The following is a 55173-nucleotide window of genomic DNA, read 5'->3' as shown; positions in this document are numbered from 1 at the left end:
GCCAATCCCACTCACGTTCCCGGACGCAAGGGCGCCAAGGCATGAGCGAAACTTTCAAGTACGCGGGCGTCATCGGCGGCGGCGCCTGGGGCACGGCCCTGGCCCAGGTCTGCGCCCGGGCCGGCATGGCCGTCACCCTGCAGGCCCGCGAGACCGAGGTGGTCGAGGCCATCCGGACGACCCGCGAGAACAGCCTGTTCCTGCCGGGCGTGAAACTCGACGAGGCGATCGACGTCACCACCGACTTCGAGGACCTCGGCGCCTGCGACTTCATCCTCGCCGTGGCCCCGGCGCAGCACCTGCGCGCGACCCTGAACGCCCTCTGCCCGCATGTGCGCGAGAACCTGCCGATCGTGCTCTGCGCCAAGGGCGTCGAACAGGGCACGCTGAGCCTGATGAGCGAGGTGCTCGACGAGACCATTCCCCAGGCCAGCGCGGCCGTGCTGTCGGGGCCCAGCTTCGCCGGCGAGGTGGCCCGCGGCCTGCCGACCGCGGTGACCCTGGCCTGCGCCGACGAGGACCTCGGCCGGGCGCTGATCGAGGCCATCGCCATCCCCGCCTTCCGGCCCTACCTGTCGACCGACATGATCGGCGCGGAGGCCGGCGGGGCGATCAAGAACGTGCTGGCGATCGCCTGCGGCATCGTCGAAGGCAAGGGGCTGGGCCGCTCCGCCCACGCCGCCCTGATCACCCGCGGCTTCGCCGAGATGACCCGCATGGCCCAGGCGCTGGGCGGCCGGGCGGAGACCGTCGCCGGCCTGTGCGGCCTGGGTGATCTGGTGCTGACCTGTTCCAGCCCGCAGTCGCGCAACATGAGCGTCGGCCTGGCGCTCGGCGCCGGCCAGTCGCTGGAGCAGGCGCTCGCCGGCAAGCTGACCGTGGCCGAGGGCGTCGCTTCGGCCCCCGCCGTCCGCGCCCTGGCCCGCCGCGTCGGCGTCGAGACGCCGATCAGCGAGGCCGTCGCCGCCATCCTCGCGGGCGAGGTGGGGGTGGATGACGCCATCCTCGGCCTGCTCTCCCGTCCCCTCAAGGCCGAACGTTAGGACCCCCATGCCGCTCTTCATCGTCCAGTGGAAAGACAAGCTGCCCGACGGCCCGGCGATCCGCGCCGCCACCCGCGAGGCGCATCTGGCCTGGGCCGCCGCCCAGCCGCTGAAGATCAGGCTCGGCGGTCCGTTCCTGACGGCCGACGACGGCATGGCCGGCTCGATGATCATCGTCGAGGCCCCGGACCTGGCCGCCGCCCAGGCGTTCCACGCCGATGACCCCTATACGAAGGCCGGCCTCTACGAGACCTCCAGCGTCGAGCCCTGGCGGGTCACCATCCCGTGGAAGGACTGAACCCGGCCCGGCCGGCGGCGGGCGTCGCCCTCTGCCGGCTGGACGAGATTCCCGATCCCGGCTCGCGCGGCTTCCACTTCCACGCCGGTGACAAGCTGTTCCTCGGATTCGTGGTGCGGCGGGGCGATCAGTTGACCGGCTACGTCGACAGCTGCCCCCACACCGGCCAGCCGCTCAGCGGGCCGAGCGGCCGGTACGTCACCCGCGAGAACGACCTGATCCTGTGCTCGGGGCACGGGGCGCTGTTCCGCATCGAAGACGGGGTGTGCACGAGCGGCCCCTGCGCGGGGCAGCGGCTGCAGGGGTGGGATGTAACGGTCGTGGACGGGGCCGTCGTGACCGCCTGATCGTGCGTGGTTCGAGACGCGATCCCCGGGGGATCGCGCCTCACCGTGACGAACACCTTTGACGCCCGCCTTTCTTCGTCATCCTGGGGAGCGCGCTTCAAGCGCGCGTCCCGAAGGACGCACGATCACGCCACGAACGGCTCCGCCCCGAACGCGGCCACGTCCTCGATCAGCCCTTTCGCCGCCAGCGCCACCAGCTCGCCGCCCTTTTCGGGCGTCGCCAGCGCGGGGTCGGAGCCCATGCGGCCGTCGGCGTAGCGGGCGCGGAAGTCGAGCGCCTCGCGGATCGGGCCGGTCGGGGCGATCTGCGGCGCGTAGTTGGCCGTCTTGATCGCGTCCGGATAGGCCCACTGGGTCACGGCGATCTCGGACGGCGTGGCGTGGCTGCCGTGGCCGACCGGAAACTGGCGATTGGCCAGGGCGTTCACGCCGCTGATGTCCCACCAGTTCTTGAGCTTGCAGGCGAAGCCGCGCGGCTTTCCGGCGAAGCTGGCCTCGGCGTAGAGCTCGCTGAACGCCGCCTCGATGGTGTGCACGTTGCCGCCGTGGCCGTTGAGGAAATAGATCTTCGTGAAGCCATGCCCGGCCAGCGAGCGGCACCAGTCGCCGATGGCGGCCATGAAGGTCGAGGGCCTGAGGCTGATGGTGCCCGGGAAGCCCAGGTGATGCTGGGCCATGCCGATGTTGAAGGTCGGCGCGACCAGCAGGTCGTCACGTCCCTTCTGGGCCTCGTGGGCGATGATCTCGGGACACATCCAGTCGGTGCCGAGCAGGCCGGTCGGGCCGTGCTGCTCGTTCGAGCCGATCGGCACGACGACCGTGGTGGAGCGTTGCAGGAAGGACTCGATTTCGGGCCAGGTGGATTTGGCGAGCAGCATCGGGACAGGGCTCCGCGGAAGACGAGGGGTCGCCGCGACCTACTCCCGATTTGAACGCGGCTCCAGCCGCATCAGCGGCCGAGGACCCGGCGATAGAGGGTGCTGCGGTGCACGCCGAGGCTTCGGGCGGCCTTCGAGACGTTGCCGCCGCTGGCGGCCAGCGCCGCCTGCATGGCCCGGGTCTCGGCCTCTTCCAGGGTGGTCGCGGAGGGTCCGTCGCCCGTCGGCCGGCCCTGCGGCCGCTGGACCCGGGCCTGGAACCGCACGCCATCCAGCGAGACCATCTCCACCCGCTCGGGCAGCCGGTCGAGCTCGGCGGCGAACAGGTCCTCGAACCGGGTCTCGTCGAGACAGTCCCAGCCCCGTCCGACCAGGGTCAGGCCGCGGCGATTGGCGCCGACCAGCCGGTCGCCGTCGAACACCAGGGCGCCGCCCCGCCCGCCCTCGAGCAGGGCCTGGTCGCTGTGAAACCGCACCACCGTCATGGCCGAGACCGCGTGGTCGAACAGCCGCCCCTCGATCTGCTCGGCCGCCATCCGCACCAGGCCCAGGGCGTGGGTCGGCCGCAGGCTGGCCGGGCAGGACAGGTCCAGCGCCCCGACCGCGACGCCGCGGGGATCGAGAATGGGCGCCGAGGCGCAGCTCAGGGCCTGGTGGGACTCGTAGAAGTGCTCCCCGCCGTGCACCGACACCGCCCGCCGTTCGGCCAGGGCCGTGCCGATGGCGTTGGTGCCGGCCGAGGTCTCGCTCCAGGCCACGCCGGGCCGCAGGGCCATTTCGGCCGCCCGGCCGGCGAAGGCCGCGTCCCCGACGCTGTCCAGCACCAGGCCGTCGGCGTTGGTCAGCAGCACCACCGCCCCGGTCTCGCGGGCCTCGAGGTTGAGCGCGTCGAGCTCCGGCCGTCCGAGACGGCGCAGCAGGTCGTGGCGCTCGCAGGCGTCCTTCAGTTCGCGGGCGGAGAGGGATTCGATCGTCGGAGCGGCGGCGGCGTCGAGCCCCTGCTCGGCGCAGCGCATCCAGGACCGGAGGATGGCGTGATTGACCTGGTCGGCGGGAATCTGGCCGCGGCCGAAGAAACGGTCACGGGCCGCGCGAAGGGTCGGGGGCGTTTCTCCGGTCATTCCCTTGCGTCGTCCCTGTTGCACTTTGCGACAGTCCTGGACGCGCTGTCGCATTCTGCTTGATCGGAAGCAGAGCTAGCGCCCGTTTCTGCGTTTATTCAAGTCGAGCCGGCCCCGAACGGGCCGCTGTTCATTGACGCACCGCCCGCCCGATTTCCCAATCCAAGGATCAAGAAAGCGGCGGGCCCCGATATCCGGAAAGCCCGCTCAAGGGAGATCCAGGATGAACAAGCCCCTGCTCAACGTCACCCGTGCGACCCCGTTCAAGGCGCGCTACGGCAACCTCATCGGCGGCGCCTGGGTGGAGCCCGTCGCCGGGCGCTACTTCAACAATCATTCGCCGATCAACGGCGCCCTGCTGTGCGAGATTCCGCGCTCGGACGGCGACGACATCGAGCTCGCCCTCGACGCCGCCCATGCGGCCAGGGACGCCTGGGGCCGGACCAGCGCGGCGGTCCGGGCCGAGGCTCTGAACGCCATCGCCGACCGGATGCAGGCCAACCTCGACCTGCTCGCGCTGGCCGAGACCTGGGACAATGGCAAGCCGATCCGCGAGACCACTGCCGCCGACATCCCGCTGGCCATCGATCATTTCCGCTACTTCGCCGGCTGCATCCGCGCCCAGGAAGGCTCGATCGCCCAGATCGACGACGACACCGTCGCCTACCACTTCCATGAGCCGCTCGGCGTGGTCGGCCAGATCATCCCGTGGAACTTCCCCATCCTCATGGCCGCCTGGAAGCTGGCCCCGGCGCTGGCGGCCGGGAACTGCGTCATCATCAAGCCGGCCGAACAGACCCCCGCCAGCCTGCTGGTCTGGGCGGAGCTGATCGCCGACCTGCTGCCCCCGGGCGTGCTCAACATCGTCAACGGCTTCGGCGTCGAGGCCGGCAAGCCGCTGGCGTCCAGTCCGCGCATCGCCAAGATAGCCTTCACCGGCGAGACCGGCACGGGCCGGCTGATCATGCAGTACGCCAGCCAGAACCTGATCCCGGTGACCCTGGAGCTGGGCGGCAAGTCGCCGAACATCTTCTTCGAGGACGTGATGGCGGCGGACGACGACTATCTCGACAAGGCCGTCGAGGGCTTCGTGATGTTCGCCTTCAACCAGGGCGAGGTCTGCACCTGCCCGAGCCGGGCCCTGATCCAGGAGTCGATCTACGAGCGCTTCATGGAAAAGGCCCTGGCCCGGGTGAAGGCCATCCGCCAGGGCGACCCGGTCGACCCGTCGACCATGCTCGGAGCCCAGGCCTCGGAAGAGCAGCTGGAGAAGATCCTCCGCTATATCCAGATCGGCGTCGACGAAGGCGCGGAGCTGCTGGCCGGCGGCGGGCGGGCGACGTTCGACGGCGACCTGGGCGGCGGCTTCTATGTCGAGCCGACCGTGTTCCGCGGCCACAACGCCATGCGCATCTTCCAGGAGGAGATCTTCGGCCCGGTCCTGGCCGTGACCACCTTCAAGGACGAGGCCGAGGCCCTGGCGATCGCCAACGACACGCCCTTCGGCCTCGGCGCCGGGGTCTGGAGCCGCGACGCCAACCGTTGCTACCGCTTTGGCCGCGGCATCCAGGCGGGACGCGTCTGGACCAACTGCTACCACGCCTATCCGGCCCATGCGGCCTTCGGCGGCTACAAGCAGTCCGGCGTCGGGCGCGAGACCCACAAGATGATGCTCGACCACTACCAGCAGACCAAGAACATGCTGGTCAGCTACAGCTCCAGGGCCCTCGGCTTCTTCTGATCGCCGTCGCGGGGCCGGCTGAAACCACGCGCCGGCCCCCAGCCCTTCCAGCCACCACCCGCTTTGTCCGCGACAAGGGGTCTCCGGCGCGCCTTCACGGGCGCCGGGGGCCTTTCGTCGCCCCGTCCGGCGGCCTAGAGTTTGGGAAAAGCACAATGTTCCTGGAGGAAGTCGTCTTGAGTCACGACGGAGAAGTTTTTCCGGTTCCCGAAGCGTGGGCGAAACGCGCCCACATGGACGCGAAGGCCTATGACGCGGCGGTCGCGCGGGTCGAGAGCGATCCCGACGGCTTCTGGCGCGACGTCGCCGGCCGGCTCGACTGGATCAAGCCGTTCACCCAGGTGAAGGACGTCTCCTGGAACCGCGAGGACTTCCACATCAAGTGGTTCGCCGACGGCGAGCTGAACGTGTCTGCCAACTGTCTCGACCGCCATCTGGCGACGCGCGGCGACGAGGTCGCCTTCATCTGGGAAGGCGACGACCCGGCGGACTCGAAGAAGATCACCTACCGCCAGGCGCACGAGGAAGTGTGCCGCATGGCCAACGTCCTCAAGACGCACGGCGTCAAGAAGGGCGACCGCGTCACCATCTACCTGCCGATGATCCCGGAAGCGGCCTACGCCATGCTGGCCTGCTCGCGCATCGGCGCGGTGCACTCGGTGGTGTTCGGCGGCTTCTCCCCCGACAGCCTGGCCGGCCGGATCCTCGACTGCGACTCCAAGGTGGTCATCACCGCCGACGAGGGCGTGCGCGGCGGCAAGATCGTGCCGCTGAAGATGAACGTCGACTTGGCCCTGACCCAGTGCCCGGACGTGCGCAAGGTGCTGGTGGTCGAACGCACCGGGGCCAAGTGGCTCAAGCACAGCGGCCGCGACATCGCCTATGGCCCCGAGCGCGACAAGGCGTCGACCGACTGCCCGCCCGAGCCGATGAACGCCGAGGATCCGCTGTTCATCCTCTACACCTCCGGCTCGACCGGAAAGCCCAAGGGCGTGCTGCACACCACCGGCGGCTACCTGACCTGGGCGTCCTGGACCCATGAGCTGGTGTTCGACTACCGCCCGGGCGAGATCTTCTGGTGCACGGCCGACGTGGGCTGGGTCACCGGCCACAGCTACATCGTCTACGGCCCGCTCGCGAACGGCGCGACCAGCCTGATCTTCGAGGGCGTGCCCAACTATCCCACGACCTCGCGGTTCTGGGAGGTCATCGACAAGCACCAGGTAGAGATCTTCTACACCGCCCCCACGGCCCTGCGCGCCCTGATGCGCGACGGCGAGGAGCCGGTGAAGAAGACCTCGCGCAAGTCGCTGCGCCTGCTCGGCAGCGTCGGCGAGCCGATCAATCCGGAAGCCTGGCTCTGGTATCACCGCGTGGTCGGCGAGGGCCGCTGCCCGATCGTCGACACCTGGTGGCAGACCGAGACGGGCGCCTGCCTGGTCTCGCCCCTGCCCGGCGCCACCGACCTCAAGCCCGGCTCGGCCAGCAAGCCGCTGCCCGGCGTGAAGCTGCAGCTGGTCGACGCGGAAGGACAGGTGCTGGAGGGCGCGGTCAGCGGCAACCTGTGCCTGACCGACAGCTGGCCAGGCCAGATGCGCACGGTCTACGGCGACCACCAGCGCTTCATCGAGACCTACTTCACCACCTATCCCGGCAAGTACTTCACCGGCGACGGCTGCCGCCGCGACGAGGACGGCTACTACTGGATCACCGGCCGGGTCGACGACGTGATCAACGTCTCCGGCCACCGGCTGGGCACGGCGGAGATCGAGTCGGCGCTGGTCGCCCATGACAGCGTCGCCGAGGCGGCGGTGGTCGGCTTCCCGCACGACATCAAGGGCCAGGGCATCTACGCCTATGTCACCCTCAACGCCGATGTCACGCCGAGCGAGGAGCTGCGCGCGGCCCTCGTCAAATGGGTGCGCCACGAGATCGGCCCGTTCGCGGCGCCCGACGCGATCCAGTGGGCCCCGGGACTGCCCAAGACCCGCTCGGGCAAGATCATGCGCCGCATCCTGCGCAAGGTGGCCGAGAACGATCTGTCGAACCTCGGCGACACCTCGACCCTCGCCGATCCGGCGGTGGTCGACGATCTCGTCGCCAATCGACTGACACGATGATCGAAGGCGGGAGGGGACGGACGATGCGGCTGATCCTCTCCCTGCTGGCCGCGACGGGCCTTGCCGCGGGCCCCGCGCGGGCCGACTGGTCGCCCGACCGCGCGGCGCTCGGCCAGCTGGCGCGCGGCGGGGTTCATGCGGAAGTGCATCCCGACGGCGACGGCGTGTCGGGCGTGGTCTTCGGCGCCGTGGATATCGCCGCCCCGCCGGCGGTCGTCTGGCGCACCATCACCGACTGCGGACGGGCCGGACGCATGGCCCCCAACATCCGCTCCTGCCGCATAACCGGGCGCGACCCGGACGGCCGATGGGACGTGCGTGAGATGGTCATCCGCAGCGGCCTGATGCCGTCGTTCCGAACCGAGTTCCGCTCTGACTTCACCCCGCTTCGGTCGATCCGCTTCCGCTGCACGGCCGGGGACATCCGCTTCTGCGACGGCCAGTGGCGGCTGGAGCCGCTCGCCGGCGGCCACACCCGCGTGCTCTACGAGAACCGCGCCAGCTCGCCCTTCCCGGCCCCGGCCATCGTCGCCCGCGCGGCCATGAAGATGGACCTCGCCGACGCCCTGCGCGCCCTGCGCCGGGAGTCGGAGGCGGCGGGCCGCTAGCGGTGGATCGACTGCCGGTAGGGGATGTAGAGCGCAAGCTCCAGCGGCCCCGACTGGTACCAGGTCACCGGCAGCGTCAGGCCGTCGATGTTGACGCTGTAGCCCGCGCCGAACGCCGCGGCGGTCTTGTTCGCGTCGGCGGCCACCAGGGCGATGATCGCGTCACGGTACTGGCCCGGTCCGACCAGCGTCAGATCCCAGTCGTCGCTCATCAGGACTTCGGTCCGCCCGACCTTCGGCGTCTTGTCGACGAAGGCTTCGATGCGGCCGGTGACCGACTCGAAGGTGTCGGTCGGCAGCACCCGGGTCTTGAGCGTCAGGGTGGCGGTGCTGGTGTCGACCTTGGTCGCCGCCCGGATGATGCTGTCGAGATCTTTGACGTCGAACTTGCGCACGATGTCGTCGGTCTCGACGGCCAGTTCGATGCCCGCCGGTCCGGCGGCCTTGATCAGCGCCTGCAGGGTCGCCTTCAGCTCCTGCCGGCGCTGCGTCAGGTCGCGGGTGTCGCAGGTCACCTCGATGTTGGTGATGATGTTGTCGGCGCGCTTCTTCAGCACGATCGCCGGCGTCTCGGTCGGTTCGTAGTCCTGCATCCGCGAGCCGGTGACCACGACTTCGCCGACCTCGGTATCCTGGGCGAAGGCGACGACGCCGCTGGCCAGCAGCAGACCGGCGGCGATGACGGCCATGGAAATGGATTTCACGGGAGCCTCCCTTGTTTGGGCGAAGCTTGATCCCGCGGCCTCGACCCGTCCAGCCCGCCACATGACAGGACCGTAAGGTTTCGCTTTCGCGGGCGGGTGATAGGGTCGCGGCCACAGTTCACCCGGAGTTCCGCATGTTCCGTCCGGCCAAGGCCTTCGTGCTCGCCCTCGCCCTGTCGTCCACGGCGCTCGTCGCCGGGGCCTGGGCCCAGACCGCGCCGGCCCCCGTCGCCGCGCCCGCCTCGGCGGAAGTCCCGCCGATCGGGTTCAAGACCCGCGTCCTGCCCAACGGCATGAAGGTCTTCTATTCGGTCGACCGGACCACGCCCAACGTGACGGTGCAGGTCTGGTACAGCGTCGGGGCCAAGGACGACCCCGCCGGCCGCTCCGGCTTCGCCCACCTGTTCGAACACCTGATGTTCAAGGCCACGAAGGACATGCCGTCGGAATCGTTCGACCGCATGACCGAGGACGTGGGCGGCTTCAACAACGCCTCGACCTATTCCGACTTCACCAACTACTATGAGGTCGTGCCGGCCAATCACCTGGAACGGCTGCTGTGGGCCGAGTCCCAGCGCCTAGGCTCGCTGGTCGTCGACGAGGCCAGCTTCAAGTCGGAACGCGACGTGGTGAAGGAGGAGCTGCGCCTGCGCGTGCTCAGCGACCCCTACGGCCGCTTTTTCCGCATCGTCATTCCCAACGCCAGCTACACGACCCATCCATACAAGCGGCCGGGCATCGGCTCGATCGAGGACCTCGACGCGGCGACGATCGACGACGTGCTGGCCTTCCACGCCACCTACTACCGTCCGGACAACGCGGCCCTGATCGTCGTCGGCAACTTCGACGAGACCCAGCTGAACGCCTGGGTCGACAAGTATTTCGCGCCGCTGAAGACCCCGGCACGGCCGCTGCCGCGCGTGACCGTGCGCGAGCCGGCGCGGACCGCGGCCCGCACCGTGACCTCATACGCGCCCAACGTGCCGTTGCCGGCCGTGGCCATCACCTGGCAGGGCGCGGCGGCGTCCGATCCGGACGCGGCGGCCCTGACCGTGCTCGACGCCATCCTGTCGGGCGGCAAGTCCTCGCGGCTCTACAACAGCCTGGTCTATGACCAGCAGGTCGCCCAGGCGGCCTTCTCCAGCGCCGACCTCAACGCCCAGCCGGGCCTGTTCTGGGTCGGGGCGATCATGGCCGGCGGCAAAACCGTCGAGCAGGGCCAGGCCGCGCTGATGGCCGAGATCCGCCGCCTGCGCGACGCGCCGCCGACCGAGGCCGAGCTGGCCGAGGCCCGCACCGAGATGGTCGCCAACGCCGTGCGCGAGCGCGAAACCATCGACGGCCGCGCCTTCGCGCTCGGCTACGCCCTGGTCATGGAAGGCGACGCGGCCAAGGCCAACACCGGCATCGCCGAGCTGCAGGCGGTCACCGCCGCCGACATCCAGCGCGTGGCGAAGAAATACCTCTCCGATGACCGGCTCGTCGTCGTGCGCTATCTCGACGAGGGCCAGCGGCCCGCCGGGGAGGCCGCTCCCGCGGCCGCCAGGGTCAAGCCGGTCAAGTCGCCGAAGTTCAGGGGCGAGGTGTTCAGCCTCGCGCCCGAGGGCCAGCGGGTCGCCCCGCCGGCGCTGGGAACGCCGGTGTCGCCGGTGCTGCCGGTTCCGGCCGAGCGCACCCTCGCCAACGGCCTGCGGGTGATCGTCGCCCGCAGCAGCGACCTGCCGCTGGTCACCGCCGAACTGACCGTGCGTTCCGGCGCCGCGGTCGACCCGGCCGGCCGCGCCGGCGCCTCGGCGATGATGGCCGAGCTGCTGACCGAGGGCACCACGACCCGCAGCTCGGTGCAGATCTCCAGCCAGACCGAAGCGCTCGGCGCGGACCTCTCGGCCGGATCGGGCTGGGAATCCTCGTCGGTGACGCTCAACGTCATGCCGCAGAACCTCAAGCCCGCCATGGACATCATGGCCGACGTGACGCTCAACCCGGCCTTCGCCCAGACCGAACTGGACCGCGTGCGCGACCAGGCGCTGGACGGCTTCCAGGTCGCGCTGAAGCGGCCGGGCACGGTGGCCGGCTATGTCACCGCCCCGATCATCTACGCCGGTTCGCCGTTCGGCCATGTGGCGGGCGGCACGCCCACGTCGCTGCCGAAGCTGACCCGCGCCGACCTGCTGACCATCCACGACACCTGGTGGCGGCCGGACAACGCGGTGCTGGTCATCGTCGGCGATCTGACGCCGGAGCAGGGCTTCGCCCTGGCCGAGGCGGCCTTCGGCGGCTGGAAGAAGCCGGCCGCGACCCTGCCCGCCCTGCCGACCGCCGACGCCAACCCGCCGGTGCGCAATGTCATCGTCGACATGCCGGGCACCGGCCAGGCGGCCGTGACCCTGACCCGCCGCGGCATCGCCCGCAGCGACCCGCGCTACTACATCGGCATGGTCGCCAACACGGTGCTCGGCGGCGGCTACTCGGCGCGCCTGAACCAGGAGATCCGGGTCAAGCGCGGCCTCGCCTACGGCGCCAACTCGGGCCTCTCGCCCCGGCGCATCGTCGGCGGTTTCTCGGCCTCGACCCAGACCAAGAACCAGTCGGCCGGCGAGGTGGTCACCCTGATCCGCGAGGAACTCGGCCGCATGGCCACGGTCCCCGCCACCGAGGCCGAACTGGCCGCGCGCAAGTCGGTGCTGGTCGGCGACTTCGGCCGCGACATGGGCACCACCGACGGTCTGGCCGGCGTGCTCGGCGGTCTGGCCGTCTACAACATCGATCTCGGTGAAATGAACGTCTTCACCAGCAAGATCGAGGCGGTCACGGCCGATCAGGTGACGGCCTTCTCGGCGGACATCTTCGATCCGTCGAAGGCCAGCGTGATCGTCGTCGGCGACGCCAAGCTGTTCGGCGAGACGATCACGACCGCCGTGCCGAACGCCCAGGTCATCCCGATCGGCGACCTGGACCTCGACAGCCCGGCGCTGGTGAAGGGGCAGTAGGACCTGCGTGGTTCGACACGCACCCTGCGGGTGCTGCTCACCATGACGTACACTGAGTTACGTCATCCTGAGCAGGCCCGCAGGGCCGTGTCGAAGGACGCACAGGGCTTGCATCAGGCCGCGTTCCACGCTGTGACGACCCCATGACCGCCCAGATCGACCCGTTCCACGCCATCGCCATCAGCCGGCTCGCCCATGAGCTCAAGGCCCAGGGGCGGTCGATCATCCACATGGAGTTCGGCCAGCCCTCGACCGGCGCGCCGAAGGCGGCCATCGCGGCGGCCCACCATGTGCTCGACACCGACGGCATGGGCTACTGGGAGAGCCCGGCCCTGCGGGCGCGGATCGCCAGGCACTACCAGGACCAGTACGGCGTCGCCGTCGAGTCCGACCGGATCATCCTGACCTGCGGGGCCTCGCCGGCGCTGGTGCTGGCGCTGCTGTCGGCCTTTTCGCCCGGCGACCGGGTGGCGCTGGCCCGGCCGGGGTACGTCGCCTACCGCAACACGCTCAAGGCCCTGCGCATGGAGCCGGTCGAGATCGCCTGCGGGCCGGAGAGCCGCTACCAGCTGACCGCCGCCCATCTCGCGGCGCTGGATCCCGCGCCGGCGGGCGTGATCCTCGCCAGCCCGGCCAACCCGACCGGCACGATCATCGAGGCGGACGAGCTGGCGGCCATCGCCGGGGTCTGCCGCGCGCGCGGCATCCGCATCGTCTCCGACGAGATCTATCACGGCCTCAGCTACATCGGCCCGTGCCGCTCGATCCTCGAGGTCGAGCCGACCGCCCTGGTGGTCAACAGCTTCAGCAAATACTTCAGCATGGTCGCCTGGCGGCTCGGCTGGCTGCTGGCGCCGCGCGACCTGATCGCCAGCGCCCGCGCCTATGTCGGCAACCTGTTCCTGACCGCGCCCTCGCTGAGCCAGCACGCCGGCCTCGCCGCCATGGACGCGGTCGATGAGCTGGAAGGGCATGTCGAGGTCTACCGCCGCAACCGCGCCCTGCTGCTGGACGCCCTGCCGTCGCTCGGCCTGGCCGACATCGCGCCGCCGGACGGGGCCTTCTACATCTACGCCAGCGTCGCCCATCTGACCGACGACAGCCTCGCCTTCGCCATGGACCTCCTGCGCGACACAGGAGTCGCCGTCGCCTCGGGTGTCGATTTCGATCCGGTCGAGGGCCGCAGGTTCATCCGCATCAGCTTCGCCGTCTCGACCCCCGAGGTCGAGGAAGCCCTGACGCGTCTTCGCCCCTGGTTCGCCGCCCGGGCGGCCGCCTGATCAGTCCAGCCGGCGGTAGGCCGCGGGCCCCATGCCGAACCAGGCATGGCAGGCGCGGCGCAGGCTGCGGACGTCCGAAAAGCCGAGCTGGGCGGCGATGTCCTCGAGCGGGTCGCCCGTGGCCAGCCGCGAAGCCGCCGCCTGCCGGCGGATATCCGATGAGATGGCGCGGAACGACGCCCCCACCTCCGACAGCCGGCGGCGAAGGGTGGCGGTGCTCATGCCCAGCAGGCGCGCCACGGCCGTCTCGTCCCAGTTCGCGGCGCTGATCGTCGCCCGCACCCGGGCGACGATGTCGGGGATGGCGGACGGGGCGGCGCCGGACAACTCCTGGGCCGTCTCCTCGAGCAGGGCGGTGAACTCGCCGAGCTCGTGCGCGGCCCAGTGCTGGTATTTCACCGGGCGGATCGGCGCGGCGGCGTCACGGGCGGCGTAGCCGATGACGACGTCGCGGCCCTTGCGCACGGCGGTCGCGCAGATCACCGGCCGCAGCAGCGTGGGACCGATCGGCGGCACGGGGCTGGCCACCTGCAGGAAGGTCGCCGCCAGCCGCCGGCCCGTCAGCCAGCGGAAGCCGCAGTGGGCGGTCAGGGCGAAGATCTCGAGCGCCAGGTCGCGGCGCGGATCTCGGTCGCCGACATAGCCGAAGGTCAGGGCGGGGCCCCGGCGTGACCGGCGAAACTGGACCGTCAGATCGGGACGCAGCACGGACGCGGCCGCGGGGAAGCGCTGCAGCGCCTCGCCGAAGGTGTCGCCCTGGGCCGCGGCGGCGATCATCATGCCGAAGGTGCCGGGCGTGACGCGGATCGGGGCCCCGCCGAGGTTCTCGTCGCCGCCGCGGCGCATGTGATCGAGGCAGGCGTTGAGGAAGCGCATCGACGGCACGATGTCGGCGTCGGCCGGCCCGTCGGCGAGCAGCTCCGCCGCGGCCTGGGGTCCCAGCAGCAGCGAGAGGTAGGCCCGCGGCACGCGGAAGTCAGCGGCCGTGAACCGCCGTCCGGGCCCGGACGCCTCATTGACCACCGTTCGCTCATCCATAGCGCGCATAGTGACGCAATGACGTGGGGGAACGGCAAGAGAAAGGCGCGCCCGACTTGCGTCGGACGCGCCAAGGCCTTTGGGCTCCCAGGGAGGAAGGACCCTATGGCGGAGATTTCAGATCAATACTTGAGGGTCAGGGCGATCCCGACGGTGCGGGGCTGGCCGGGGAAGCGCACCACCGTGTTGGCGTTGCTGGCGACCGCCGTCCAGTAGTACTCGTCCGCCAGGTTGCGCGCCCAGGCCGTCACGTCCCAACGCCCGTCGAGGGAGTTGATGCCGATGCTGGCGTTGAGGACGCCGTACTCGGGGATGGCGAACAGCGGGTTGCCTTCCAGATCGGCCTGCGATTCCTTCTGGTAGCGGCCGTTGAGAACCGCCTTCAGGCCCAGGGAGTCGGTGATGTCCCGGTCGTAGACCAGGGTCATGCTGCCGAGGAACTCGGGGCTGTAGAGGAAGGCCTTGCCGTCGTAGTTCTCCGGCAGACCGGCGCCGTTGGTGCCGACGAAGTCCTGGATCTCGGTGTGCAGGAAGGTCGCCGAACCGACGGCCGTCAGGTTGTCCGTGACCCGCCAGGTGACTTCACCGTCGAGGCCGTAGGCGAAGGCGTTGGGGATGTTCTGCAGCCGGGCCAGCGCCGTGTAGAGCGGATCCGGGTTGTAGGTGCTCATCTGCTTGTCTTTGTAGTCGTAGTAGAAGGCCGAGACGTTGGCCTGCACACGATTTTCGAACAGGCCGGCCTTGACCCCCAGTTCGTAGGACAGCAGCTGCTCCTGCTTGGCGGGAAGGTTCTGCACCGCGAGGCTGGCGGTGTTCACCGGCGCGCCGCCGGCCTTGGCGCCTTGCGACACGGAGGCGAACAGCAGGACGTCGTCGTTGACCTTCCAGTCGAGGGCCACGCGCCAGGCGATGTTGTCTTCGTCGAGCGACGAGGTCACCGCGCCGCGGGTGCCGATCCGCGAGCCGTAGGGCTGGCTGAAGTCGATGTTGGTGGTGACGCAGCCGCCCTTCTGGACGTCGGCCGGCAGGGTCGCGCCGTAGTACAGGCCGTACAGGTAGCGGTTGGTGATGTTGACGTTCGGCAGCATGACGCCGTTGGAGTCACGCGAGCAGACCGTGGCGTCCTGCTTGTCCTGCGTATAGCGGATGCCGGTCGTCAGGCTCAGGGCGTCGGTCAGCTGCCAGTCGGCGCTGGCGAAGATGCTCGCCGTCGTCGTCTCGATCCGGCCGTCGTCGATGTAGCTCTGGAACGCCGTGGAAGCCTGGGCCGCCGTGTAGGCGCCGCCCGGGCCCGCGCCGCCGGCGTAGGGGCCGGTGGTGTAGGTGCCGGGAGCCGGAACCGGGAAGCCCGGAGGCAGCGGCGAGCCGGTGACCAGCAGCGTGGTCAGGTATTCGAAGAACCGGACGTTGGCGTTGTCGCGGAACAGGGTGCGGTTGCCGTCGACGATGTCGTCCTTGCCGTAGTAGCCGCCGATCAGCCAGGTGACGCGGTCGTTGCCGCCTTCGAGGCGAAGCTCTTCGGCGAACGACTGGATCTCGCCCTGGGCGTCCTGGATCAGGATGTCATAGGGGGCGCCGCTCCAGTCCATCACGCCGTTGCGGTCGAGATCGTTGTAGCTGGTCAGCGAGACCAGGCGCAGGTCGTCGTTGATGTCCCAGCGCACCGACAGCTTGCCGGCGCGGAAGATCGAATCCTCGGCCAGCGGCTTGGTGATGCCGAGACCCGCGCCGATGTTCGGCGTGCGAACCGAAGCCGGGGACCAGTCGGCCTGGGTCGCGCTGGTCGGCTGGTGGGTCGAAATGTAGGTGGCGAGGCCCGGCGCGTTGAACAGGCGCGTGGTCGACGTGCCCGACGGGTTGGTGCCCGGGGTGAAGCCGATGGCCTGGGCGGCCAGGGTGTCGGAGGTGTTGCCCCATTCGCTGTACGACAGGTCGATGGAGAGGGTGTCCGTCGGCTGCAGGGCGAGGGCCGCGCGGAGGCCGTACTTGTGGACTTCACCCAGCGTCTCGTTGCGGGTGTTGGATTCCTGCCAGCCCTTGTCGCTGTCCTCGGTGCGGAACGACAGGCGGGCCTGGGCGCGATCGCCGATCGGGCCGGAGACCATGCCTTCGAAGTTGTGCGTGTCGTAGTCGCCGAACTCGGCGACGGCGCGCGCTTCGAACGTCTTCGAAGGCTTCTGGGTGACGAAGTTGATCAGGCCGGCGGTGGTGTTGCGGCCGTAGAGCGTGCCCTGCGGACCCTTGAGCGCTTCGACGCGCTCCAGGTCGAACACGGGGCCGGTCATCATCATCGGATAGGCGTAGGCGACTTCGTCGACATAGGTGCCGACGGTCGAGGTGGCCGACATGTTGATCGTGTTGAAGCCGATGCCGCGCAGCGTGTAGGTCGGCACGCCCTGGTAGGAGCGCGAGACGGTGAAGCTGGGGACGGCGGACGAGAGGTCCTGCACGTTTGTGACGCGCAGCGACTCGAGCTGCTCGGAGCCGAAGGCCTGGATGGGCATGCCGACGTCGTTGACGGCCTGCTCGCGACGCTGGGCGGTGACGATCAGCTCGCCGACGGTGGCTTCCGGCGCGGCCGGCGCGGTCTGCGCGAAGGCCGGCGAGGCCAGGGCCGTCGAGGCCAGCAGGGCCGCCGTCAGGAAGCTCTTGGTTCCGGGTCCGCGTTGACCACGCGTCTGCGCCTTGAAGTGCATGTTGTCCTCTCCCTCATGGATCGTTTTTCGGGAGCGCGCCCACAGCACGGCTCGCCCGACCACGAAGGCCGGGCGGGCGCACAATTCGGCAGCCCCTCTTGTTGAACCGCACTGTGTCGAACTCGGAAGCCGGCGGCGAGGACGCCCCCGCGCAATCTTCACCGGACAATTTCGCTCACGCCCATTGCGCCGCCGACTTTTCGCCGCGCGCGGAACCGGATCCGTCTCCACGCCTTTAGGCATTCGGGGATGATCCGCTTTCACCGGGCGCCCGGCACGCGCCACGGGGGCTGGATGAGCGACAATCTTACAACCGATCGGGCCGACGCCTTCCTGCACGGCGACGGCGAGATGGCCGACCGGATCCGCGCGCGGGACTGGAGCGACTCGCTGGGACCCATCGCGCGCTGGCCGGGCAGCCTGCGGACCGTGGTCGGGCTGATGATCCACTCGCCGGTGCCGATCGTCCTGCTGTGGGGCCCGGACGGGATCATGATCTACAACGACGCCTACTCGGTGTTCGCGGGCGGCCGTCACCCCGCGCTCCTCGGAAGCAAGGTGCGCGAAGGCTGGCCCGAGGTGGCCGACTTCAACGACAACGTCATGCGGGTCGGCCTTGCCGGCGGGACCCTCGCCTATCGCGACCAGGAGCTGACCCTGCACCGCTCTGGCAAGCCCGAGCAGGTCTGGATGAACCTCGACTATTCGCCGGTCATCGACGAAAGCGGTCGACCCGGCGGCGTGATCGCCATCGTGGTCGAGACCACCGACCGCGTGCTGGCCGAACGCCGGCAGGCGGACGCCACGGCGCGCCAGCGGCGGCAGTTCGAACAGGCGCCGGGCTTCATCGTGGTGATGAACGGGCCCGATCACACCGTCGAATTCGTCAACCGCACGCATCGGGCCGTGTTCGGCAGCGACGACTGGATCGGAAAACCCATGCGCGACGCCTTTCCCAGCATCGCCGACCAGGGGTTCTTCGAAGCGCTGGACCAGGTCTACGCCACGGGCCGGATTGCGGAATTCGACAGCGCGCCGGTGCGCTACCGTCGTGCGCCGGACAAGGCTGAGGAGCTTCGCTACCTCTCCTTCATCTATGCGCCCGTCACGGACGGGGCCGGGACCGTGACGGGCGTGTTCTGCGATGGCTTCGATGTGACCGAAGCCCACCACGCCCAGGTCGCCCTGCGGACTCTCAATGCCGAACTTGAGCGGGAGGTCACCAAGCGGTCCCATGTGGGCGGCAAGACCTGGGCCCTGAGCACGGACATGCTGGGCGTCTGCAACAGCGACGGCATCTTCGAGACGTCAAACCCGGCGTGGATGGAGGTCCTCGGCTGGTCGGCGGAGGAGATCGCCAGCCGCCCCCTGTTCGACCTGATCCATCCCGACGACATGGACCGCACCTGGGAGGCGCTCGGGGCGTTGAAACGCGGCGATCCGGTGCTGCGGTTCGAGAACCGCTACCGGCGCAAGGACGGCGACTATCGCTGGCTGTCGTGGGTCGCCGTCCCCGACGAGGGGAAGTTCTACTGCAGCGCCCGCGACGTGACGGTCGAAAAGGCGGCCGAGGCGGAACGCGACCGGCTCTGGGTCCTGTCCGAGGACATGCTGGCCCGGGCCAACTACGAGGGCGGCCTGACGGCGGTGAACCCGGCCTGGACCAAGGTCCTCGGCTGGACCGAACAGCAGCTGCTGACCAATCCCTATGCCGAGATCATCCACCCCGACAATCTCACGACGGTTGTCGCCGCGCTCGGCCAGATGAGCGAGACCGGCCAGCCGACGCGGTTCGAGAACCGCATCCTCTCCGCCGACGGGACCTGGAAGCCGATCGGCTGGACCGTGGCGCCTGAACCCGGCGGCGAGTATTTCATCGCCGTCGGCCGCGACCTGACCGAGGACAAGGCGCGCGAGCAGGAGCTTCAGCTGGCGCAGGAAGCCCTGCGTCAGGCGCAGAAGATGGAGGCGGTCGGCCAACTGACCGGCGGCATCGCCCACGACTTCAACAACCTGCTGGCCGGGATCAGCGGCAGCCTGGAAATGGTCGAGGCGCGCCTGTCCGAGGGCCGGCTGAGCGGTATTGACCGCTACATCGGCGCCGCCCAGGGCGCGGCACGCCGCGCGGCGGCCCTGACGCAGCGGTTGCTGGCCTTCTCCCGTCGCCAGACCCTCGATCCGCGGCCGACCGACGTGAACCGGCTGATCGGCGGGATGGAAGAGCTGATCCGGCGCACGGTCGGGCCGACCGTGACGGTCGAGGTGGTCGGGGCCGGCGGCCTGTGGGCCACGCGGGTCGACCCGTCCCAGCTGGAGAATTCGCTGCTCAACCTGTGCATCAACGCCCGCGACGCCATGGCGCCGGCGGGCGGGCGTCTGACCATCGAAACCGCCAACAAGTGGCTGGACGAGCGCGCCGCCCGCGAGCGCGAGCTGCCGCCGGGCCAGTACATCACCCTGTGCGTCACCGACACCGGCACGGGCATGGAGCCGGAGGTCGCCGCCCGCGCGTTCGACCCCTTCTTCACCACCAAGCCGCTCGGCCAGGGCACGGGCCTTGGCCTGTCGATGATCTACGGCTTCGTGCGCCAGTCGGGCGGCCAGGTGCGCATCTATTCAGAGGTCGGCCAGGGTACGACCATGTGCCTGTACCTGCCGCGCCACGCCGGATCGGCGGAACCTGTCGAAGACGCGCCGCCGGACGGCCGAATCGACCCCGGCGAGGGCGAGACCGTGCTCGTCGTCGACGACGAGCCGGTCGTGCGCATGCTGATCGTCGATGTGCTCGAGGAGAACGGCTATCGCGTGCTCGAGGCCGCCGACGGCCCGGCCGGCCTGCGGATCCTGCAGACCGACACGCGCATCGACCTGCTGGTCACCGACGTCGGCCTGCCCGGCGGCATGAACGGCCGCCAGGTCGCCGACGCCGCGCGCGTCAGCCGACCCGACCTCAAGGTGCTGTTCATCACCGGCTACGCGGAGAACGCCGCCGTCGGCAACGGCCTGCTCGACCCGGGCATGGAGATCATCACCAAGCCGTTCGTCATGGCCACGCTCGGGGCCAAGATCCGCGACCTGATCGACCGCTAGCTCTTCAGCTTCAGCGCGCCGAGGAAGTAGCGCTTGCCGAGCGGCACGCCGTTGGCGCGCAGCACGTCGTAGGCGGTCGAGGCGTGGAAGTAGAAGTTCGGCAGCGAGAACGACAGCAGGAAGCCCTCGGCGGTGAACGGCATCTTGGTCGGGCCGAACTCGAAGGTCACGTCCTTGCCGGCCAGGGCGTTGACCGCCTCGGGCGTCAGGGCGCGCAGCGCCGCCTGGGTGTCGGCGATCAGCTTGATCAGGCCGGCGTAGGTCTCGGGCATGGCCGGGCCGCCCGTGGCCTTGAACAGGCCCGACTGCACCGCCTCGATGGCGCCGATGGAATGATGGGCGATCGACGACACCTGGAACGACAGCGGCAGCATGTCGCCGGCCAGCCGCTTGCCGACCAGATCGTCGGGGTTGGCGCCTTCGTCGGTGCAATGCTTCAGCCCGCGCTCGAGGAAGCCGGCGGCGGCGTCGACGATCTGCAGATACTGGCCGACGGTGATGTCATAGAGCGAGATGGTCATGGCGGTCGCGCCTCCCCGGTGCGTTGCTTTGTGAAACGGTGCGGACAGTGCCCGAAAGGCAGGGCCGCGCGCAACCATCCTTCCTCCCGCGCAGGGAGAAGGCGCGCTAGCGGGGCGCCCGCTCGCTCCAGTCGTCGAGGTCCTCCTCGCCGCCCAGCAGCGCCAGGCCGGTCGCGATCGACACCAGCTCCGCGCCGCTCTCCAGTTTCCCGGCCCCGAACCGGCGCTCGAAGATGCCCCGCACGGCCGGCACGAAGCTCGACCCGCCGGTGAGGAACACCCGGTCGACGCCGGCCTCGGTCAGGCCCGCCCGCGCCAGGGCCTGGTCGACCGCCCCCTCGATGGCCGTCAGCTCCGGCTGGATCCAGCGGTCAAAGCTGGCGCGTTTGACCGGCCCCTCGATCTCCACCGACCCGCCCTTGAAGCTGAACACCGCCTCCTCGGCGCCCGACAGCGCCTCCTTCAGCCGCGAGACCGACTGGTAGAGCCGGTAGCCGTGGTTGTCGTCGAGCACCTCGACCAGCCGCTGCAGCTTTTCCGGCTCGACCGCGTCGTGCACCAGCCGGCGGATGTCGCGCATGTCCTTCGACGCCCGCAGCAGGGCCAGCTGCTCCCAGCGGGCGAAGGCGGTGAAGTAGCGGTTGGGGATCGGCAGGCGGTTGTCGAACGCCTTGTACAGGCTGCCCTTGCCGAGCCTGGGCGACACCAGATGGTCGATGATCCGGTAGTCGAAGGCGTCGCCGGCCACGCCGACGCCGGCGTTGGACAGCGCCTGCGACCGCACCCGGCCGTCCCGCCGCGTGAATCGCACCAGCGAGAAGTCGCTCGTGCCGCCGCCGAAGTCGGCCACCAGCACCGTGGCGTCGCCCTCCAGCCGGCGGGCGAAGAAGAAGGCCGCCGCGACAGGCTCGTAGACATAGCGGATGTCCTCGAACCCCAGCCGCCGGAAGGCCGTCTCGTAGCGGCTCAGGGCCAGGGCCGCGTCGGGCCGCCCGCCGACGAAGGTCACCGGCCGGCCGACGATCACCCGCTTCGGCAGGTCCGCCAGGTCCGCGCCGCCGTGCTCCTTCACCTTCAGCAGGAAGGCGCTGAGCAGGTCCTCGAAGGTGAACCGCCGCCGCAGGATGGTGGTGTCGGTGAACAGGGTCGAGGCGGCGTAGCTCTTGAACGACTGGATGAACCGCGTCTCCAGCGGCTCCTCGACATAGGCGTCGATGGCCCAGGGCCCGGCCTCGACGACCCGGCCGGCGGGGTCGTCATGGGGGGCATGGAAGCTCAGCGCCGAGCGGAAGGCGTTGAACGGCTGGCCGTCGTGGCTGAACCCGGCGAGGGCTGCCTGGCCCCCGCCCTGGTCGAAGGCGACGACCGTGTTGGTCGTGCCGAAATCAACGCCGATCGCGGCGTCGGATACGCGCGTCATGGGAAGTCCCTTCGCGGACGGAAGCGGAAATGCAGCGGAAGATCCTCCCCCGTCGGGGGAGGTGGACCTGCGAAGCAGGGACGGAGGGGGTCCGGTCCGATCCCGGATGACCCCCTCCGTCCGCTTCGCGGACAGCTCCCCCAAGGGGGGAGCATCTTTCGTCAGTGAACCCGCTCCGGGTCCGGATGAGCGGACCCGTCTAGCGCGGGGAAACAGTCGGTCGTCTGCTCATCATGAAGCCATGGCCCTACTCCGCCGCGGGCTCGAGCGGCTGGTCGTACGCCGCCATGAGGGCCATGTTGAGGATCTTCGACACCGAAGCCGACAGCGGCGCGATCTGCACCGACTTGTTCATGCCCAGCAGGATCGGGCCCATCACCGTCGCCCCGCCCAGGCTCTGGACCAGCTTGGTCGAGATCGAGGCCGAGTGGATCGCCGGCATGATCAGGATGTTGGCCGGGCCGGTCAGGCGCATGAACGGGAAGTTGCCGCGCGACTCGGGTTCGAGCGCCAGTTCCGGCGGCATCTCGCCCTCGTACTCGAAGTCGACGCCGTCCATCTCGTCGAGCATGGCCACGGCCTCGCGGACCTTCTCCGAGCGCAGGCCCATGGGGTTGCCGAAAGTCGAGTAGCTGAGGAAGGCCACGCGCGGGGTGAAGCCCAGCCGGCGCACGGCGGCGGCCGCCTCGCAGGCGATCTCGACCAGCTCGTCGGCCTCGGGCATCTCGGTGACGTTGGTGTCGGCGATGAATACGGTGTGGCCCTTGGCCAGCACGATGGACATGCCCATCACCCGCCCGCCGGGGGCCGGGTCGATGACCCGCAGCACCTCTTCCAGCACCTGGTCATAGCTGCGCGTCACGCCGGTGATCATCGCGTCGGCGTCGCCGAGCGCGACCATCGAGGCGGCGAAGCTGTTGCGGTCCTGGTTGATCAGCCGCTGCACGTCGCGCTTCAGGTACCCCTCGCGCTGCAGGCGCTGGTACAGGTGCTCGACGTAGTCCGGGTTGCGGTCCGACAGGCGGGCGTTGACGATCTGCAGCTTGACCTCGTCCGGATTCAGACCGGCCAGGCGCATGTTCTCCTGCACCAGCTCCTCGCGGCCGCAGAGGATCGCCTCGCCGTAGCCCTGGGCCTGGAAGGCGTAGGCGGCGCGGATCACGCTGGGCTCCTCGCCCTCGGCGAAGACGATGCGCTTCTTCGGACCGTTCATCACGGCGCCGGAGATCTTCTGCAGGAAGGCCGCCGTCGGATCGAGCCGCTGCGCCAGCGAGGCGCGGTAGGCGTCCATGTCGGCGATCGGCTTGCGCGCCACGCCGGTGTCCATCGCCGCCTGGGCGACGAACGGCGGGATGTACCAGATCAGCCGCGGGTCGAAGGCCGAGGGGATGATGTACTGCGGGCCGAACTTCAGCTGCCGGCCGTGATAGGCGGCGGCGACCTCGTCGGGCACGTCTTCCCGCGCCAGCATGGCCAGGGCGTTGGCGCAGGCGATCTTCATCTCGTGATTGACGCGGCGGGCCCGCACGTCGAGCGCGCCGCGGAAGATGTAGGGGAAGCCCAGGACGTTGTTGACCTGGTTGGGATAGTCGCTGCGGCCGGTGCCCATGATGGCGTCGCCGCGCACCGAATGAACCTCTTCCGGGGTGATTTCCGGGTCGGGGTTGGCCATGGCGAAGATCACCGGATTGGGCGCCATGCTGGCGATCATTTCCTTGGTGAAGGCGCCGGCGGCCGACAGGCCCAGCAGGACGTCCGCGCCCTCGACCGCCTCGGCCAGGGTGCGCTTGTCGGTGTCGACGGCGTGGGCGCTCTTCCACTGGTTCATGCCGTCGGTGCGGCCCTGGTACAGGACGCCCTTGGAATCGCAGGCGATGACGTTCTCGGGCCGCACGCCCATCGCCTTGATCAGCTCCATCGAGGCGATGCCGGCGGCGCCGGGGCCGTTCAGCACGACCTTCACGTCCTCCAGCTTCTTGCCGGTGATGTAGCAGGCGTTGATCAGGCCGGCGGCGCAGATGATCGCCGTGCCGTGCTGGTCATCGTGGAACACCGGGATGTCCAGCAGTTCCTGGCAGCGCTGCTCGATGATGAAGCACTCGGGGCTCTTGATGTCCTCGAGGTTGATGCCGCCGAAGGTCGCGCCGATGGTCTTCACCACGGTGATGATCTCATCGGCGTCCTCGGTGGACAGCTCGATGTCGATGGCGTCGACGTCGGCGAAGCGCTTGAACAGCACCGCCTTGCCTTCCATCACCGGCTTGGAGGCCAGGGCGCCCAGGTTGCCCAGTCCGAGGATCGCGGTGCCGTTGGAGATGACGCCGACCAGGTTGCCCTTGGACGTGTAGTCGTAGGCCAGGTCGGGATTCTCGGCGATGGCCAGCACCGGCACGGCCACGCCCGGGGAATAGGCGAGGCTCAGGTCCCGCTGCGTCGCCATCGGCTTGGTCGCCGCGATGGCGATCTTTCCGGGCGTCGGGAACTGGTGGAAGGCAAGCGCTTCCTCGTCGGTGAAAGATTTCTTTTCGGAGTCGCTCATGGCGGCGTGGGACGTCCTTGAAACGCAAAAGCGGCGTCACCGGTCGTCAGGCCGGTCGCGTCGGGGGCTGAGAGGCGCGCAACCTAACGGGCGAGGGCGGGAGGGACAACCGTGCGCCCAACTTTACCCGCATCAACACCCGTCATCCTCGCCCTTGTGGCGAGGATCCACGCACGGCGAATTCTCCGGAGAAGACCGTGTGCTTGGGTCCTCGGGACAAGCCCGAGGATGACGGGGATTGTTAGGGTGAGGATGACGGGGTTTGTAGCGGCGAGGGTGACGGGCGCGGAAGCAGGCGCTAATCCTTCTCCATGACCCAGCCCGCGCCCGCCCCCGTGAAAATCGCCATCGCCGGCGCGCTCGGCCGGATGGGCAAGGCCGTGGCCGCCCTGTGCGAGGGGCGCGACGATGTCGTGGTCGTCGCCCGCTACGAGCGCCCCGGCGTCGAGGGCGAGGGGCTGGTGACGATCGACCAGGCCATCGCCGCCGCCGACGTGGTCATCGACTTCACCACGCCCGAGGCCTCGGTCGCCTTGGCCGAGAAGGCCGCCGGCCGCGGCGCGGTCGCCCTGGTCATCGGCACCACCGGCCTGTCGCAGGACCAGACCCGCCGCATCGACGAGGCGTCGCAGCGCATCGCCATCGTGCGCTCGGGCAGCTTCTCCCTGGGCATCAACCTGCTGCTGGGGCTGGTCGAACGGGCGGCCCGGTCGTTCGACGCCCGCGACTTCGACATCGAGGTGTTCGAAGCCCACCACAAGCGCAAGGTCGACGCGCCCAGCGGCACGGCCCTGATGCTCGGCGAGGCCGCCGCGCGCGGTCGCGGCGTCGCGCTGAAGGACGTCATCCAGCCCGCGCGGCACGGCCTGACCGGCGCCCGTCCGGAAGGCGAGATCGGCTTCTCCGTCCTGCGCGGCGGCGGCATCATCGGCGAGCACAGCGTGACCTTCGCCGGTGAGGAAGAGATCCTGACCATCAGCCATTCGTCGCGCGATCGCTCGCTGTTCGCGCGCGGCGCCGTGACGGCGGCGCGGTGGGTCGCCGGCCGGGGGGCCGGGGCGTTCGATATGCAGGATGTGCTGGGGTTGCGGGGGTAGGCGATCCGGCCCGCAGCGGCGCTTTTCTCTCCGTCCGCCTTCGCCCTGAAGGCTTCCAAGGGTCCCCCTCCCCCAGGCGGGAGAGGAAGACACGCGGGACGGATACTCCCGGGACATCGCGGGACAAACGCAGGATTCCCGCCCGGAAAATGCGCGGGCGAACGCGACGCCCCTTCAGGCCGGCGTAAAATGGCGGAATGAGCGATCGGCGCCGACCCGCGCAACGCCTTCAGCAGCAAGGCCCCGCAGCTTTCCGCCGTCATCCTGGGCCCTGTGCCCAGGACCCCTCTGTCCGCGTTCCGAACCCGTCAGGCCGTCCCACCGCTCGTGCGGCGGCGACAGGGATCCCAGGCACAGGGCCCGGGATGACGGTTGGAATTTTCAAAGCGGGCGCCCTGAAGACACCCGCGACATCCTTACCCGCCGCGCGCCACGAACCACTCGTTCAGGAACCGCTTGTCGGCCTTGCCATAGAGGAAGTCGGCGCCCTGGTAGCCGGTCACCGATCCGCCGGCGGCCTCCAGCACGGCCTGGGCCGCGCATATGTCCCACTCGGACGTCGGGCCGTGGCGCGGATAGATGTCGGCGGCGCCCTCGGCGATGCGGCAGAGCTTGACCGAGCTGTCCATCGCCAGCGTGCGATGGAAGCCGTACTCGACGGTCAGCTTGGCCAGCGTCTCGTCCTTCATGGTGTGGCTGATCAGGGCGATGGCCTCGCCGTCCGGCCAGGGGCGCACATGGACGTGGGTCGCCGGGCCGCCCTCGGCGCGTTTCATCGCGCCCATCGCGGTGGTGAACCAGGTCTCGTTGCTGGCGGGCGCGCAGACCGCGCCGGCGACCGGGCGGCGGCCGGCGACCAGCCCGATGTTGACCGTGAAGCTGGGATCGCCGCGCATGAAGGCCTTGGTCCCGTCGACCGGGTCGACGAGGAAGAAGCGGTCGCCGATGGCGTCGGGCGTGCCGAACTCGGCGGCGTGTTCCTCGGCGACCACCGGGATGTCCGGGAAGTGCTGCTTCAGCCGCGCGACGATCAGCTTCTCGCCGACCTGGTCGGCCTCGGTGACCGGGCTCAGGTCGGCCTTGGCGACGTGCGCCACCGTGCCGCCATGCGACCAGTAGGGCAGGATCAGCCGCCCGGCCTCCTCGACGATGTCAGCGAGTACAAGTCCAATATCGGCGTCGCTCATCGGCGGCCTCCCGGATCGTCGGCCACGAAGATCAGACGCACGACCGACGCATCGATGGTCTGTTTGCCGGCATGTTCGAAATTCACGGTGACGCGCCGCCCGATCACCGATTGCACCTGTCCCAGACCCCAGTCTTCGCAGGCCGGATGGCGCACCAGCGCGCCGGGTTCGATGAACGGGTCCATGGCCGTCTCGTTAGGGGTCCCCGCCCCATTTGCCAACGCTTCAAATCAGGTCAATTTCCGCGGTCATGACCGACACAGACGCGACCAACCTCTCCGCCCCGGCCCCGACGGCCGACGCCCCGGAAGCCCTGCCCGAGGCCGCCGAGCTGGCGGCCCAGATCGCGGCGCGCCTCTGTCACGACTTCATCAGCCCGGCCAGCGCCATCGTCTCGGGCCTCGACCTGCTCGAGGACCCCACGGCCCAGGACATGCGCGAGGACGCCATGAGCCTGATCGCCCAGAGCGCCCGCAAGCTGGCCGACATGCTGCAGTTCTGCCGCGTGGCCTTCGGCGCCTCGGCCTCGGCCGAGACCTTCGACCCGCGCGAGCTGGAGAGCCTGGCCCGGGGGGTCTACGCCCATGTGCGACCCGAGCTCGACTGGAAGGTCGACGTCGCCTCGCTGAACAAGGCCGCCGCCCGCATCCTGATGAACCTCTGCCAGATCGGCGCCGGGGCCCTGCCGATGGGCGGGACCGCGGTGGCCCGGGTGGTCGAGGCCGACGGCCGCGCCGCCATCACCCTGGAAGCGAGCGGGCCGCGCGCCCGGCTGAAGCCGGAAGTCCTGCGCGGGCTGAAGGGCGAGCCGCGCGGCGACGCGGTGGGCGGGGCCTGGGTGCAGGCCTACTACCTGCACCTGATCGTCAAGGCCGCCGGCGGCCAGCTGGCGGCCGAGGTCGGCGACGACAGGGTCACCCTCGCCGCCTGGGCGCCGACCTAGGCCTGGGATCCTCCCCCGCAGGGGGAGGGGGACCATCCGGAGGATGGTGGAGGGGGCTGCACCGGCATTTGCCCCCTCAGTCACCGCTTCGCGGCGACAGCTCCCCCAAGGGGGGGAGCTCAATGTCGGCGCCCATCCACAGGCAATATCGCCCGGCGCGGGGTGAAATCGCCCCGCTCTCACCACCCGTTAACCGACGCGGCCCAAAACATCGGACGGGGAAGGAGCGCCTGCGCCTTGAAAACCTGTCTACTGGTTGATGACAGCCGGGTGATCCGTAAGGTCGCCCGCCGGATCCTCGAGGATCTCGGCTTCGAGGTCGCCGAGGCGTCCGACGGGCTGGAGGCGCTCGCCTGGTGCCGCGCGGCCATGCCCGACGTGATCCTGCTCGACTGGAACATGCCGGTGATGAACGGGCTCGACTTCCTGCGCCAGCTCCGCACAGAGCCCGGCGGCGGCGGCCCGAAGGTGGTGTTCTGCACGGTCGAGAGCGAACCGGCCCGCATCCGCGAGGCCCTGGCGGCCGGCGCCTGCGAGTACATCATGAAGCCGTTCGACGGCGACATCATCCAGGCCAAGTTCGTCGAGGCCGGCATCAGCGCCCGGGAGACCGTCACCATATGACGCCCGAGGATATCAAGCTCATCGTGGCCCTGTGCCGCCAGCGCGCCGGTCTGAACATCGACCCGGCGCGGACCTATCTGATCGAGAGCCGTCTGGGGCCGCTGGCTCGCCGGGAAGCCTACGGCTCGGTCAGCGAGCTGATCGCCGGGCTGCGCGCGCGCCGCGAGGAGCCGCTGATCTGGGCCCTGGTCGAGGCCATGACCGCCAGCGAGACGGCCTTCTTCCGCGACCGCACGCCGTTCCATCTGTTCCGCGACGATATCCTGCCGACCCTGACGCGCCTGCGCGGGCCCGAGCCGATCCGCATCTGGAGCGCCGGCTGCTCGACCGGCCAGGAGGCCTACAGCCTGGCGATGATCGCCGAGGCCGGCGTTGGTCTCGAGCCGGGCGCCCGCGTCGAGATCTACGGCTCGGACCTGTCGGAGCGCGCGCTCGAGAAGGCCCAGGCCGGACTCTACAACCAGTTCGAGGTCCAGCGCGGCCTGCCGATCCGCATGCTGGTCGACTATTTCGAGAAGGTCGAGGACAGCTGGCGCCTGTCGCCGCGCATCCGGCAACGCGTGCGCTGGCGGCGGCTGAATCTCGCCGCCGACCTGTCGGCCGTGGGCCGGTTCGACGTGATCTTCTGCCGCAATGTGCTCAAGGACATGGACCCGGCCGTGCGTCCGCGCGTGCTCGAGGGCCTGGCCGCCGCCCTGCCGTCGGACGGCTTCCTCGTGCTGGGCGAGGGCGAGTCGCCGCTCGGTCTGACCGACGCCTACCGCCCGATCGGCGGCCGCGAGGGCCTGTACGCGCGCAACCCCGCCTACCGGGTCGCGGCCTGATGGCCGAGCCGGCCGACGCGGCCGTGCTGGCCTGCATCCGGGTGCCCAAGAGCGGATCCCAGAGCCTGGCGCGGATGGTCGCCGAGGCCTTTCCGGACCGCAGGACCTTCTACCTGCCCGACACCATGCGCCGCGAGGCGCTGATCAGCCGCTGGCAGGCCTTCCGCCTATGGCGCTCCCAGACCCAGAACCTGAACAAGCACTGGAAGGTGCTGACGCTCGACGCGGCCCTGGCCAAGATCGACGCGGCGATCGGCCCGGGCGAGCTGATCGCCGGCGGCCATTTCGACCAGCCCGCCGTGCAGTCGGGCCTGCGGCGGCCGGTCAGGAGCATCGTGCTGCTGCGCGATCCCGCCGAGCGGGCGCGGTCGGACTACAACTATGCCCGCCAGGGGTTCCTCAAGAAGAAGCCCTGGCAACGGTTCGACGCCCACCTGACGGCGCAGGTCGCCGGCCGATACAGCTTCGAGGGCTTTCTCGATTACCAGCTGGAGCGCCCGCAGGTGTTTGGCGACCTGGCCTGCGCCTTCCTCGGCTGGCTGCCGGGCGAACCGATGGAGGTCGTGCTGTCGACGATCTGGTCCTGGGGCGTGCTGGAACGGGCGGACGCCTTCGCCGAACGCATGTCGCAGCAGGTCGGCCGGCCGCTGGCCTTCGGCCAGAGAAACGCCACCCGGCGGGTCGAACAGCTCGACATCTCCGCCGCCGAGCGGCGCAAGATCGACCGGCTCTACGCCCGCGATCAGGAGCTCTACGCCCGTTGCCGCGCCGACTACGGCTGACGCATCCGGCGGACCGCCAGCGGCAGGCGCGGCCTCATCGGTCCGACGGAGAGGGTGAGCGGGGCGCCTGAAACCCCCTTGGCAGGCGTGAGAACCGTTCGCTTCTTCTTTGCTTCCGCCACGTCACGACGGCATCCTTCGCTCGGGGCATAACGGGAAACGACCATGAGCGGCGCAGAACGCATTCCAGACGAGATCGCCTTCCAGGCGATAAACCCGGCGGCCTACGCCGACGACAGCGTCCACGACGCCTTCCGCTGGCTGCGGGCCAACAACCCGCTCGGCAAGGCCGAACTGGAGGGGGTCTATCCCTTCTGGCTGGTGACCAAACACGCGGACATCCTCGAGATCAGCCGGCAGAACGACCTGTTCCATTCGGGCGACATGCCGACGACCTTCACCACGGTGGAGGGCGACAAGATGGTCCGGGCCATGACCGGGGGGAGCCCGCACCTGGTGCGGACCCTGGTGCAGATGGATGCGCCGGATCATCCCAAGTACCGGCTGATGACCCAGTCGTGGTTCCTGCCGCAGAACATCCGCAAGCTGGAAGACCGCATCCGCACGATCGCGCGCCAGCATGTCGACCACATGGCCTCGCTCGGCGGCGAGTGCGACTTCGTCAACGAGGTGGCGCTGTTCTATCCGCTGCGGGTGATCATGGAGATCCTCGGCGTGCCGCCCGAGGACGAGCCGCGCATGCTCAAGCTGACCCAGGAGCTGTTCGGCGCCCAGGATCCCGAGCTGAACCGCGGCAAGACCAGCGAACAACTGCAGGGCCCGGAAGCGCTGGCCGCCATCCAGGGCGTGATCGCCGACTTCTTCATGTACTTCAAGGCGATCACCGACGACCGCAAGGCCAACCCGCGCGACGACGTGGCCAGCGTGATCGCCAACGGCAAGCTCGATGGCCAGCCGATCAACGACTTCGAGGCGATGAGCTACTACGTCATCGTCGCCACCGCCGGCCACGACACCACCTCCTCCTCGACGGCAGGCGCGATCTGGGGCCTGTGCGAATACCCCGAGGAACTGGCCAAGCTGAAGGCCAACCCGGCCCTGATCCCCGGCCTGGTCGACGAGGCGATCCGCTGGACCACGCCGGTGAAGCACTTCATGCGCTCGGCCACGGCCGACACCGAGGTCGGCGGCCGCAAGATCGCCAAGGGCGACTGGCTCTGGCTGGCCTATCCGTCGGGCAACCGGGACGAGACGGTGTTCGACGATCCCGACGCCTTCCGCGTCGACCGGACGCCCAACAAGCACCTGGCGTTCGGCTACGGCGCGCACCTCTGCCTCGGCCAGCATCTGGCCAAGATGGAGATGCGCATCCTGTTCGAGGAACTGCTGCCGCGTCTGCAGTCGCTGGAATTCAACGGCACGCCGCGCCGCACGCTGGCCAGCTTCGTCAGCGGACCCAAGTCCCTGCCGATCCGCTACACCCTGACCTGAAACGAAAACGGCCCCCGTCCGTGAGGGCGGGGGCCGTCTTCAGTCCGGATCCTGAAAGGACGCCTACTTCGCGTCCTTGGCCGTATCTTCAACCGCGGCGCCCGCGGCCTGAACGTCCTTGCCGGCGCCTTCGATGGTGTTGCAGGCGGCGGCGAACAGACTGGCGGCCGCGACGGCAAGAATAATGACTTTACGCATGGCGTAATCTCCTCGGGCTCCGACAGGCGGAGCGGTTGTTGCACGGGAGACCAACGCCCCCGGACGGATCAGGTTCCACTCGCGGGAACATCCGGCATGGGAAAAACCAGGCGCGCGGTGAGGCCGCCCAGGGTGTTCTGTTCCAGGGTCATCTTGCCGCGAAGCTGGCGGGCGAAAGCGCTCATCAGCGTGCGCCCCACGCCCGAAGTCTGGGACATCTCGCGCGAGGTCTCGTGATCAGCGCCGCCGCCGTCGTCGGCGATCGCCAGCTCGGCCTCGCCCTCCCGGAGCGTGAAATCGACGGTCAGGACGCCGCCGCCCTTCTGCAGCGCGTGCTTCTGGGCGTTGGTCACGGCCTCGACGGCGAACAGGGCCAGCGGGGCCAGCTTGTCCGGATCGATGGCCAGCCGGTCGGCCCGCACCTCGGTGCGGATATGGCCCCCGCCGACGTCGCCGGCCAGCAGCTGGCCGATCAGGTCCTCGAGGAACGGCTTGAGGTCGACGTGCTTGATATCCGGCCCCTGGTAGAGGGCGCGGTAGATCAGGGCGAGCGCGGTGATCCGCTGCCGGGTGTCGCTCATCGCCGCGCGGGCGGCCGGGTCGCTGAGCGCGCGCTCCTGCATGCTCAACAGCGAGCTGATGACCTGCAGGTTGTTCTTCACCCGGTGATGGATCTCGCGCATCAGCGCGTCCTTCTGGTCCAGATTCTCGTGCAGGGTCGCGTCGCGGGCCACGATGGTCGCGGCCATGTGATCGAGGGTCTCGGCCAGCTCGCGGATTTCCGGCGGCGCCCGGCTCACCTGGACCGGGCGAACGGTGAACCGCCCGCGCGCGTAGATGGCGGCCACGCGCTGCAGATAGACGATCCAGCGCCCGACGCCGCGCTCGGCGGCGAAGAAAACCGCGGCCAAAGCGACGAAGAAGGCGATCAGCGGGAAGACGATGCCTGACAGCGGGTCCAGCCAGGCCGTGGAGAACAGGCCGGCGGAGGGCGCCGACAGGACGACGAACAGGTCGTCGCCGACGAGCGGCGCGGCGGAATAGACCCGGCGCACCGCGTGCCGGTCCAGGCCGTACGTCAGATAGCTGCCGCGACCACCGACCCTGTCGATCCACGGCTTCATCACGCGCGGAAAGGCCTTCTCCTCCGTCACCGACAGGAAGCGTCCCTCGCGGTCCACGATCGCCACCTGGGCGCCGCGCGGCATCGACCTGTCCTCGAGTTCGGGCCGCAGGCTGGACAGGGGTATGACGGCCGCCAGCACGCCGAAGCCCGTCGAGGGATCGCTGGACCGCGCGGCCGTGAACAGGCTGGGCTCGCTGGCGTAGGCGACGCCCGGGGCCAGGGTCACGACCATCTTCTCTCCGGCCGCCAGACGACGGAACCAGTCCCGGTCGCGGCGCGCAGGATCGGCCGGAACGCTCTCGGCCGAGCACGCGACCCGGCCGATCCGGTCGAAACGGATGAGGTTGGCATAGCCGGGCAGGCGCTGGCGGATGTCGGTCAGCCGGCGCGAGCAGTCGAAACCGATCGCCCCGGGGCCCAGGGTTTCCAGCAGGACGCCGGCCGCTTCCATCCGCGCGCGGGCGGTGGCGGCGCTGCGCTGGGCGGCGGATTGCAGCACGGCCTGACGGTCCGCGGCCTCGCGCTGGTAGGCGAGCAGCGACTGGCCGGCGCCCAGAAGGAGCACCGGCAGCAGCGCCGCCGCCATGGCGACGCCGAGCCGCACCCTGATCGTGGTTGTCGGCCCCCACCGCAACCTGTCGAGCAGGTTCACCGGATCGCGCTCAACCGCTCCGCGTCGGCGAGGATCGAGCGCATCGCATCCCCAGCCTCACGGCCGTCGCGATCGTATGCACCCGTTTCCAGAATGCCCTGCAGCGCCTTGCGCGCGCGGCTGACCCGGCTCTTCACCGTGCCCACGGCGCAGCCGCAGATGTCGGCGGCTTCTTCATAGGCGAACCCGCCGGCGCCCACGAGGATCAGCGCTTCACGCTGCTCGTAGGGCAGCATGGCCATGGCCAATCGCAGTTCGTCCAGGGCCAGGGGGGAGCCCGGGTCGTCGATCGCCACGAGCGTGCGTTCGGCGGCTTCCTGGTCGAGCTGGGTCGACCGCCAGGAGCGGCGCTTGTCCGAATAGAACTGGTTGCGCAGGATCATGAAGGTCCAGGCCTTCATGTTGGTGCCCAGCTGGAAGCTGGCCCGGGCGTCCCACGCCTTGATCATGGCGTCCTGCGCCAGATCATCAGCCTGGGTGGCGTCGCCGGTCAGGGTGCGGGCGAAGGCGCGCAGATGAGGAATGAGGGTGACCAGCTCGCGCTGGAACACCTTGTCGCGGGCGGCCCCTTCGAGCGGGGCGGCCGCGTCGTCCCTGTCAGCCGCCATCTCAGCGCTCACCGGTCTTGTTGTCGGCCCGTCGCAGAATATCGAGGAATTCGTCCGGCACCGGCTCGTTGACGACTTCGTCGAACATCTGCCGGAGCTTCACGCCGATGGCGCGCTGACGCAGCCGCGCTTCGTCTAGCGGAGCGGTACCCTTTCGCCGTTCATCCATGGCACTTTGATCGATCATGCTATCGGCGAAGCGAGATGCCCGCCCCCTCCTGGAACTATGACTTCGGCCGTTCAACGCCCGACTCCGCGCCTGGTTCCCAAAACCGTGTTCGCCATGATGGACCAGCTGACGTAGTCTGGGAACCATCGACGTGGCGAGGCGTTAGCGCTCGGTAGGAGACGCGTCCCCCGTCCTCGCGGGCGGTGGCGTGTGCTCCGGGTGAACGATCTGAAATCGGGAGGGGTTATGAGTCTTCTTGCTCGTCTGGCGCCGCATCTGCCTTACATGCGCCGGTACGCACGGGCCCTCACGGGCAGCCAGTCCACGGGCGATCAGTATGTCCGGGTGGCCCTGGAGGCCCTGGCAGCCGGCGAGCAGACCCTCGACAACCGCCTGTCGCCGCGGGTGGCGCTGTATCACGTGTTTCACGCCATCTGGTGCACCTCGGGCGCCCGGCTGGAAGACCGCGCCCCGGCCGACGGCGGCGACGCCAGCCAGCGGCTGATGCGCATCGCCCCCCGCTCGCGTCAGGCCTTCCTGCTGACGGCGCTTGAGGGTTTCACGCCCAGCGAGGCCGCGCAGATCCTCGACACCGACTTCCCCGATGTCGAACGGCTGATCGCCCAGGCCCAGAACGAAATCGACGCCGAGCTGGCGACCGACGTCCTGATCATCGAGGATGAGCCGGTCATCGCCGCGGACATCGAGGCGCTGGTCCGCGAGCTCGGTCATACCGTGGTCGATATCGCCGCCACCCGCACCGAGGCCGTCGAGGCCGTCGCCCGCAAGGCGCCGGGGCTGGTCCTGGCCGACATCCAGCTGGCCGACGGCTCGTCGGGTATCGACGCGGTCAAGGACATCCTCGGCCACTACGACATCCCGGTGATCTTCATCACCGCCTTCCCCGAGCGGCTGCTGACCGGAGAGCGGCCTGAACCGACCTTCCTGATCACCAAGCCCTTCCAGCCGGAAACGGTGAAGGCGGCGATCGGCCAGGCGCTGTTCTTCCATCCCGGCCGGACCGCCGAGGCGGCCTGATCTCCCCCTATCGAACCGGCGCGCCGGCGGCCTGCGCTTCAGCAGCCGTCGGCGTACTGCTGGCGTCCGCGGCCGAGAGATCGCCGGCGCGGAACATCCAGCTGCCGAACAGGGCGGCGACCGCCAGAGCGGTCGAGGCGACGAGCATCCACAGCACATGACGGCCCCGCAGGCCCTGACGGGCGTCGGTCGCATCGATGTGGGTTTCGCCGCCGGGGGCGCGGGAAAATCTGCGGAACATGGGCATGGCGTTACGCCTCCTGAGCGTGTCGTCTGGTCAGGAAACGTTTCGCGGCAAGGCGTTGTTCCGGCTCGCGCGACCCGTGAAAAAAGATCGAACTTTTTTCGCAGCCGGCGGAACGGAGTCGACGGGGAGCACGTTTATGAATTGCGGAGGCGGCGACGCCCCCCCCGACTTGAGGCTGGTGAGAGCCAGCCAGTCGCCTCCGCACCCCCTTCTCGATGACCAGTACCTCAAGAGGCGGATCTCACGATCCGCCTCTTGTCTGTTCGGGCGCCGGGACCGGTTGGTCAGTGGCGGCTGAGGTGGAAGGTGACGTCCGTGCGACGGCGCAGCGGCTTGTCAGCGCCGCCGGCGGTGACAGCCCCTTGCTCGCCCACCGCGCCCACGCTGAAGTTGACGGTGCTGAAGCCGAGGCGCGACACGGCGCTGCGGACGGCGTCCGCCCGCTTCTTCGACAGGGCCAGGTTGGCCTCGGGGTCGCCGACCGCATCCGCCAGGCCCGTGACGTCGACCTGGCCGAGAACACAGCCGCGGGTCATGTCGCCCGCGCCCTTGAGCACGGCCTGGGCCTCCCGGGTAATGACGGCCGAATCCCGGTCGAAATAGATCGACACCGTCAGGTCCTGGCAGACGTTGGGGACGGCGGCGCGCCGGAAGCCGGAAATCGTGCCGCAGCCGCCGAGCACCAGCGCCGCGACGCCCACAACGGCCATTTTCAATATCGTGTTCATTGTCTTGCCCTCAGCCCAAAAAAAGGGCGGTCGACCTTCCGGCCAACCGCCCGATTCCGCCCGTCATCGAGCGCTCAAACGATCAGTTCCGCGGCCGGCCGTCTTCCCAGTAGTACCGCCCGGTGGCTTGATCGTAGTAGTAGTACCTTCCGGCGGCTTCGTCATAGTACTGGCGTTTGGTGGGGGCGGCCGCGCCGCAGCCGCCATCCTCACGACAGCCCTTGATGGCGCCGGCCGTGCCGCCGACCGCCGCGCCGATGGCCGCGCCGGTTCCGGCGTCGCCGCTGCCGGTGTTGTTGCCGATCACGGCGCCGGCGATGGCGCCCAGGGCCGCGCCGCCCGCGGCGTTGCGTTCCACGTTGCCCGTGGTGGTGCAGGCGGCCATCAGAACGCCGGCCCCGGCCAGGGCGATAAGGGTCTTGTACATTGGGCAGTTCCTCGTCGTTTCGATCCGATGATCCCCCATCCGGTTGGGCAACGCCCGGCGGCGGCGGCGGTTCCTGCGATGGAACCGGGGCAGGCCGGCGGCCGTTAGGTCGCGGACGGGGCGTGGGAGACGATCGGGCGTGACATCAGTGAAACAGAGCCGCGCGCTCGGGCGCGTGGCCGTCGTGGTCAACCCCGCCTCGGGCAGCGCCGGACCGGACGCCGTCGCCGAGGCCGAACGCATCCTAGCCGAACATGATGTTCCGGGCGCCGTGACGGCGCCGGGCGACACCGGTCTGGAGGCCTGCCTGAGGGCGGCGCTCGATACGAAGCCCGACGTGCTGATCATCGTCGCCGGCGACGGCACCGCCCGCGCCGGGGCCGAGATGGCCGGACCAAAGGGGCCGCTCGTCGCGCCCCTGCCCGGCGGGACGATGAACATGCTGCCCAACGCCCTTTACGGCGGCCGCGACTGGAAGACGGCGCTGGCCGACATCCTCACGGACGGCGAGGAAAGGCCGATCTCCGGCGGCGAGATCGACGGTCGCGCCTTCTATGTCGCCGCCATCCTCGGCTCGCCGGCCCTGTGGGCCCAGGCGCGCGAGGCCGCGCGGGAGGGGAACCTGAAGCAGGCCTGGCATCGCGCCCAGCGGGCGGTGAAGCGGGCCTTTTCGGGCCGTCTGCGCTTCACCCTCGGCGGTCGACCCCGCGGCAAGGCCGAGGCCCTGGCCCTGATGTGCCCGCTGGTGTCCAAGGCCCTGGCGGACGACGAGGGCTACCTCGAGGCGGCGGCCATCGATCCGGCCAACGCGCTCGACATCTTCCGGCTCGGCTTCCACGCGGCGCTCGGCGACTGGCGCTCCGACGAGAAGGTCATGGTCTCGCGGGTCCGCGCCGGCCGCGCCTGGGCCCACGGTCACATTCCGGCGGTGCTCGACGGCGAGCCGACGACGCTCGGGCCCGTGGTCGACTTCAGCTTCCGCCCGATCGCCTTCCGCGCCCTGGTGCCCGGCGACGCGGCGGAGGACGCAGCGGCATGACCCTGCGCCTGGCCCATCTGTCCGACATCCATTTCGGCGGCGAACATCGCGAGGCGGTCGCCGGGGCGGCCGCCTGGATCGCGCGGCACAAGCCCGATCTGGCGATCATCACCGGCGACATCACCCGGGAGGGCGAGGAACGCGAGTTCACCGCCGCGCGCAGCTGGATCAACCGGCTGGCCGTCGAATCCGTCGTTGTGCCGGGCAATCACGACACGCCCTATTTCGACGTGGTGCGACGGGTGTTCGCGCCGTGGGAGCGCTACGAACGCCATTTCGGCGCGCTTTCGGAGGATGCATTCCATCGCCAGGGCCTGGCCATCGCCAAGGTCAACACGGCCCGCGGCGTCCAGCTGCGGACCAACTGGTCGAAGGGCGCCATCTCCGGACGCCAGGTCGCCGCCGCGATCCGGTCGCTGGCCCCCGCGCCGCCGGGCGCGCTGAAGATCGTCGCCTGTCACCATCCGCTGGTGGAGATGATCGGCGGCCCGATGAGCGGCCAGGTGCATGGCGGCCATGACGCCGCGCTCGCCCTGTCCGGCGCGCGGGTCGACCTGGTGCTGACCGGCCATGTGCACGCGCCCTTCGCCCTGCCCTATCCGGGCGGCGACGGACGCACCTGGGCCATCGGGGCCAGCACGCTGTCGGTGCGGGAGCGCGGCGCGCCGATCGGCTTCAACTGTATCGAGGTCGAACCCGACATCGTCCGCGTCACGGCGCTCGGCTGGTCCGGTTCGCACTTCGAGCCCTGGCGGACCTGGTCGATCGACCGCCGCCCTCACGTCGCGGGCTGATCACAACGAAAACGGCGGCGGGATCGCTCCCGCCGCCGTCCGTCGTCTGTACTGGCGAGCTCGTCTAGGGCGCGCGGCCCCGCACCATGTGCATGACCGCCGACACCAGGAACAGGATCAGGAAGATGAAGAACAGGATCTTGGCGATCCCGACAGCCGTACCGGCCAGTCCGCCGAAGCCGAGAACGGCGGCGATCACCGCCACGACCAGAAAAATCAGCGCCCACTGCAACATGTTGCCTGCCTCCGTTTGCGTTTTTCGGGACCTGAACAGTCCTTGTCTTTTCAACGCCCGGCGGGCGTCGCCGTTCCGACCGCGTCCTGCGGCGCCGGATAGGCCCAGGCTGCGCCGCGACCGCGCGCGGCGTCGAACTGCCGGCCCGCCAGATCCCAGTTGGCCAGCCTGTCGAACCAGGCGGCGAGGAAGCCTTTCCGGTCATTCTGGTGGTCGAGGTAGTAGGCGTGCTCCCACAGGTCACAGACCGTCAGCGGGGTGGCGTCGCCGAGCGCCAGCGGATTGCCGGCGTCGTGGGTGGTGATGACCGACAGGCGGTCGCCGTCGGCGACGAGCCAGACCCAGCCGGACCCGAAGTGTTCCGCGCCGGCCTTCACGAAGGCGGCCTTGAGGCCCGCCAGGCTATCGAAGGCGGCGTCGATGGCCCAGGCCAGGTCCTGCGGCGGCGCGGCCTGACGATCGGTCATCGCCTCCCAGAAGAAGCCGTGGTTCCAGGCCTGGGCGGCGTTGTTGAACAGCTTGGCCTGTCTGGCGTCATCGGCGGCGTCGCGGATCACCTCCTCGAGGCTGTCCGGACGGACTCCGGCGTCCTCGACCAGGGTGTTGAGCGTCTCGACATAGGCGCGGTGGTGCTTGCCATGATGGAATCGCAGCGTCTCGGCCGAGATCACCGGACTCAGGGCGTCGGGTCGGTAGGGAAGGTCGGGCAGGATGAACATGGCGCGCTCCGGACAGAATCCGGAAGGAAGCGTGCGACGCCGGGGTCAGTTCCGCTCGTTGGGCGCCTTGTCCATGAAGGCCCGCACGACAGCGGCCACCAGTTGCGGATTGCGCAGCGCATAGATGCCGGCGGCCACGGCCGCGCCCGCGGAGAGGAGCGGCCGGTCCCGCACGACGGTCATGATCATCTCGATCAGGGAGGCGTCGGGCGGGCTGGCGGCGGCCGTTCGCCGGTCGCCCTCGGCCCGTCGGGCGGCGAGGAAGCCGGCGACCGCGATGACCAGCGCCGAGCAGCCGGCGATGATCGCGGCGGCCCCGGCCGTGCCGACCATCGGCTCAAGAAACGCGAAGAGGGCGAAGAAGGCCGAAAAGACGCCGGCGGCTGCGGCGGCGGCGATAGCGGCGCCAGCCGCTACAGCCATCAGCGTCCGTTCCATCATTAGCGGCGATCGCCACGGCTGGAGAGCAGGAGACCGATCAGAACGCCCACGCCGACGCCGGCGAGCAGCGCCGTACCCGGGCGTTCCTTGACCTTCTCGACCACGTAGCGCTGGGCTTCGTCGAACTGGGCGGTCGCCGTGTCGGCGTAGACGCGGCTCTGGGCGCGCAGGGTCTCCATGCCTTCCCGCACGGCGGTCTCGGTGCGATGCGCCGCCTCGGTCAAGCGCTCACGGGCGTGATCGGCGGCCTCGATGAAGCTCCGCTCGGCATGCCTGGCGGCGGTCTTCAGATCGGCCTTCGCGTCTTCGGCTTCGGCGATCGCGGCGGATTTGGCGTTGGTGGACATGACAGGCTCCGTGGTCGCGGGCGCGCCGAAGGCCGGCGGCCCTCCTGGCGGGGGGACTGACCGGGAACGCGATCCCGCGAGATCAGGTTCCATCCTAACGGCAGACGGCGCGCAACGCCACGAATTCTCGCCTGTCGCGCGACCGGGGCTTACCCGTTATGGTGGGGCATGGATGACGCTGCGTTACAGGCCCCCGGACATGTCGAAGCGGCCCGGATCCGGGCGTTGCGGGCGTTGCACGCCCTCGACAGCGGATCCGACCGCCGGTTCGACCGGATCGCGCGGACGGCGGCGCTGGTGTTGCGCGCGCCGCGGGCGGCCGTCGTGCTCGTCGATGAAGATCGTCTCTGGCACAAGGCGCGCATCGGCATCCCGGCCGGGGAATATCCCCGCGCCGGCACCCTTGCGGACCTGATGGTCCGCGAGCCGGGCACGGTCTTCAGCAGCGACATCACCGCCGATCCCCGGTTCGCGGCCCTGCGGGAACGACTGCACCAGGTCGACGTGCGGTTCTTCGCCGGGGCCCCGATCACCGCGCCGGGCGGCGAGGTCATCGGCGTCCTGTCGGTCGGCGACCCCGAAGCCCACGCCCCGCATACCGAGGCCGAGCGCCTGGCGCTGGAAGACCTCGCGGCGCTGGCCAGCGAGATGCTCGCCCATGACGCCGAGACGATCGACGCCGAGCGTCAGTCCCGCCTCGACCAGCGCCGGGTCGAGCTGGCCCTCGACGCCGCGGGCCTGGGCGAATTCGAATGGGACGTCCTCGAGGACCGGGTGTTCGTCAGCGAGCGGATGAAGGCCCTGACCGGCGTCACCTCGAACTCGGCGCGGGGCGAGGGCGGCGACGTGTCCTATCGCTTCGTCCATCCCGATGATGTCGAGCGGCTGCGTCAGGAAGTGGATCGCGGTCTGCGCACCGAGGGCCGCTACCAGACCGAATATCGCATGATCCGCCCCGACGACGGCCGGCTGCGCTGGATGCAGGGCGCGGGCGTGGTGGTGACCGACCGCACGGGCGCGCCGGTGCGGGTCATCGGCGTGGTGCGCGACATCACCGACCGCAAGTCCGAGGAGGAGCATCGCGAGACGCTGCTCTCGGAGATGGACCACAGGGTCAAGAACGTGCTGGCCGCCGTCCAGTCGCTGGCCGCCCAGTCGGCCCGCCGCACGACGTCGACCGAAGGATTCATCTCGGCGTTCGCGGGCAGGCTGAAGGCCATGGCGTCCGCCCATGAACTGCTGACCGCCACCCGGTGGCGCGGCGCCGATCTGGCGCACATCGCCGCGGCGGAACTCGGCGGTCTGGCCCCAGGGCAGGCGCGGTGGGAAGGTCCGGACCTGGTCCTGACGCCCCGCGCCGCGAACGCCATCTCCCTGGCGCTGCACGAGCTGGCCACCAACGCCGTGAAATACGGAGCCCTGTCGGTCGAGACGGGACGGGTCGAGGTGACCTGGGAGGCTCCGCCCGAAGGCGGGTTCACCCTGCGCTGGGTCGAGAGCGGCGGCCCGACCGTGGTTCCGCCGGAGCGTCGCGGCTTCGGATCGACCCTCCTCGACCGCGTCACGGGTCGGGAGCTGGGCGGCGAGGGCCGGGTCGAGTACCGGGCGGACGGCGTTCGGGCGGTGCTGCGGGCCGACCCCCGCGCGGTGGCCCTGCCGGCGACCGAGCCGCAACTGATTGAACCCGCGACGCCCGCCGGGGCCGGGGCGTCACAGGGACTCCGTCATACCGCCGACGGCGGCGTCGAGGGGCTGCGGCTGCTGATCGTCGAGGACGCCGTGCTGCTGGCCATGGAACTCGAGGCCGGACTGGTCGAGGCCGGGGCGGTGATTGTCGGCAGCGCCGCCGAACTGGCCGAGGCGATGGCCATGCTGGACCGCCCGATCGACGCGGCCGTCCTCGACGCCAATCTCAACGGCGAATCCGTCGGGCCGCTGGCGGCCGCGCTGCGGGCGCGCGGCACGCCGTTCGTGTTCGCCACGGGCTACGGCGAACGCGGCGCGCCGGAGGGCTTTGACGCGCCGGTGGTGCGCAAGCCCTACAACGTGCACCAGATCGTCAGCGCCCTGGCCGAGGCCGTGGGCCGGGCCTAGACGATCCCGCGTCCACGCAGCTCGGCCAGATCGGCGGCCGAAAGCCCCGCCCGCGCGGTCAGCACCGCCTCGGTGTGTTCGCCGAGCCCGGGCCCGGGCCAACGCACCTCACCGGGCGTGTCGCTGAGCCTGGGGAAGGCGTTCTGCATCTTCACCGCGCCGAATACCGGATGCGGCAGGTCGACGATCGACTCGCGGGCGGCGAACTGCGGATCGGCGAGCATGTCCGGCGCGCGATAGACGCGGCCGGCCGCCACGCCGCTGGTTTCCATCAGGTCCAGCAGGACGTCGGCGTCGAGCGTGGCGGTCCAGGCGCCGATCAGGGTGTCCAGTTCCGCCTGGTTCTCGCCCCGGGCCGCATGGCCGGCGTAGCGCGGATCCTCGGCCAGCTCCGGCCGGCCCATGGCCTCGCACAGCCGCTTGAACAGGGTGTCCTGGTTCGCCCCGATGACCACCAGCGCCCCGTCCCTGGTCGGATAGGCGTTGGACGGAGCGATGCCGGGCAGCACCGAGCCGGACCGCTCGCGGATGTAGCCGGTCAGGCCGTACTCGGTGATCAGGTTCTCCATCACCGACAGCACGCTCTCGTAGATCGCCGCGTCGACGACCTGGCCCTTGCCGCTGCGATGGCGGGCGTGCAGCGCCATCATCGTGCCGAGCGCCGCGTGCAGTCCGGCCAAGCTATCGCCGACCGAGATGCCGGCGCGGGCCGGGGCCCGGTCAGGCTCGCCGGTGATGTAGCGCAGTCCGCCCATGGCCTCACCGATCAGGGCGTAGCCGGCGCGCGAGGCGTAGGGGCCGGTCTGGCCGAAGCCGGACACGCGGGCCATGACCAGCCCGGGATTGTCGGCCGACAGGCTGTCGTAGCCGAGGCCCCACTTTTCCAGCGCGCCGGGGCGGAAGTTCTCGACCAGCACATCCGCCCCGCCGATCAGTTTGCGGGCGATGGCCTGGCCTTCGGGGGTGCGCAGGTTGAGGGTCACCGACTTCTTGTTGCGGCCGATCACGGGCCACCAGGGCGAGTGGCCCTTGGGCAGGCTGCGGCCCCACTGGCGCATCGGATCGCCGGCCTTCGGATCCTCGATCTTGATCACCTCGGCCCCGAAGTCGCCGAGGATCTGGCCGCAGAACGGCCCGGCGATCAGGGTGCCCATCTCGATCACGGTCAGACCGTCGAGCGGGCCTGGAGTTTTCTTCTTTTCGTCGGAACGCATCACGGCCCCGTGAGGTTTAGTCGGCACCCGGCCCGCTTGGGGGCGTCGGAAGGCCTTGTCAACGTGTGGAGTAACCCGACATGAACCGTACAATCCTTCTGGCCGGCGCCGCGGCGCTCGCCCTGACCCTCGGCGCCTGCAACAAGAAGCCTGACGAAGCCGCCATGGGCGCGCCCGACGCCAACCCGGCCGCCACCATCCCGACGCCGTCGGACGAGGCCGGCGCGCCCGATTTCGTGACCAAGGCCGCGACCGGCGACATGTTCGAGATCGAGTCGAGCAAGATCGCGCTGGAGCGCAGCACCAACCCCGAGGTGAAGGCCTTCGCCCAGATGATGGTCGACGCCCATCACAAGACCACGAAGGGCCTCAATGACGCGATCGCCGGCTCGGGCCTGACCCTGACCCCGCCGACCACGCTGCCTGAGGACAAGACCGACGCGCTGGCCGACCTGCGCGCGGCCAAGCCCGAGGACTTCGACAAGAAGTACATGGACGCCCAGGTCGACGCCCACCAGGCCACGCTGGACCTGATGACCCGCTATGCCCAGGACGGCGACAACGCCAGCCTGAAGGCGGCCGCCACGGCCACCGCGCCGCTGGTGCAGCAGCACCTCGACAAGGCCAAGGCCCTGCGCGACGCGCTGAAGTAACACCCGAAGACCGGGCGGGTGGCGACGATCGCTACCCGCCCGCCTTCAGCACGTTGTCGTCCGAGTTGCGGTCGATGAGGTAGTTGTAGGGATCCACCCCGCCGAACTTCGGGGCCTTGTCGACGACGAAGGTCAGGGTCTGGGTCCCGGTGTGGATCGGCCGCCGCACGAGGGTGACGACCTTGCCGGAATCGAAGCCCTTGCCGCCCGGCATGGCCGTGAACAGGCCGACATCCAGCATTTCGTCCATCGCCGCCGGCGTCTCCCGCCCCTTGCCGTCGGCATAGAGCTTCTTCGCCTCGACCGTCAGCACGACGTCGTAGCGGCCGTCCTTGCGCTTCGTCACCGTCATGGCCCGGGTCTTCAGGTCGTAAAGGGTGATCTTCTCGAACAGGTCGGTGATCAGGCCCTGCTTGTCGGCGGGGGCCTCGGCGCGCAGCGCCGCGACCAGATCCAGCGACGTCGGATAGGGCGCGCCCTTGAAGGCGAACTTCGCCAGCAGGCTGCGCAGGGCGCGGTTGACGGCGTCCTCGCCGATCTCCCGTTGCAGCCGGTACATCACCAGCGAGCCCTTGCGGTAGTGGATGTAGGGCTGGTTCTCGACCTTGTAGAGCGGCAGTTCCTCGACCAGTTCGCTGCCGCGCGACCGCAGGTAGCGATCAAGTTCGAACTTGAGGAATTTGCGGATCTGGTCCTCGCCGTACATGTGCTTCATGACCATCAGCGCCGAGTACTGCGCGAGGGTTTCGGACAGCACGGTCGACCCCTGCTGGTCGGCGCCGATGACCTGGTGGGCCCACCACTGGTGGCCGATCTCGTGGGCGCCGATGTAGGTAACCATGTCGATCTTCGACTTGTCGCGGTAGTCGGCGATGAAGAACAGGTTCTCCGACCAGGGAATGGTGTTGGCGAACGACTGGGCGAAGTCGGCGTAGGCGGGGAATTCGAGGAACCGCACCTGGCGGAACTGGTAGGGGCTGAAGTTGGCCTGGAAGTAGTCCAGGGACGCCTTCATGCCCGTCTTCATCCGGCCGATGTTCCACGGATGCTGGGCGTCATAATAGATGGCGAGATCGATGCCCTTGTAGCGTTCCTGGTTCACCGTGTAGCGCGCCGACTGGACCGACAGGAACGGCAGGATCGGCGCCTCGGTGACGAACCGCGCGGTGCGGCGACCGTCCTTCACGCTCTCGGAGACCTTGTAGCCCGGGGCGATCGGGATCTGGTCGGCGACGGTGCTGACCGTGATGTCGGAGGTGACCCAGTCGGCGTCGTGCCGGATGTAGTCGTACTGCATCGACGCAGGGTCACCGAGCTTCGGCATCCGCAGTTCGGCCGGCAGACCGTACTTGCGCCGCTTGGCCCGGTCGACCAGCAGGCCCTGGCGTTCCATCCCGAGCGCCGGCGCGATCTCGGCATTGTTGATGAAGGTCCCGTTGTCGACGACGCGGGTCTCGTTGCCGCGGTTCTTGAAGCCGCGCTGCGACCGCTCGGTGGTGAAGGTGATCACCCGCCGCTCGCCCGGCAGCATCGGCGTATCGAGCGCGAAGATGCGGTAGTTAAAGCGCTCGAACGTCTTCTTGGGCCGCGCGCCCTGGATCGACAGCGCCTTCACCACCAGGTCCCGATCGAACAGGACGTGGATCTCCTTCAACGGCTCGGCGGTCTTGTTCTCGATGACATAGGACCCCCAGGTCGTGACCCGCGGCTGGTGCGGATAAAGGTCCACGTCCAGCTTCATGGCGACGATCTTGGGCCGCGGCAGGTGTTCGTAGCGCAGGAGGGTCTTCTCGAAGTCGGCCTGCCACTTCTCGTCGTCGATGCTGGTGCGGTATTCGTTCCAGACGTTGGTGTTGACGAAGATGAACGCGCCCATCCCTACGAAGGCGGCGAGGGCGACGGCGAAAGTCAGGCCCGCCTTGCCGGTCAGGCGTCGGGGCAGGCGGGCGAGACGTGGCCACAGCCGGGTCTCCGTGCCGCGCCGCCACAGGGCGTAGCTCAGAACGGTCAGCAGGACGCCGAACGCCGACCAGTAGGCGCGGAACCAGGTCGCCCCGATCCAGAATTTGCCCTGGCCGTTCATGTCCGACAGCGGCACGCCGGGCGCGTTGCCGTAGTTGTAGAGATTGTGCTCGAAGCCGAGGTTAGTGAAGGTGATCGTGGTGATCATGTAGATCACCATCAGGCCCCAGCCGACGAACTTGTGTGGCGCCAGCGTCTGCAGGAACACGGCCAGAACGGCGACCAGCACCCAGTCGACGGCCTGCGGCAGCACGTACCAGACCAGCCACGCGTCCAGCTGGAAATTCAGGTACCCCTTGAGGGCCTGGATGATCACCGCGGCGAGGACGCTGACCAACAGGGTCGACAGCAACACCAGGGAAATGGCGAGGGTCTTGGGGCCCACGAAGGCCCAGTCCGGCGCCGGCGTGGAATCGACGATCTCGTGCGTCTTGCGCTCGCGTTCGCGCCAGACAAGTTCGCCGGCGTAGTAGACGGCGATGATCATCGGAATCAGGCTGAACGAGCCCAGCAGCGGCGGGATCAGCGCGCGGGTGACCGGCCAGATCTGGCCGCCGTAGCCGGTCTCGTCGGTGGTGAACCACAGGGCGCCGATCGCATTGAACAGGCCCATGGCCAGCAGCACCAGATAGGCGGGACTGCCGAACACCTGCGCCATGTCGAGCCGGGTGCGGGCGACAAGCTGGGCCCAGGCGGTGGCGCCGTTGAAGGTCGCCTTCGGCAGCGCGCGCAGCGGCGCCGGCGGGGCGTCTTCAGCGCCGAGGATCTTCAGCTGGTCCTTGCGCGCCTTCTTGCCGGACAGGGCGCCCGACTGGAAGCGGAACAGGGCCCAGGCCAGGGCGAGGAACCCTGTCGACAGCGCCACCGCGAACAGCCGGTTGTACAGTAGCAGACCGGTGAAGGGCGGAGTCAGCGTGTTGCGCTCGGCCACCGTCCAGTACTTGGTCGCCAGGCCGAAGGCGCCGGTGCCGAAGGGCTCCCAGAAGGCGGCGGCCTTTTCAAACTCGGGCTTGTCGAGCGCGATGCCGGCGATCGTCCAGAGGATCAGCAGCGCGATCACGCCGACATAGGTCCACATCAGCGACCGCGTGACGGTCGCCAGGGCGAAGAACAGCGATGAAGTGAGGAAGAGCGCCGGCAGGGCGAGCACCACGTAGGAGAAGACAAACGGCTCGAGGGTCAGCGGGCCGAGCGTCTCGCGGTCGACCCACGGCATGAAAGAGCCGACGGCGATCGCTGCAGGAACGGCCAGGAACGACAGGCAGACCGCCGCGAAGGCGCCGGTGAAGCGGCCGTAGAGGTAGTCGAACTTCGAGATCCGCGTGGAGCGCAGGATCGCCCCGAACCCCGTCTCGTCGTCGCGCACCACGATGTTGGCGACGAAGGCCGTCGTCACGAACATGTAGAAGATCGACAGGATGAGATGCATCGTGGCGATCATGAACGGGGCGTTCTTGTGAATGCCCCCGCCCCCGCCGCCGATGCGGACCTGTTCGATGGTGACCGCGCCGAATGTAAGAAGGAAGAAGATGCCGGCGGCGACCCAGAACACCGGGTTGCGCAGCTGGTAGCGGAATTCGAAGCCCGCGATCTTGCTGAACATGGCCGGGCCCTCGCTCAGGCGGCCTTGCGGTGCGTCGAGAGGGTGGAGAAGTAGACGTCCTCCAGATCCCCCTGCACCGGCGTAAAGCCGTCGCCCGGATTGTCGTCCGACAGGATGTGGATGACCGTGCGGCCGGCGAACAGGCGGGTCGAGATCACGCGGTAGCGGGCCTGGTGATCCTTCAGTTCAGCCTTGTCGATGACCTTCTTCCAGATGCGGCCCTTGAGGCCGGCGACGAGGTCGCTCGGCGCGCCCTGGCCGACGATGCGGCCGTCGCAGATGATCGCCATGGCCGGGCAGAGGTCCGACACGTCCTCGACGATGTGGGTCGAGAGGATCACCACCACGTTCTCGCCGATCTCGGCCAGCAGGTTGAGGAAGCGGTTGCGCTCTTCGGGGTCGAGGCCGGCGGTGGGCTCATCGACGATGATCAGCGACGGGTCGCCGATCAGGGCCTGGGCGATGCCGAAGCGCTGGCGCATGCCGCCGGAGAAGCCGGCGATGGCCTTCTTGCGCACGCTCCACAGATTGGTCTGGTTGAGCAGGGTCTCGACCGTCTCCTTGCGATCCTTCGCGTTGGAGATGCCCTTCAGCACGGCCATGTGGTCGAGCATGTCCCAGGCGCTGACCCGCGGATAGACGCCGAAGTCCTGCGGCAGGTAGCCCAGCGTGCGGCGCAGCTGTTCGGGATCCTTGAGCACGTCGATCGATCCGAAACGGACGTGGCCGGAGGTCGGCGCCTGCAGCGTCGCGACCGTGCGCATCAGCGTCGACTTGCCGGCGCCGTTGGGCCCCAGCAGGCCGAACATGCCCTTCTCGACCGTCAGGTTGACCTCGTCGAGCGCGACCGTCCCGTTCGGATAGACGTGCGTCAGGTTCTCGATAATCAGCATGATGCGACCCACCCCCCGGTGAATGAAACTTGCACTTCGTTCGCCCCGACGAAAGTCATGGCGGCGCGCGGCGCGGCGGGCAAGTGAAACAACGGTAAGACGCACAACGTCTCGCCATCGTCATCGAGCTTCGCTAGGAGGTTCGCATGACCCGCAAGCTCGCTTTCGACGCCATCGAGAATTTCCGTGATTTCGGCGACTACCCCGTCGGGGACCGCCGCCTCAAGCGCGGCGTGCTGTATCGCGCCGCCCACCAGTCCGAGGCGACGGAGGCCGATCTGGAGGCCATGCGCGCGCTGGGCCTGTCGGTCATCGTCGACCTGCGCCGGCCGAACGAGCGCGAGCGCAGCCCCAGCCGCCGCTGGGAGGGCTTCGACGGCCTGGTGATCCAGAACGACATGGGCCACGCCGAAGAGGATCCCTGGCATGTGTTCATCCGCGACTCCGACCTGAGCCCCCAGGCCTTCACCGACTACATGGTCGGCTACTATCGCGAGGCGCCGTTCGTCGATCGCCACGTCGACCTCTACAGCCGCTATTTCCAGGCCCTGTCGGAGATCGACGGCGCGGTGCTGATCCACTGCGCGGCCGGCAAGGACCGCACGGGCATCCTGGCGGCGCTGACCCATCACCTGGCCGGGGTGCACGAGGACGACATCCTCGCCGACTTCCTGCTCACCAACGACGCCGAACGGTTCGAGCGCCGCGCGCCGCAGTTCGCCGCCGTGGTCGAGGAGATGACCGGCCGCCGGCCGACGCAGGAAGCGGCGATCGCCGCGCTCGGCGTCGAGGCGCACTACCTGGAAACCGCCTTCGCCGAAATCCACCGCCAGCACGGCACGCTCGACGCCTATCTCGAGGACGTGCTCGGCGTCGACGCGGCCCGCCGCGCGGCCATCGCCCATCGCATCCTCGACTAGCAGGCGGAAAAATCGGCGGGCCGGCCCGCCGAGGCCCCGTGACAAACGAGCGTTTGACGTCCACCGTTGCGACAAGGCCGCGCCACGACGGCCTGTGTCATCAGGGTAGGACGAACGCCGTATGAGTCATTCCGCGGGTCACGCTGACCATGATCTGACCGTTCTCGGCGAAGTCCTTCCCGACGGTATCGAGCCGGCCAGCGGCCCCGCCTCTCCCGCGCCGGCGGCCGGACGGCTGTCGCTCAGCGGCTGGAGCTGGTCGATCTTCCAGGGGGGTCGCGACCCCTACGTCATCCTGATCACCATCTACATCTTCGCCCCCTACTTCACCGGCAAGGTGGTCGGCGACCCGGTCAAGGGCCAGGCGATGATCGCCACGGTCAGCACCCTGAACAGCATCTTCATCGCCCTGACGGCGCCGATCCTCGGGGCGGCGATCGACCGCTACGGGTCGCGCAAGCGGCTGATGCTGGCGCTGGTGGCCTGCATGGCCCCGCTGATCTTCGCCCTGTGGTTCGCCAAGCCCGGCGGCGCCGGCCTGCCGGTGATGGCCGGCCTGTGGCTGTTCGGGATCATCGGCATCCTGTTTTCCTACTGCGAGGTCGTGCACAACTCGATGCTGATCAACGCCGCCGGGCCGCGCCATGCGCCGCAGGCCTCGGGACTGGCGCTGTCGGCGGGCAACTTCTTCTCTGTCATCACCCTGACCTTCTGCCTGCTGGCCTTCGCCCTGCCGGGCAGTCCGGCCGTCGTCGGCTGGCCGCTCGTGCCGGCGCATCCCCTGTTCGGCCTCGACCCGAGCCAGTCGGAGACCGAGCGGATCGTCGCCCCGATCGCCGCCGTCCTGATGGTGCTGCTGGCGATCCCGCTGTTCCTGTTCTCGAAGGACGCCAAAAACACCGGCACGGGCTTCATCGAGGCCCTGAAGCAGTCGGCGACGCATATCGGCGGCGTCGCCTGGTCCCTGATCATGGCGACGGTCCAGGGGCCCGCAAAGCTGCGCGAGGTGCTCGGCGTGCTGGTCACCGAGCGCGACGCGGTGATCTATCTGGGCGCGCGGATGCTGTTCAACGACGGCATGACCGCCCTGCTGATCTTCTCGGGCATCTACACCGCCGGGGTCATGCAGTGGCACATCCTCGAGATGCTGGCCTACGGCATCCTGCTCAGCGTGTTCGCGGTCATCGGCGGGCTCGCCGGCGCGGTGTTCGACACCCTGCTGGGCCCACGCAACGCGGTGCGGATGGAAATCACCGGCTCGCTGGTCTGCCTGGTGGCCTGGCTCGGCATGCGCCGCGACAGGATCCTCTACGTCTTGCCCTACGACGCCTCGGCCCATGCGCCGATCTGGAAGGGGCCGATGTTCACCACCCTGCCGGAAGTGATCTACCTCGCCATCGGCTTCGGCGTGGCGGTGTTCGTCACCGCCCAGTACGCCTCGAGCCGCACCCTGTTGACCCGGCTGGTGCCGCCCGAGAAGCTGCCGGCGTTCTTCGGCATGTACGCCCTCTCGGGCAGCCTGACGGTGTGGATCGGCTCGCTGCTGGTCGGGCTGTTCACCGCCCTGACCCACAGCCAGACCGGCGGCTTTATCCCGATCGCCGGCCTGCTGGCGCTCGGCCTGGCCGGCATGATGTTCGTCAAGGGCGGCGGCAAACAGAGCGTCTGACCTTTGCGGCGGCCCGCCGGGGGGCTATCTGCCGCCTCATGCGCGCGGCGACGATCCTGGAGCGGCCCTGGAAGGCCCCTGAGACGGTGCTGTCGGCCTTCGCCGACGATCCGTGGACCTGCGCGTTCCTGTCGGGCGGCGGGAGCGAGCGGGCGCGCTGGTCCTATGTGCTGCGGGAACCCGACGCGACCCTGACCCTGCGGGCCGACGACGCGGCCGACCCCTTCGCGGCCATGACCGGGCTGCTCGGCCCGCGCCGCGCCAGCCATCCCGACGGCCCGCCGTTCCAGGGGGGCCTGGCCGGCCTCGCGGCCTATGAGCTTGGCGACCGGATCGAGCCCCTGAACCTGGCGCGGCAGGCCGCCTGGCCTGATCTTTCCGTCGGCCGCTTTACCCGGCTGCTGGCCTTCGATCACGAGACAGGCCGGGTGCTGGCGATCGGCGCGGACGAGGCCGACGCGGCGGCGGCGGCGGCGTGGCTGGACGCGCCGGCCCGGCCCGCGATGCGCGGGGCGCTGGCCGGCGACGCCGCGGAGGTCACGCCCGCCGGGGCCTATGAGGCCGCCGTCGCCGACGTGATCGCCCGCATCCATGACGGGGAGTATTTCCAGGCCAACATCGCCCGACGATGGGCCGGCCGGTTGTCGCCCGGCGCCACGCCGTTCGACCTGCTGGCGCGTCTGGTCGACCAGAGCGCGGCGCCGTTCGCCGGCTATCTGCGCCTGCCGGGGCTGGCCGTGGTGTCCAACTCGCCGGAGCGGTTCGTGAGCGTCGGAGCGGGGGACACGCTCACCGTCGAGACCCGGCCGATCAAGGGCACGCGACCACGTGGCTCGACCCCGGCCAGCGACGCCGCCCTGTCGGCCGAGCTGCTGGCCAGCGACAAGGACCGGGCCGAGAATCTGATGATCGTCGACCTGATGCGCAACGACCTGTCGCGCGTCTGTTCGCCGGGCGCGGTGACCACGCCGGAGCTGTTCCGGGTCGAGAGCTTCGTCAACGTGCACCATCTGGTCTCGACCGTGCGCGGCCGGCTGGCGCCCGGACTGACGGCCATCGACCTGCTGGCGGCGGCCTTCCCGCCCGGCTCGGTGACGGGCGCGCCCAAGGTCCAGGCGATGAAGTCGATCGCCCGGCTGGAGCCGCCGCGCGGCCCCTACTGCGGCGCGCTGCTGTGGGCGGGCTTCGACGGGGCCTTCGACTCCAGCGTCCTGATCCGCACCGTCGGTCTGGTCGAGGACGCCGAAGGCTGGCGCTATGAAGCCCGCGCCGGCGCCGGCATCGTCGCCGACAGCGACCCGCGCGCCGAGCGGCTGGAAACCGAAACCAAGATCGCGGCCCTGCTGCGCGCCCTGAGAGAGCCCCGCCCATGATGCCCTTCGATGACCGCGGCCTGCTGCTCGGCGACGGCCTGTTCGAGACCATTCTGGCCAGGGATGGCCGTCTGGTCCTGTTCGAGGCCCATATCGAGCGGATGCAGCGCGGCTGCATGGCGCTCGGCCTGCCGGCGCCCGACCCCGAGGACGCCCTCACGCTCTGCCAGGACACGCTCGACGACTCAGGCCTGACGACCGGTCGCGCGGCCGTCCGCATCACCCTGACGGCGGGCTCCGGGGGGCGCGGCCTGGACCGGCCCGCCTCGCCGGAGCCGCACATCTTCGCCACCGTCGCCCCCTCGCCCCGGCCTGAGGGAGACGTGGCGCTGGCGACCAGCGACGTCCGCCGCAACGAGGGTTCGCCGGCCGCCCGGCTGAAGAGCCTGTCCTATCTCGACAACGTGCTGGCCCGGCGGATGGCCGCCCCGGCCGAGGCGCTGCTGCTAAACAACCGCGGCGAGGTCGCCTGCGCCGCGGCCGCCAACATCTTCTGGGTGCGCGACAACCGGCTGTTCACGCCGCACCGCGACTGCGGCGTGCTCGACGGCGTCATGCGGCGACAGGTGATGACGCTGATGGCGGTGGAAGAGGTCAAGGCGCCGCGGGCGATGCTGGAGTCGGCCCAGGCGGTGTTCCTGACCAGCAGCCTGATCGGCGTCCGCCGGGTCTCGCGGATCGACGGCGCGGGCATGGGCGACCACCGGCTGCTGTCCGAACTGCAGCAGGCCCTGGCCGACGTCAGCTAGGTCTTGGCGACCTTGTCCGACTTGCGCGGCCGCAGATAGAACTTGCGGGTGAAGGTGACGGCGTTGGGCATGACCACGTCCACCGGCGAGTCATAGGTGTAGGTCACCTCGGACATCACCACGCTCTGGCCGTTGCTCATGACGCCGGTCGGAATACCGGTCACCGTCGAGCCCGCCGTCAGGGCGGTCAGCCCGGAGCCGCTGCTCCAGTCGACCTTCGCGATCCCGCCCGCGTCGGTGGTCACGCTGCTGACGCGCATCTTCAGCGAGGCGGTCGAATAGGGGCTCATGATCGTCGAGGCGATGCCGAAGATTTCGGTCAGATCGGTGGAGCTGACCGACGAGGACTGCGCGACAAGGTCGCCGACGGCGGAGGCCACGTGCGCCGCCTTGCGCTCGGCCAGCAGGGCCTGGGAAATCTCGGCCATGCCGAAGTAGCTGGCGATCATCGCCGGGGCGATCAGGGCGAACTCGACGGCGGACACGCCGCGCTTGTCGCGCCGCAGTTTTCGCAGAAACCGCATCATGACGCGTAGGGCTCCGTGCGGAACGTGGAGGTGGCGGAAATCATCCGCTTGCCGTTCGCCAGGTTCTTCAGGCCGGGGTTCATCAGCGGGGTCATCAGCGACCACTCGTAGTAGACCCGCACCAGCACGATGGCTTCCGAGCCGCCCGGGGTGAACACGGTCTTGCTGTCGTCGAACGCCCCGGCGGTCGTCGGATCGTTGAAGGTCACGTCGGAAAATTTGGGGAAGGTCCGGACGTCGACGTGGACGGCCGAGGAACAGCCCGCGCCCAGCCAGCTCATCTCGTTGCAGACGGCGGTCTTGAAGGTGTCCTTCGTGCCGCCGGCGGTCTGCAGTTCCCCGGTACGGATAGTGCGCGAGGCCTCGTCGACGGCGTTTTCCAGCGTCGTCGAGATGAGGAACACCAGGCCCAGGTCGAGGATGCCGAAGATCAGGGCCAGGAAGGGCGTGGCGACGATGGCGAACTCGACCGCCGTCGCGCCGTCGCGATTGCGGCGGAAACGCCCGAGCAGGGATTTCGCTGTGCGGGCCGTTTTGGCCATCGTCCGGGACGCCTTTCCTTCGGAAGCCCGAAGACTAGCAGTCCGTCCCTAACCGTCGGTTTATGCGGCCGTTACTGGGGCGCCGACGCCTTGGCGGCGGCCGCCGCGGCGGCGGCGCGGTCGGCGTAGGTGGTGTAGGGCGGCGCCCACTGGCCGTAGACGCCCGACCCGGAGTCGCGCTCGCCCGGCATGGGGGTCCGCTCGCAGCGCGGCGAGCAGGAGTAGTTGTAGACGTCCGGGCCGCGGAAGAACGACACCCGGCCGTCATCGGCGGCCGAGACCACGACCTGGCGATCGAGGATGGTGCGGCCGCGCGCGTCCAGCACGACGATGTTGGTCACGCCGTAGGACTTGCCGAGAACCAGCAGGTTGCGGCCGTCGATGATCGTCACGTCGGCGACGGAGGGGTTGCCGATGATCACGTCGCGCGCCGGCGCAGAGAGGGCGATCCGCGACGTCTGGTCGATGCGCACGGGCACGCCCTGGGCCAGGGCGACGCCGCCGGTGGTCAGGACCGCGAGCGCGGCGAACAGGGCAAGGGGACGGCGCATGGCGAAAGCGGACCTCGACTGCAGACGCCGCAGAATCCGCCGGAATGGTCAACAAAAGCTGAAATTGCGCCGCCCTGCGCGCGCGTGAGTCTATAAGGACTCCAGGGGCATTTTCGGGCGCATGGTTAACGAAAGCTAATAGTAAACTCAAGTAAACCATAGAAAAATCGAACGAATATTCTGGTGTTTACTGGCCATTAAACGAGCCGGCCTAGGTTGGCCTTGTTTTCGGGGGCGAGCAGGCCAAGCGGC

The 55173-nt window shown here is 69.4% G+C and carries 52 protein-coding genes (1 of these 52 only partly in view); 25 read left to right on the top strand and 27 right to left on the bottom strand.

What is annotated here, in order from left to right; genetic code table 11:
* The 4 genes in view from tsaD to AC1RN0_RS08405 are tightly spaced (at most 7 nt apart) and all read left to right on the top strand, a layout consistent with a single transcriptional unit that may run on beyond the window.
* Positions 1-45: the 3' end of a tRNA (adenosine(37)-N6)-threonylcarbamoyltransferase complex transferase subunit TsaD gene (gene tsaD, locus AC1RN0_RS08420; RefSeq protein ID WP_492786977.1), read on the top strand. It extends 1044 nt beyond the left edge of the window; only the last 45 of its 1089 coding nucleotides appear in the window; the start codon falls outside the window, past its left edge; the stop codon is at positions 43-45.
* On the top strand, positions 42-1043 hold the full coding sequence (locus tag AC1RN0_RS08415; protein WP_492786976.1) for an NAD(P)H-dependent glycerol-3-phosphate dehydrogenase: 1002 nt from the start codon (positions 42-44) through the stop codon (positions 1041-1043). The genes tsaD and AC1RN0_RS08415 overlap by 4 nt, the downstream gene beginning before the upstream one ends.
* A gap of 7 nt (positions 1044-1050) precedes the next feature.
* Positions 1051-1341, top strand: a complete 291-nt coding sequence (locus AC1RN0_RS08410; RefSeq protein WP_492786975.1) for a YciI family protein — start codon at positions 1051-1053, stop codon at positions 1339-1341.
* Positions 1329-1688, top strand: coding sequence for a Rieske (2Fe-2S) protein (locus tag AC1RN0_RS08405; RefSeq protein WP_492786974.1), 360 nt, complete (start codon positions 1329-1331; stop codon positions 1686-1688). The genes AC1RN0_RS08410 and AC1RN0_RS08405 overlap by 13 nt, the downstream gene beginning before the upstream one ends.
* A 125-nt stretch (positions 1689-1813) precedes the next feature.
* On the opposite strand, the gene AC1RN0_RS08400 is transcribed toward AC1RN0_RS08405, so the two are convergent.
* Positions 1814-2566 (bottom strand): creatininase family protein, encoded by a 753-nt coding sequence (locus AC1RN0_RS08400; protein ID WP_492786973.1) that lies wholly within the window; start codon positions 2564-2566, stop codon positions 1814-1816.
* Positions 2567-2637: 71 nt separating this feature from the next.
* Positions 2638-3687 (bottom strand): helix-turn-helix domain-containing protein, encoded by a 1050-nt coding sequence (locus AC1RN0_RS08395; protein ID WP_492786972.1) that lies wholly within the window; start codon positions 3685-3687, stop codon positions 2638-2640.
* Between the two features lie 223 nt (positions 3688-3910).
* Between AC1RN0_RS08395 and adh the strand changes: the two genes are divergently transcribed.
* The 3 genes from adh to AC1RN0_RS08380 all read left to right on the top strand — a co-directional run bounded on the left by adh (position 3911) and on the right by AC1RN0_RS08380 (position 8156).
* Entirely contained in the window at positions 3911-5428 is a 1518-nt protein-coding gene (gene adh / locus AC1RN0_RS08390) for an aldehyde dehydrogenase (protein ID WP_492786971.1), read from the top strand.
* Between the two features lie 155 nt (positions 5429-5583).
* The gene (acs, locus tag AC1RN0_RS08385; protein ID WP_492786970.1) at positions 5584-7548 is read left to right on the top strand and encodes an acetate--CoA ligase; all 1965 of its coding nucleotides are present in this window, start codon (positions 5584-5586) and stop codon (positions 7546-7548) included.
* A 23-nt stretch (positions 7549-7571) separates the two neighbouring features.
* Entirely contained in the window at positions 7572-8156 is a 585-nt protein-coding gene (locus AC1RN0_RS08380) for an SRPBCC family protein (protein WP_492786969.1), read from the top strand.
* Here the strand turns inward: AC1RN0_RS08380 and AC1RN0_RS08375 are convergent.
* Positions 8153-8860: a hypothetical protein gene (locus AC1RN0_RS08375; RefSeq protein ID WP_492786968.1), complete on the bottom strand. Its 708-nt coding sequence runs from the start codon at positions 8858-8860 to the stop codon at positions 8153-8155. The two genes, AC1RN0_RS08380 and AC1RN0_RS08375, sit on opposite strands and share 4 nt — an antisense overlap.
* Before the next feature lie 134 nt (positions 8861-8994).
* On the opposite strand from AC1RN0_RS08375, the gene AC1RN0_RS08370 reads away from it, so the two are divergent.
* Positions 8995-11850, top strand: a complete 2856-nt coding sequence (locus AC1RN0_RS08370) for a M16 family metallopeptidase (protein ID WP_492786967.1) — start codon at positions 8995-8997, stop codon at positions 11848-11850.
* 143 nt (positions 11851-11993) lie between these two features.
* Positions 11994-13130 carry an aminotransferase class I/II-fold pyridoxal phosphate-dependent enzyme gene (locus AC1RN0_RS08365; RefSeq protein WP_492786966.1) on the top strand — a complete coding sequence of 379 codons (1137 nt, stop codon included), beginning with the start codon at positions 11994-11996 and terminating at the stop codon, positions 13128-13130.
* On the opposite strand, the gene AC1RN0_RS08360 is transcribed toward AC1RN0_RS08365, so the two are convergent.
* Positions 13131-14168 (bottom strand): helix-turn-helix transcriptional regulator, encoded by a 1038-nt coding sequence (locus AC1RN0_RS08360; RefSeq protein WP_492786965.1) that lies wholly within the window; start codon positions 14166-14168, stop codon positions 13131-13133. It lies immediately after the preceding gene.
* A gap of 122 nt (positions 14169-14290) precedes the next feature.
* Entirely contained in the window at positions 14291-16864 is a 2574-nt protein-coding gene (locus AC1RN0_RS08355; protein ID WP_492786964.1) for a TonB-dependent receptor, read from the bottom strand.
* Positions 16865-17158: 294 nt separating this feature from the next.
* On the opposite strand from AC1RN0_RS08355, the gene AC1RN0_RS08350 reads away from it, so the two are divergent.
* Positions 17159-19954: a PAS domain-containing protein gene (locus tag AC1RN0_RS08350; RefSeq protein WP_492786963.1), complete on the top strand. Its 2796-nt coding sequence runs from the start codon at positions 17159-17161 to the stop codon at positions 19952-19954.
* Here the strand turns inward: AC1RN0_RS08350 and AC1RN0_RS08345 are convergent.
* From AC1RN0_RS08345 to AC1RN0_RS08335, 3 genes are all read right to left on the bottom strand, one after another.
* Complete coding sequence (locus AC1RN0_RS08345) at positions 19951-20475, bottom strand: DUF1993 domain-containing protein (RefSeq protein ID WP_492786962.1); 525 nt, start codon at positions 20473-20475, stop codon at positions 19951-19953. The genes AC1RN0_RS08350 and AC1RN0_RS08345 overlap by 4 nt on opposite strands.
* A 106-nt stretch (positions 20476-20581) precedes the next feature.
* A complete protein-coding gene (locus tag AC1RN0_RS08340) occupies positions 20582-21895 on the bottom strand; it encodes an Hsp70 family protein (RefSeq protein ID WP_492786961.1) in 1314 nt (437 codons plus the stop codon).
* A 247-nt stretch (positions 21896-22142) separates the two neighbouring features.
* Positions 22143-24434 (bottom strand): NADP-dependent malic enzyme, encoded by a 2292-nt coding sequence (locus AC1RN0_RS08335; protein WP_492786960.1) that lies wholly within the window; start codon positions 24432-24434, stop codon positions 22143-22145.
* 311 nt (positions 24435-24745) lie between these two features.
* Here AC1RN0_RS08335 and dapB point away from each other — a divergent pair, with 311 nt between their 5' ends.
* A complete protein-coding gene (gene dapB / locus AC1RN0_RS08330; RefSeq protein ID WP_492786959.1) occupies positions 24746-25531 on the top strand; it encodes a 4-hydroxy-tetrahydrodipicolinate reductase in 786 nt (261 codons plus the stop codon).
* A gap of 416 nt (positions 25532-25947) precedes the next feature.
* On the opposite strand, the gene cysQ is transcribed toward dapB, so the two are convergent.
* Both cysQ and AC1RN0_RS08320 read right to left on the bottom strand, forming a co-directional pair.
* Positions 25948-26718 (bottom strand): 3'(2'),5'-bisphosphate nucleotidase CysQ, encoded by a 771-nt coding sequence (cysQ, locus tag AC1RN0_RS08325; RefSeq protein ID WP_492786958.1) that lies wholly within the window; start codon positions 26716-26718, stop codon positions 25948-25950.
* Positions 26715-26903, bottom strand: a complete 189-nt coding sequence (locus tag AC1RN0_RS08320; RefSeq protein ID WP_492786957.1) for a DUF3553 domain-containing protein — start codon at positions 26901-26903, stop codon at positions 26715-26717. The genes cysQ and AC1RN0_RS08320 overlap by 4 nt, the downstream gene beginning before the upstream one ends.
* A 65-nt stretch (positions 26904-26968) precedes the next feature.
* Between AC1RN0_RS08320 and chpT the strand changes: the two genes are divergently transcribed.
* From chpT to AC1RN0_RS08295, 5 genes are all read left to right on the top strand, one after another.
* The gene (gene chpT, locus AC1RN0_RS08315) at positions 26969-27661 is read left to right on the top strand and encodes a histidine phosphotransferase ChpT (protein ID WP_492786956.1); all 693 of its coding nucleotides are present in this window, start codon (positions 26969-26971) and stop codon (positions 27659-27661) included.
* A 210-nt stretch (positions 27662-27871) separates the two neighbouring features.
* Positions 27872-28285: a response regulator gene (locus AC1RN0_RS08310; RefSeq protein ID WP_492787015.1), complete on the top strand. Its 414-nt coding sequence runs from the start codon at positions 27872-27874 to the stop codon at positions 28283-28285.
* The gene (locus AC1RN0_RS08305; protein ID WP_492786955.1) at positions 28282-29109 is read left to right on the top strand and encodes a CheR family methyltransferase; all 828 of its coding nucleotides are present in this window, start codon (positions 28282-28284) and stop codon (positions 29107-29109) included. The genes AC1RN0_RS08310 and AC1RN0_RS08305 overlap by 4 nt, the downstream gene beginning before the upstream one ends.
* Complete coding sequence (locus AC1RN0_RS08300) at positions 29109-29891, top strand: hypothetical protein (RefSeq protein ID WP_492786954.1); 783 nt, start codon at positions 29109-29111, stop codon at positions 29889-29891. The genes AC1RN0_RS08305 and AC1RN0_RS08300 overlap by 1 nt, the downstream gene beginning before the upstream one ends.
* A 165-nt stretch (positions 29892-30056) precedes the next feature.
* Positions 30057-31343 (top strand): cytochrome P450, encoded by a 1287-nt coding sequence (locus tag AC1RN0_RS08295; RefSeq protein WP_492786953.1) that lies wholly within the window; start codon positions 30057-30059, stop codon positions 31341-31343.
* A gap of 63 nt (positions 31344-31406) precedes the next feature.
* On the opposite strand, the gene AC1RN0_RS08290 is transcribed toward AC1RN0_RS08295, so the two are convergent.
* The 4 genes from AC1RN0_RS08290 to nepR all read right to left on the bottom strand — a co-directional run bounded on the left by AC1RN0_RS08290 (position 31407) and on the right by nepR (position 34114).
* Positions 31407-31541: an entericidin A/B family lipoprotein gene (locus AC1RN0_RS08290; protein ID WP_492786952.1), complete on the bottom strand. Its 135-nt coding sequence runs from the start codon at positions 31539-31541 to the stop codon at positions 31407-31409.
* Positions 31542-31609: 68 nt separating this feature from the next.
* Positions 31610-33319, bottom strand: coding sequence for a sensor histidine kinase PhyK (gene phyK / locus AC1RN0_RS08285; protein ID WP_492786951.1), 1710 nt, complete (start codon positions 33317-33319; stop codon positions 31610-31612).
* Positions 33316-33927 carry a sigma-70 family RNA polymerase sigma factor gene (locus AC1RN0_RS08280; protein ID WP_492786950.1) on the bottom strand — a complete coding sequence of 204 codons (612 nt, stop codon included), beginning with the start codon at positions 33925-33927 and terminating at the stop codon, positions 33316-33318. Before AC1RN0_RS08280 ends, phyK begins: the two co-directional genes overlap by 4 nt.
* Before the next feature lies 1 nt (position 33928).
* Entirely contained in the window at positions 33929-34114 is a 186-nt protein-coding gene (gene nepR / locus AC1RN0_RS08275; protein ID WP_492786949.1) for an anti-sigma T factor NepR, read from the bottom strand.
* Between the two features lie 228 nt (positions 34115-34342).
* Between nepR and phyR the strand changes: the two genes are divergently transcribed.
* A complete protein-coding gene (gene phyR, locus AC1RN0_RS08270) occupies positions 34343-35134 on the top strand; it encodes an anti-anti sigma factor/receiver protein PhyR (RefSeq protein WP_492786948.1) in 792 nt (263 codons plus the stop codon).
* A 7-nt stretch (positions 35135-35141) separates the two neighbouring features.
* Here the strand turns inward: phyR and AC1RN0_RS08265 are convergent, their stop codons facing one another.
* The 3 genes from AC1RN0_RS08265 to AC1RN0_RS08255 form a co-directional block, all read right to left on the bottom strand.
* Complete coding sequence (locus AC1RN0_RS08265) at positions 35142-35381, bottom strand: hypothetical protein (RefSeq protein WP_492786947.1); 240 nt, start codon at positions 35379-35381, stop codon at positions 35142-35144.
* A gap of 284 nt (positions 35382-35665) precedes the next feature.
* Complete coding sequence (locus tag AC1RN0_RS08260) at positions 35666-36091, bottom strand: OmpA family protein (RefSeq protein WP_492786946.1); 426 nt, start codon at positions 36089-36091, stop codon at positions 35666-35668.
* 100 nt (positions 36092-36191) lie between these two features.
* Positions 36192-36536, bottom strand: a complete 345-nt coding sequence (locus AC1RN0_RS08255) for a YMGG-like glycine zipper-containing protein (RefSeq protein ID WP_492786945.1) — start codon at positions 36534-36536, stop codon at positions 36192-36194.
* A gap of 139 nt (positions 36537-36675) precedes the next feature.
* On the opposite strand from AC1RN0_RS08255, the gene AC1RN0_RS08250 reads away from it, so the two are divergent.
* Both AC1RN0_RS08250 and AC1RN0_RS08245 read left to right on the top strand, forming a co-directional pair.
* Positions 36676-37575, top strand: coding sequence for a diacylglycerol/lipid kinase family protein (locus AC1RN0_RS08250; RefSeq protein ID WP_492786944.1), 900 nt, complete (start codon positions 36676-36678; stop codon positions 37573-37575).
* Entirely contained in the window at positions 37572-38369 is a 798-nt protein-coding gene (locus AC1RN0_RS08245) for a metallophosphoesterase family protein (protein ID WP_492786943.1), read from the top strand. Before AC1RN0_RS08250 ends, AC1RN0_RS08245 begins: the two co-directional genes overlap by 4 nt.
* A 64-nt stretch (positions 38370-38433) precedes the next feature.
* Here AC1RN0_RS08245 and AC1RN0_RS08240 read toward each other — a convergent pair whose 3' ends face one another.
* Genes AC1RN0_RS08240 through AC1RN0_RS08225 form a run of 4 tightly spaced genes read right to left on the bottom strand, consistent with a single transcriptional unit; the run spans position 38434 to position 40111 of the window.
* Positions 38434-38604, bottom strand: a complete 171-nt coding sequence (locus AC1RN0_RS08240; protein ID WP_492786942.1) for a DUF1328 domain-containing protein — start codon at positions 38602-38604, stop codon at positions 38434-38436.
* Positions 38605-38654: 50 nt separating this feature from the next.
* Positions 38655-39323 (bottom strand): superoxide dismutase, encoded by a 669-nt coding sequence (locus AC1RN0_RS08235; protein WP_492786941.1) that lies wholly within the window; start codon positions 39321-39323, stop codon positions 38655-38657.
* A gap of 45 nt (positions 39324-39368) precedes the next feature.
* Positions 39369-39746 carry a hypothetical protein gene (locus tag AC1RN0_RS08230; RefSeq protein ID WP_492786940.1) on the bottom strand — a complete coding sequence of 126 codons (378 nt, stop codon included), beginning with the start codon at positions 39744-39746 and terminating at the stop codon, positions 39369-39371.
* 17 nt (positions 39747-39763) lie between these two features.
* Positions 39764-40111, bottom strand: coding sequence for a hypothetical protein (locus AC1RN0_RS08225; protein WP_492786939.1), 348 nt, complete (start codon positions 40109-40111; stop codon positions 39764-39766).
* Between the two features lie 168 nt (positions 40112-40279).
* Between AC1RN0_RS08225 and AC1RN0_RS08220 the strand changes: the two genes are divergently transcribed.
* Positions 40280-42205, top strand: a complete 1926-nt coding sequence (locus AC1RN0_RS08220; protein WP_492786938.1) for an HWE histidine kinase domain-containing protein — start codon at positions 40280-40282, stop codon at positions 42203-42205.
* On the opposite strand, the gene AC1RN0_RS08215 is transcribed toward AC1RN0_RS08220, so the two are convergent.
* Complete coding sequence (locus tag AC1RN0_RS08215) at positions 42202-43419, bottom strand: CaiB/BaiF CoA transferase family protein (RefSeq protein ID WP_492786937.1); 1218 nt, start codon at positions 43417-43419, stop codon at positions 42202-42204. The genes AC1RN0_RS08220 and AC1RN0_RS08215 overlap by 4 nt on opposite strands.
* An 80-nt stretch (positions 43420-43499) precedes the next feature.
* Here AC1RN0_RS08215 and AC1RN0_RS08210 point away from each other — a divergent pair, with 80 nt between their 5' ends.
* On the top strand, positions 43500-44072 hold the full coding sequence (locus AC1RN0_RS08210; protein ID WP_492786936.1) for a DUF4142 domain-containing protein: 573 nt from the start codon (positions 43500-43502) through the stop codon (positions 44070-44072).
* Between the two features lie 31 nt (positions 44073-44103).
* On the opposite strand, the gene AC1RN0_RS08205 is transcribed toward AC1RN0_RS08210, so the two are convergent.
* The gene (locus AC1RN0_RS08205; protein WP_492786935.1) at positions 44104-47697 is read right to left on the bottom strand and encodes an ABC transporter permease/M1 family aminopeptidase; all 3594 of its coding nucleotides are present in this window, start codon (positions 47695-47697) and stop codon (positions 44104-44106) included.
* A 14-nt stretch (positions 47698-47711) separates the two neighbouring features.
* Positions 47712-48590, bottom strand: a complete 879-nt coding sequence (locus tag AC1RN0_RS08200) for an ABC transporter ATP-binding protein (protein WP_492786934.1) — start codon at positions 48588-48590, stop codon at positions 47712-47714.
* Positions 48591-48736: 146 nt separating this feature from the next.
* Between AC1RN0_RS08200 and AC1RN0_RS08195 the strand changes: the two genes are divergently transcribed.
* The 4 genes from AC1RN0_RS08195 to AC1RN0_RS08180 all read left to right on the top strand — a co-directional run bounded on the left by AC1RN0_RS08195 (position 48737) and on the right by AC1RN0_RS08180 (position 53301).
* Positions 48737-49510, top strand: coding sequence for a tyrosine-protein phosphatase (locus AC1RN0_RS08195; RefSeq protein ID WP_492786933.1), 774 nt, complete (start codon positions 48737-48739; stop codon positions 49508-49510).
* 121 nt (positions 49511-49631) lie between these two features.
* On the top strand, positions 49632-51179 hold the full coding sequence (locus tag AC1RN0_RS08190; protein WP_492786932.1) for an MFS transporter: 1548 nt from the start codon (positions 49632-49634) through the stop codon (positions 51177-51179).
* 38 nt (positions 51180-51217) lie between these two features.
* Positions 51218-52552, top strand: a complete 1335-nt coding sequence (locus AC1RN0_RS08185; protein WP_492786931.1) for an anthranilate synthase component I family protein — start codon at positions 51218-51220, stop codon at positions 52550-52552.
* Entirely contained in the window at positions 52549-53301 is a 753-nt protein-coding gene (locus tag AC1RN0_RS08180) for an aminotransferase class IV (RefSeq protein ID WP_492786930.1), read from the top strand. Before AC1RN0_RS08185 ends, AC1RN0_RS08180 begins: the two co-directional genes overlap by 4 nt.
* Here the strand turns inward: AC1RN0_RS08180 and AC1RN0_RS08175 are convergent.
* From AC1RN0_RS08175 to AC1RN0_RS08165, 3 genes are all read right to left on the bottom strand, one after another.
* Positions 53298-53828, bottom strand: coding sequence for a TadE/TadG family type IV pilus assembly protein (locus AC1RN0_RS08175; protein ID WP_492786929.1), 531 nt, complete (start codon positions 53826-53828; stop codon positions 53298-53300). The genes AC1RN0_RS08180 and AC1RN0_RS08175 overlap by 4 nt on opposite strands.
* On the bottom strand, positions 53825-54370 hold the full coding sequence (locus tag AC1RN0_RS08170; protein ID WP_492786928.1) for a TadE/TadG family type IV pilus assembly protein: 546 nt from the start codon (positions 54368-54370) through the stop codon (positions 53825-53827). The genes AC1RN0_RS08175 and AC1RN0_RS08170 overlap by 4 nt, the downstream gene beginning before the upstream one ends.
* A gap of 71 nt (positions 54371-54441) precedes the next feature.
* Positions 54442-54921, bottom strand: coding sequence for a pilus assembly protein N-terminal domain-containing protein (locus tag AC1RN0_RS08165; protein ID WP_492786927.1), 480 nt, complete (start codon positions 54919-54921; stop codon positions 54442-54444).
* Positions 54922-55173: the final 252 nt, after the last annotated feature.

The organism is Caulobacter sp. GW821-FHT12F03, assembly GCF_058806855.1.
This window is presented reverse-complemented; position numbering and strand designations above follow the sequence as displayed.

What these genes read in the sequence shown, in the direction of transcription:
- AC1RN0_RS08170 (WP_492786928.1), bottom strand. Translation starts at nt 54,370, where the DNA reads ATGGCCAAAACGGCCCGCACAGCGAAATCCCTGCTCGGGCGTTTCCGC.
- AC1RN0_RS08195 (WP_492786933.1), top strand. Translation starts at nt 48,737, where the DNA reads ATGACCCGCAAGCTCGCTTTCGACGCCATCGAGAATTTCCGTGATTTC.
- AC1RN0_RS08290 (WP_492786952.1), bottom strand. Translation starts at nt 31,541, where the DNA reads ATGCGTAAAGTCATTATTCTTGCCGTCGCGGCCGCCAGTCTGTTCGCC.
- AC1RN0_RS08340 (WP_492786961.1), bottom strand. Translation starts at nt 21,895, where the DNA reads ATGACGCGCGTATCCGACGCCGCGATCGGCGTTGATTTCGGCACGACC.
- AC1RN0_RS08280 (WP_492786950.1), bottom strand. Translation starts at nt 33,927, where the DNA reads ATGGCGGCTGACAGGGACGACGCGGCCGCCCCGCTCGAAGGGGCCGCC.
- AC1RN0_RS08360 (WP_492786965.1), bottom strand. Translation starts at nt 14,168, where the DNA reads ATGGATGAGCGAACGGTGGTCAATGAGGCGTCCGGGCCCGGACGGCGG.
- AC1RN0_RS08185 (WP_492786931.1), top strand. Translation starts at nt 51,218, where the DNA reads ATGCGCGCGGCGACGATCCTGGAGCGGCCCTGGAAGGCCCCTGAGACG.
- AC1RN0_RS08295 (WP_492786953.1), top strand. Translation starts at nt 30,057, where the DNA reads ATGAGCGGCGCAGAACGCATTCCAGACGAGATCGCCTTCCAGGCGATA.
- AC1RN0_RS08365 (WP_492786966.1), top strand. Translation starts at nt 11,994, where the DNA reads ATGACCGCCCAGATCGACCCGTTCCACGCCATCGCCATCAGCCGGCTC.
- AC1RN0_RS08205 (WP_492786935.1), bottom strand. Translation starts at nt 47,697, where the DNA reads ATGTTCAGCAAGATCGCGGGCTTCGAATTCCGCTACCAGCTGCGCAAC.
- cysQ (WP_492786958.1), bottom strand. Translation starts at nt 26,718, where the DNA reads ATGAGCGACGCCGATATTGGACTTGTACTCGCTGACATCGTCGAGGAG.
- AC1RN0_RS08260 (WP_492786946.1), bottom strand. Translation starts at nt 36,091, where the DNA reads ATGGCCGTTGTGGGCGTCGCGGCGCTGGTGCTCGGCGGCTGCGGCACG.
- AC1RN0_RS08335 (WP_492786960.1), bottom strand. Translation starts at nt 24,434, where the DNA reads ATGAGCGACTCCGAAAAGAAATCTTTCACCGACGAGGAAGCGCTTGCC.
- AC1RN0_RS08410 (WP_492786975.1), top strand. Translation starts at nt 1,051, where the DNA reads ATGCCGCTCTTCATCGTCCAGTGGAAAGACAAGCTGCCCGACGGCCCG.
- AC1RN0_RS08350 (WP_492786963.1), top strand. Translation starts at nt 17,159, where the DNA reads ATGAGCGACAATCTTACAACCGATCGGGCCGACGCCTTCCTGCACGGC.
- nepR (WP_492786949.1), bottom strand. Translation starts at nt 34,114, where the DNA reads ATGATCGATCAAAGTGCCATGGATGAACGGCGAAAGGGTACCGCTCCG.
- AC1RN0_RS08175 (WP_492786929.1), bottom strand. Translation starts at nt 53,828, where the DNA reads ATGATGCGGTTTCTGCGAAAACTGCGGCGCGACAAGCGCGGCGTGTCC.
- AC1RN0_RS08370 (WP_492786967.1), top strand. Translation starts at nt 8,995, where the DNA reads ATGTTCCGTCCGGCCAAGGCCTTCGTGCTCGCCCTCGCCCTGTCGTCC.
- AC1RN0_RS08415 (WP_492786976.1), top strand. Translation starts at nt 42, where the DNA reads ATGAGCGAAACTTTCAAGTACGCGGGCGTCATCGGCGGCGGCGCCTGG.
- AC1RN0_RS08190 (WP_492786932.1), top strand. Translation starts at nt 49,632, where the DNA reads ATGAGTCATTCCGCGGGTCACGCTGACCATGATCTGACCGTTCTCGGC.
- AC1RN0_RS08180 (WP_492786930.1), top strand. Translation starts at nt 52,549, where the DNA reads ATGATGCCCTTCGATGACCGCGGCCTGCTGCTCGGCGACGGCCTGTTC.
- chpT (WP_492786956.1), top strand. Translation starts at nt 26,969, where the DNA reads ATGACCGACACAGACGCGACCAACCTCTCCGCCCCGGCCCCGACGGCC.
- AC1RN0_RS08380 (WP_492786969.1), top strand. Translation starts at nt 7,572, where the DNA reads ATGCGGCTGATCCTCTCCCTGCTGGCCGCGACGGGCCTTGCCGCGGGC.
- AC1RN0_RS08320 (WP_492786957.1), bottom strand. Translation starts at nt 26,903, where the DNA reads ATGGACCCGTTCATCGAACCCGGCGCGCTGGTGCGCCATCCGGCCTGC.
- AC1RN0_RS08255 (WP_492786945.1), bottom strand. Translation starts at nt 36,536, where the DNA reads ATGTACAAGACCCTTATCGCCCTGGCCGGGGCCGGCGTTCTGATGGCC.
- AC1RN0_RS08265 (WP_492786947.1), bottom strand. Translation starts at nt 35,381, where the DNA reads ATGCCCATGTTCCGCAGATTTTCCCGCGCCCCCGGCGGCGAAACCCAC.
- AC1RN0_RS08235 (WP_492786941.1), bottom strand. Translation starts at nt 39,323, where the DNA reads ATGTTCATCCTGCCCGACCTTCCCTACCGACCCGACGCCCTGAGTCCG.
- dapB (WP_492786959.1), top strand. Translation starts at nt 24,746, where the DNA reads ATGACCCAGCCCGCGCCCGCCCCCGTGAAAATCGCCATCGCCGGCGCG.
- AC1RN0_RS08400 (WP_492786973.1), bottom strand. Translation starts at nt 2,566, where the DNA reads ATGCTGCTCGCCAAATCCACCTGGCCCGAAATCGAGTCCTTCCTGCAA.
- adh (WP_492786971.1), top strand. Translation starts at nt 3,911, where the DNA reads ATGAACAAGCCCCTGCTCAACGTCACCCGTGCGACCCCGTTCAAGGCG.
- AC1RN0_RS08165 (WP_492786927.1), bottom strand. Translation starts at nt 54,921, where the DNA reads ATGCGCCGTCCCCTTGCCCTGTTCGCCGCGCTCGCGGTCCTGACCACC.
- AC1RN0_RS08200 (WP_492786934.1), bottom strand. Translation starts at nt 48,590, where the DNA reads ATGCTGATTATCGAGAACCTGACGCACGTCTATCCGAACGGGACGGTC.
- AC1RN0_RS08345 (WP_492786962.1), bottom strand. Translation starts at nt 20,475, where the DNA reads ATGACCATCTCGCTCTATGACATCACCGTCGGCCAGTATCTGCAGATC.
- AC1RN0_RS08395 (WP_492786972.1), bottom strand. Translation starts at nt 3,687, where the DNA reads ATGACCGGAGAAACGCCCCCGACCCTTCGCGCGGCCCGTGACCGTTTC.
- phyR (WP_492786948.1), top strand. Translation starts at nt 34,343, where the DNA reads ATGAGTCTTCTTGCTCGTCTGGCGCCGCATCTGCCTTACATGCGCCGG.
- AC1RN0_RS08225 (WP_492786939.1), bottom strand. Translation starts at nt 40,111, where the DNA reads ATGTCCACCAACGCCAAATCCGCCGCGATCGCCGAAGCCGAAGACGCG.
- AC1RN0_RS08245 (WP_492786943.1), top strand. Translation starts at nt 37,572, where the DNA reads ATGACCCTGCGCCTGGCCCATCTGTCCGACATCCATTTCGGCGGCGAA.
- AC1RN0_RS08210 (WP_492786936.1), top strand. Translation starts at nt 43,500, where the DNA reads ATGAACCGTACAATCCTTCTGGCCGGCGCCGCGGCGCTCGCCCTGACC.
- AC1RN0_RS08300 (WP_492786954.1), top strand. Translation starts at nt 29,109, where the DNA reads ATGGCCGAGCCGGCCGACGCGGCCGTGCTGGCCTGCATCCGGGTGCCC.
- acs (WP_492786970.1), top strand. Translation starts at nt 5,584, where the DNA reads ATGTTCCTGGAGGAAGTCGTCTTGAGTCACGACGGAGAAGTTTTTCCG.
- AC1RN0_RS08240 (WP_492786942.1), bottom strand. Translation starts at nt 38,604, where the DNA reads ATGTTGCAGTGGGCGCTGATTTTTCTGGTCGTGGCGGTGATCGCCGCC.
- AC1RN0_RS08220 (WP_492786938.1), top strand. Translation starts at nt 40,280, where the DNA reads ATGGATGACGCTGCGTTACAGGCCCCCGGACATGTCGAAGCGGCCCGG.
- AC1RN0_RS08305 (WP_492786955.1), top strand. Translation starts at nt 28,282, where the DNA reads ATGACGCCCGAGGATATCAAGCTCATCGTGGCCCTGTGCCGCCAGCGC.
- AC1RN0_RS08355 (WP_492786964.1), bottom strand. Translation starts at nt 16,864, where the DNA reads ATGCACTTCAAGGCGCAGACGCGTGGTCAACGCGGACCCGGAACCAAG.
- AC1RN0_RS08230 (WP_492786940.1), bottom strand. Translation starts at nt 39,746, where the DNA reads ATGGCTGTAGCGGCTGGCGCCGCTATCGCCGCCGCCGCAGCCGCCGGC.
- AC1RN0_RS08215 (WP_492786937.1), bottom strand. Translation starts at nt 43,419, where the DNA reads ATGCGTTCCGACGAAAAGAAGAAAACTCCAGGCCCGCTCGACGGTCTG.